The organism is Microbulbifer aggregans (assembly GCF_001750105.1).
Taxonomy (GTDB): domain Bacteria; phylum Pseudomonadota; class Gammaproteobacteria; order Pseudomonadales; family Cellvibrionaceae; genus Microbulbifer; species Microbulbifer aggregans.
On the sequence record NZ_CP014143.1, the window covers coordinates 1,540,001 to 1,595,515 of the forward strand.

The 55,515-nt window shown below is 58.0% G+C and carries 57 protein-coding genes, 5 tRNA genes and 2 rRNA genes (2 of these 64 only partly in view); 59 read left to right on the plus strand and 5 right to left on the minus strand.

All coding sequences use genetic code 11. The features are described from left to right. From AUP74_RS06670 to AUP74_RS06680, 3 genes are all read left to right on the plus strand, one after another. Nucleotides 1–2,085: ribosomal RNA gene (locus AUP74_RS06670) — 23S ribosomal RNA — on the plus strand (it extends 794 nt beyond the left edge of the window). A 209-nt stretch (nucleotides 2,086–2,294) separates the two neighbouring features. Then, a 5S ribosomal RNA gene (gene rrf / locus AUP74_RS06675) occupies nucleotides 2,295–2,410 on the plus strand. A gap of 1,202 nt (nucleotides 2,411–3,612) precedes the next feature. Then, entirely contained in the window at nucleotides 3,613–4,515 is a 903-nt protein-coding gene (locus AUP74_RS06680; RefSeq protein WP_069948744.1) for an aldo/keto reductase, read from the plus strand. Nucleotides 4,516–4,517: 2 nt separating this feature from the next. Here AUP74_RS06680 and AUP74_RS06685 read toward each other — a convergent pair whose 3' ends face one another. After that, nucleotides 4,518–5,471, minus strand: coding sequence for a hypothetical protein (locus AUP74_RS06685; RefSeq protein ID WP_069946903.1), 954 nt, complete (start codon nucleotides 5,469–5,471; stop codon nucleotides 4,518–4,520). A 137-nt stretch (nucleotides 5,472–5,608) separates the two neighbouring features. On the opposite strand from AUP74_RS06685, the gene AUP74_RS06690 reads away from it, so the two are divergent. From AUP74_RS06690 to tuf (AUP74_RS06810), 25 genes are all read left to right on the plus strand, one after another. Next, entirely contained in the window at nucleotides 5,609–7,072 is a 1,464-nt protein-coding gene (locus AUP74_RS06690; RefSeq protein WP_083260858.1) for an alpha/beta hydrolase, read from the plus strand. Continuing rightward, on the plus strand, nucleotides 7,065–7,817 hold the full coding sequence (locus AUP74_RS06695) for an ABC transporter ATP-binding protein (RefSeq protein ID WP_069946904.1): 753 nt from the start codon (nucleotides 7,065–7,067) through the stop codon (nucleotides 7,815–7,817). Before AUP74_RS06690 ends, AUP74_RS06695 begins: the two co-directional genes overlap by 8 nt. Beyond that, the gene (locus AUP74_RS06700; RefSeq protein ID WP_069946905.1) at nucleotides 7,814–9,004 is read left to right on the plus strand and encodes an ABC transporter permease; all 1,191 of its coding nucleotides are present in this window, start codon (nucleotides 7,814–7,816) and stop codon (nucleotides 9,002–9,004) included. The genes AUP74_RS06695 and AUP74_RS06700 overlap by 4 nt, the downstream gene beginning before the upstream one ends. 2 nt (nucleotides 9,005–9,006) lie before the next feature. Then, nucleotides 9,007–10,167, plus strand: coding sequence for an alanine racemase (gene alr, locus AUP74_RS06705; protein WP_069946906.1), 1,161 nt, complete (start codon nucleotides 9,007–9,009; stop codon nucleotides 10,165–10,167). Continuing rightward, nucleotides 10,160–11,158 (plus strand): bifunctional biotin--[acetyl-CoA-carboxylase] ligase/biotin operon repressor BirA, encoded by a 999-nt coding sequence (gene birA / locus AUP74_RS06710; RefSeq protein WP_069946907.1) that lies wholly within the window; start codon nucleotides 10,160–10,162, stop codon nucleotides 11,156–11,158. The genes alr and birA overlap by 8 nt, the downstream gene beginning before the upstream one ends. Then, nucleotides 11,155–11,886 carry a type III pantothenate kinase gene (locus tag AUP74_RS06715; RefSeq protein WP_069946908.1) on the plus strand — a complete coding sequence of 244 codons (732 nt, stop codon included), beginning with the start codon at nucleotides 11,155–11,157 and terminating at the stop codon, nucleotides 11,884–11,886. Before birA ends, AUP74_RS06715 begins: the two co-directional genes overlap by 4 nt. A gap of 37 nt (nucleotides 11,887–11,923) precedes the next feature. After that, nucleotides 11,924–12,628 (plus strand): SPOR domain-containing protein, encoded by a 705-nt coding sequence (locus AUP74_RS06720; protein WP_069946909.1) that lies wholly within the window; start codon nucleotides 11,924–11,926, stop codon nucleotides 12,626–12,628. A gap of 142 nt (nucleotides 12,629–12,770) precedes the next feature. Further along, nucleotides 12,771–12,846, plus strand: a tRNA-Thr gene (locus AUP74_RS06725). Nucleotides 12,847–12,954: 108 nt separating this feature from the next. Next, nucleotides 12,955–13,038, plus strand: a tRNA-Tyr gene (locus tag AUP74_RS06730). A 70-nt stretch (nucleotides 13,039–13,108) separates the two neighbouring features. Continuing rightward, nucleotides 13,109–13,182 (plus strand) — tRNA-Gly (locus AUP74_RS06735). Between the two features lie 114 nt (nucleotides 13,183–13,296). Further along, nucleotides 13,297–13,371 (plus strand) — tRNA-Thr (locus AUP74_RS06740). Between the two features lie 129 nt (nucleotides 13,372–13,500). Beyond that, entirely contained in the window at nucleotides 13,501–14,694 is a 1,194-nt protein-coding gene (tuf, locus tag AUP74_RS06745) for an elongation factor Tu (RefSeq protein ID WP_069946910.1), read from the plus strand. A 119-nt stretch (nucleotides 14,695–14,813) separates the two neighbouring features. After that, nucleotides 14,814–14,889, plus strand: a tRNA-Trp gene (locus AUP74_RS06750). A gap of 97 nt (nucleotides 14,890–14,986) precedes the next feature. After that, the gene (secE, locus tag AUP74_RS06755; protein WP_069946911.1) at nucleotides 14,987–15,355 is read left to right on the plus strand and encodes a preprotein translocase subunit SecE; all 369 of its coding nucleotides are present in this window, start codon (nucleotides 14,987–14,989) and stop codon (nucleotides 15,353–15,355) included. Nucleotides 15,356–15,365: 10 nt separating this feature from the next. After that, nucleotides 15,366–15,899 carry a transcription termination/antitermination protein NusG gene (gene nusG / locus AUP74_RS06760; protein WP_069946912.1) on the plus strand — a complete coding sequence of 178 codons (534 nt, stop codon included), beginning with the start codon at nucleotides 15,366–15,368 and terminating at the stop codon, nucleotides 15,897–15,899. A 167-nt stretch (nucleotides 15,900–16,066) separates the two neighbouring features. Next, a complete protein-coding gene (rplK, locus tag AUP74_RS06765) occupies nucleotides 16,067–16,498 on the plus strand; it encodes a 50S ribosomal protein L11 (protein WP_069946913.1) in 432 nt (143 codons plus the stop codon). Further along, entirely contained in the window at nucleotides 16,499–17,197 is a 699-nt protein-coding gene (gene rplA / locus AUP74_RS06770; protein WP_069946914.1) for a 50S ribosomal protein L1, read from the plus strand. Nucleotides 17,198–17,460: 263 nt separating this feature from the next. Next, on the plus strand, nucleotides 17,461–17,955 hold the full coding sequence (gene rplJ, locus AUP74_RS06775) for a 50S ribosomal protein L10 (RefSeq protein WP_069946915.1): 495 nt from the start codon (nucleotides 17,461–17,463) through the stop codon (nucleotides 17,953–17,955). Between the two features lie 77 nt (nucleotides 17,956–18,032). Continuing rightward, nucleotides 18,033–18,401 carry a 50S ribosomal protein L7/L12 gene (rplL, locus tag AUP74_RS06780; RefSeq protein ID WP_069946916.1) on the plus strand — a complete coding sequence of 123 codons (369 nt, stop codon included), beginning with the start codon at nucleotides 18,033–18,035 and terminating at the stop codon, nucleotides 18,399–18,401. 323 nt (nucleotides 18,402–18,724) lie between these two features. After that, nucleotides 18,725–22,798, plus strand: coding sequence for a DNA-directed RNA polymerase subunit beta (gene rpoB, locus AUP74_RS06785; RefSeq protein ID WP_069946917.1), 4,074 nt, complete (start codon nucleotides 18,725–18,727; stop codon nucleotides 22,796–22,798). 125 nt (nucleotides 22,799–22,923) lie between these two features. Further along, on the plus strand, nucleotides 22,924–27,153 hold the full coding sequence (gene rpoC / locus AUP74_RS06790) for a DNA-directed RNA polymerase subunit beta' (protein ID WP_069946918.1): 4,230 nt from the start codon (nucleotides 22,924–22,926) through the stop codon (nucleotides 27,151–27,153). Between the two features lie 256 nt (nucleotides 27,154–27,409). Next, nucleotides 27,410–27,781 (plus strand): 30S ribosomal protein S12, encoded by a 372-nt coding sequence (gene rpsL / locus AUP74_RS06795; protein WP_067087076.1) that lies wholly within the window; start codon nucleotides 27,410–27,412, stop codon nucleotides 27,779–27,781. Nucleotides 27,782–27,897: 116 nt separating this feature from the next. Beyond that, on the plus strand, nucleotides 27,898–28,368 hold the full coding sequence (rpsG, locus tag AUP74_RS06800) for a 30S ribosomal protein S7 (RefSeq protein ID WP_069946919.1): 471 nt from the start codon (nucleotides 27,898–27,900) through the stop codon (nucleotides 28,366–28,368). Nucleotides 28,369–28,479: 111 nt separating this feature from the next. Next, the gene (gene fusA, locus AUP74_RS06805) at nucleotides 28,480–30,585 is read left to right on the plus strand and encodes an elongation factor G (RefSeq protein ID WP_069948746.1); all 2,106 of its coding nucleotides are present in this window, start codon (nucleotides 28,480–28,482) and stop codon (nucleotides 30,583–30,585) included. 42 nt (nucleotides 30,586–30,627) lie between these two features. Further along, entirely contained in the window at nucleotides 30,628–31,821 is a 1,194-nt protein-coding gene (gene tuf, locus AUP74_RS06810) for an elongation factor Tu (protein ID WP_069946920.1), read from the plus strand. Between the two features lie 112 nt (nucleotides 31,822–31,933). Here the strand turns inward: tuf (AUP74_RS06810) and AUP74_RS06815 are convergent, their stop codons facing one another. Next, nucleotides 31,934–32,410 (minus strand): aminoacyl-tRNA deacylase, encoded by a 477-nt coding sequence (locus AUP74_RS06815; RefSeq protein ID WP_069946921.1) that lies wholly within the window; start codon nucleotides 32,408–32,410, stop codon nucleotides 31,934–31,936. Between the two features lie 187 nt (nucleotides 32,411–32,597). On the opposite strand from AUP74_RS06815, the gene rpsJ reads away from it, so the two are divergent. The 30 genes from rpsJ (at nucleotide 32,598) to AUP74_RS06965 (ending at nucleotide 47,981) form a co-directional block, all read left to right on the plus strand. Further along, complete coding sequence (rpsJ, locus tag AUP74_RS06820; RefSeq protein WP_067087062.1) at nucleotides 32,598–32,909, plus strand: 30S ribosomal protein S10; 312 nt, start codon at nucleotides 32,598–32,600, stop codon at nucleotides 32,907–32,909. Nucleotides 32,910–33,019: 110 nt separating this feature from the next. Further along, nucleotides 33,020–33,655: a 50S ribosomal protein L3 gene (rplC, locus tag AUP74_RS06825; protein ID WP_069946922.1), complete on the plus strand. Its 636-nt coding sequence runs from the start codon at nucleotides 33,020–33,022 to the stop codon at nucleotides 33,653–33,655. 18 nt (nucleotides 33,656–33,673) lie between these two features. Next, the gene (gene rplD, locus AUP74_RS06830) at nucleotides 33,674–34,288 is read left to right on the plus strand and encodes a 50S ribosomal protein L4 (RefSeq protein WP_069946923.1); all 615 of its coding nucleotides are present in this window, start codon (nucleotides 33,674–33,676) and stop codon (nucleotides 34,286–34,288) included. After that, nucleotides 34,285–34,581 (plus strand): 50S ribosomal protein L23, encoded by a 297-nt coding sequence (rplW, locus tag AUP74_RS06835; RefSeq protein ID WP_067087051.1) that lies wholly within the window; start codon nucleotides 34,285–34,287, stop codon nucleotides 34,579–34,581. The genes rplD and rplW overlap by 4 nt, the downstream gene beginning before the upstream one ends. Before the next feature lie 14 nt (nucleotides 34,582–34,595). Next, nucleotides 34,596–35,420 (plus strand): 50S ribosomal protein L2, encoded by an 825-nt coding sequence (rplB, locus tag AUP74_RS06840; RefSeq protein ID WP_067087048.1) that lies wholly within the window; start codon nucleotides 34,596–34,598, stop codon nucleotides 35,418–35,420. A gap of 37 nt (nucleotides 35,421–35,457) precedes the next feature. Beyond that, nucleotides 35,458–35,736 (plus strand): 30S ribosomal protein S19, encoded by a 279-nt coding sequence (gene rpsS, locus AUP74_RS06845; RefSeq protein ID WP_069946924.1) that lies wholly within the window; start codon nucleotides 35,458–35,460, stop codon nucleotides 35,734–35,736. Between the two features lie 15 nt (nucleotides 35,737–35,751). After that, a complete protein-coding gene (rplV, locus tag AUP74_RS06850) occupies nucleotides 35,752–36,084 on the plus strand; it encodes a 50S ribosomal protein L22 (RefSeq protein WP_069946925.1) in 333 nt (110 codons plus the stop codon). A gap of 19 nt (nucleotides 36,085–36,103) precedes the next feature. Continuing rightward, entirely contained in the window at nucleotides 36,104–36,784 is a 681-nt protein-coding gene (gene rpsC, locus AUP74_RS06855) for a 30S ribosomal protein S3 (protein WP_069946926.1), read from the plus strand. Between the two features lie 11 nt (nucleotides 36,785–36,795). After that, entirely contained in the window at nucleotides 36,796–37,209 is a 414-nt protein-coding gene (gene rplP / locus AUP74_RS06860) for a 50S ribosomal protein L16 (RefSeq protein ID WP_067087034.1), read from the plus strand. Beyond that, nucleotides 37,209–37,400, plus strand: coding sequence for a 50S ribosomal protein L29 (gene rpmC / locus AUP74_RS06865; RefSeq protein WP_069946927.1), 192 nt, complete (start codon nucleotides 37,209–37,211; stop codon nucleotides 37,398–37,400). Before rplP ends, rpmC begins: the two co-directional genes overlap by 1 nt. Before the next feature lie 2 nt (nucleotides 37,401–37,402). Then, nucleotides 37,403–37,666 (plus strand): 30S ribosomal protein S17, encoded by a 264-nt coding sequence (gene rpsQ, locus AUP74_RS06870; RefSeq protein WP_069946928.1) that lies wholly within the window; start codon nucleotides 37,403–37,405, stop codon nucleotides 37,664–37,666. 34 nt (nucleotides 37,667–37,700) lie between these two features. Further along, nucleotides 37,701–38,069 (plus strand): 50S ribosomal protein L14, encoded by a 369-nt coding sequence (rplN, locus tag AUP74_RS06875; protein ID WP_069946929.1) that lies wholly within the window; start codon nucleotides 37,701–37,703, stop codon nucleotides 38,067–38,069. Nucleotides 38,070–38,090: 21 nt separating this feature from the next. Beyond that, a complete protein-coding gene (gene rplX / locus AUP74_RS06880; protein ID WP_069946930.1) occupies nucleotides 38,091–38,408 on the plus strand; it encodes a 50S ribosomal protein L24 in 318 nt (105 codons plus the stop codon). An 18-nt stretch (nucleotides 38,409–38,426) separates the two neighbouring features. Next, nucleotides 38,427–38,966 (plus strand): 50S ribosomal protein L5, encoded by a 540-nt coding sequence (rplE, locus tag AUP74_RS06885; RefSeq protein WP_069946931.1) that lies wholly within the window; start codon nucleotides 38,427–38,429, stop codon nucleotides 38,964–38,966. A gap of 9 nt (nucleotides 38,967–38,975) precedes the next feature. After that, the gene (gene rpsN, locus AUP74_RS06890; protein WP_069946932.1) at nucleotides 38,976–39,281 is read left to right on the plus strand and encodes a 30S ribosomal protein S14; all 306 of its coding nucleotides are present in this window, start codon (nucleotides 38,976–38,978) and stop codon (nucleotides 39,279–39,281) included. 25 nt (nucleotides 39,282–39,306) lie between these two features. Further along, entirely contained in the window at nucleotides 39,307–39,699 is a 393-nt protein-coding gene (rpsH, locus tag AUP74_RS06895; RefSeq protein WP_069946933.1) for a 30S ribosomal protein S8, read from the plus strand. Nucleotides 39,700–39,711: 12 nt separating this feature from the next. Then, nucleotides 39,712–40,245 (plus strand): 50S ribosomal protein L6, encoded by a 534-nt coding sequence (rplF, locus tag AUP74_RS06900; protein WP_069946934.1) that lies wholly within the window; start codon nucleotides 39,712–39,714, stop codon nucleotides 40,243–40,245. A gap of 13 nt (nucleotides 40,246–40,258) precedes the next feature. After that, on the plus strand, nucleotides 40,259–40,609 hold the full coding sequence (rplR, locus tag AUP74_RS06905; protein WP_069946935.1) for a 50S ribosomal protein L18: 351 nt from the start codon (nucleotides 40,259–40,261) through the stop codon (nucleotides 40,607–40,609). Nucleotides 40,610–40,619: 10 nt separating this feature from the next. Further along, entirely contained in the window at nucleotides 40,620–41,126 is a 507-nt protein-coding gene (gene rpsE, locus AUP74_RS06910; RefSeq protein ID WP_069946936.1) for a 30S ribosomal protein S5, read from the plus strand. 38 nt (nucleotides 41,127–41,164) lie between these two features. After that, on the plus strand, nucleotides 41,165–41,350 hold the full coding sequence (gene rpmD / locus AUP74_RS06915; protein ID WP_067086993.1) for a 50S ribosomal protein L30: 186 nt from the start codon (nucleotides 41,165–41,167) through the stop codon (nucleotides 41,348–41,350). A gap of 1 nt (nucleotide 41,351) precedes the next feature. Continuing rightward, nucleotides 41,352–41,786: a 50S ribosomal protein L15 gene (rplO, locus tag AUP74_RS06920; RefSeq protein WP_069946937.1), complete on the plus strand. Its 435-nt coding sequence runs from the start codon at nucleotides 41,352–41,354 to the stop codon at nucleotides 41,784–41,786. An 11-nt stretch (nucleotides 41,787–41,797) separates the two neighbouring features. Next, nucleotides 41,798–43,144 carry a preprotein translocase subunit SecY gene (secY, locus tag AUP74_RS06925; protein ID WP_069946938.1) on the plus strand — a complete coding sequence of 449 codons (1,347 nt, stop codon included), beginning with the start codon at nucleotides 41,798–41,800 and terminating at the stop codon, nucleotides 43,142–43,144. Between the two features lie 43 nt (nucleotides 43,145–43,187). Beyond that, a complete protein-coding gene (gene rpmJ, locus AUP74_RS06930; RefSeq protein ID WP_010133825.1) occupies nucleotides 43,188–43,304 on the plus strand; it encodes a 50S ribosomal protein L36 in 117 nt (38 codons plus the stop codon). Between the two features lie 389 nt (nucleotides 43,305–43,693). Continuing rightward, complete coding sequence (rpsM, locus tag AUP74_RS06935; RefSeq protein ID WP_069946939.1) at nucleotides 43,694–44,050, plus strand: 30S ribosomal protein S13; 357 nt, start codon at nucleotides 43,694–43,696, stop codon at nucleotides 44,048–44,050. 77 nt (nucleotides 44,051–44,127) lie between these two features. Further along, the gene (gene rpsK / locus AUP74_RS06940) at nucleotides 44,128–44,517 is read left to right on the plus strand and encodes a 30S ribosomal protein S11 (RefSeq protein ID WP_069946940.1); all 390 of its coding nucleotides are present in this window, start codon (nucleotides 44,128–44,130) and stop codon (nucleotides 44,515–44,517) included. A 15-nt stretch (nucleotides 44,518–44,532) separates the two neighbouring features. After that, on the plus strand, nucleotides 44,533–45,153 hold the full coding sequence (gene rpsD, locus AUP74_RS06945; RefSeq protein WP_069946941.1) for a 30S ribosomal protein S4: 621 nt from the start codon (nucleotides 44,533–44,535) through the stop codon (nucleotides 45,151–45,153). 27 nt (nucleotides 45,154–45,180) lie between these two features. Continuing rightward, nucleotides 45,181–46,185 carry a DNA-directed RNA polymerase subunit alpha gene (locus tag AUP74_RS06950; RefSeq protein ID WP_069946942.1) on the plus strand — a complete coding sequence of 335 codons (1,005 nt, stop codon included), beginning with the start codon at nucleotides 45,181–45,183 and terminating at the stop codon, nucleotides 46,183–46,185. A 134-nt stretch (nucleotides 46,186–46,319) separates the two neighbouring features. Beyond that, the gene (gene rplQ, locus AUP74_RS06955; protein WP_069946943.1) at nucleotides 46,320–46,715 is read left to right on the plus strand and encodes a 50S ribosomal protein L17; all 396 of its coding nucleotides are present in this window, start codon (nucleotides 46,320–46,322) and stop codon (nucleotides 46,713–46,715) included. 137 nt (nucleotides 46,716–46,852) lie between these two features. Further along, on the plus strand, nucleotides 46,853–47,098 hold the full coding sequence (locus AUP74_RS06960) for a DUF1315 family protein (RefSeq protein ID WP_069946944.1): 246 nt from the start codon (nucleotides 46,853–46,855) through the stop codon (nucleotides 47,096–47,098). Nucleotides 47,099–47,327: 229 nt separating this feature from the next. Continuing rightward, nucleotides 47,328–47,981: a hypothetical protein gene (locus AUP74_RS06965; RefSeq protein WP_145924336.1), complete on the plus strand. Its 654-nt coding sequence runs from the start codon at nucleotides 47,328–47,330 to the stop codon at nucleotides 47,979–47,981. Between the two features lie 49 nt (nucleotides 47,982–48,030). On the opposite strand, the gene AUP74_RS06970 is transcribed toward AUP74_RS06965, so the two are convergent. Next, a complete protein-coding gene (locus AUP74_RS06970) occupies nucleotides 48,031–49,485 on the minus strand; it encodes a pectin acetylesterase-family hydrolase (RefSeq protein ID WP_069946946.1) in 1,455 nt (484 codons plus the stop codon). Between the two features lie 416 nt (nucleotides 49,486–49,901). On the opposite strand from AUP74_RS06970, the gene AUP74_RS06975 reads away from it, so the two are divergent. Further along, a complete protein-coding gene (locus AUP74_RS06975) occupies nucleotides 49,902–52,079 on the plus strand; it encodes an acylase (RefSeq protein WP_069946947.1) in 2,178 nt (725 codons plus the stop codon). A 13-nt stretch (nucleotides 52,080–52,092) separates the two neighbouring features. Here AUP74_RS06975 and AUP74_RS06980 read toward each other — a convergent pair whose 3' ends face one another. After that, on the minus strand, nucleotides 52,093–53,322 hold the full coding sequence (locus tag AUP74_RS06980; RefSeq protein ID WP_193427354.1) for an Nramp family divalent metal transporter: 1,230 nt from the start codon (nucleotides 53,320–53,322) through the stop codon (nucleotides 52,093–52,095). Nucleotides 53,323–53,401: 79 nt separating this feature from the next. Continuing rightward, nucleotides 53,402–55,515, minus strand: the 3' portion of a protein-coding gene (gene uvrA, locus AUP74_RS06985; protein WP_069946948.1) for an excinuclease ABC subunit UvrA. 712 nt of this gene lie beyond the right edge of the window; 2,114 of the gene's 2,826 nt are visible here — the last part of the coding sequence; the start codon falls outside the window, past its right edge; its stop codon occupies nucleotides 53,402–53,404.

Sequence of the window (55,515 nt, forward strand, 5' to 3'; positions counted from 1 at the left end):
CTCCTCGAAAGCTATTTAGGTAGCGCCTCGCGTCTCACCCTCGGGGGTAGAGCACTGTTTGGGCTAGGGGGTCATCCCGACTTACCAACCCCATGCAAACTCCGAATACCGAGGAGTGCAATCGCGGGAGACACACGGCGGGTGCTAACGTCCGTCGTGGAAAGGGAAACAACCCAGACCGCCAGCTAAGGTCCCAAATACCAGTTAAGTGGGAAACGATGTGGGAAGGCCCAGACAGCTAGGAGGTTGGCTTAGAAGCAGCCATCCTTTAAAGAAAGCGTAATAGCTCACTAGTCGAGTCGGCCCGCGCGGAAGATATACCGGGGCTCAAACTGGTAACCGAAGCTGCGGATGCACTATGTGCATGGTAGAGGAGCGTTGTGTAAGCCGTTGAAGGTGGATCGGGAGGTCTGCTGGAGGTATCACAAGTGCGAATGCTGACATGAGTAACGACAAGGGGGGTGAAAAACCTCCCCGCCGGAAGACCAAGGGTTCCTGTCCAACGCTAATCGGGACAGGGTTAGTCGGCCCCTAAGGCGAGGGCGAAAGCCGTAGTCGATGGGAAACAGGTTAACATTCCTGTACTCGCTATTGCTGCGATGGAGTGACGGAGAAGGCTAGGCCAGCACGGCGATTGGTTGTCCGTGTTTAAGGTTGTAGGCTGGGGACTTAGGCAAATCCGGGTCCCTAAGGCCGAGAACTGATGACGAGTCTCTTTTAGAGACGAAGTGGTTGATGCCATGCTTCCAGGAAAAACTTCTAAGCTTCAGGCAATAGTGAACCGTACTCTAAACCGACACAGGTGGTCAGGTAGAGAATACCAAGGCGCTTGAGAGAACTCTGGTGAAGGAACTAGGCAAAATGGTACCGTAACTTCGGGAGAAGGTACGCCGGCTTTGGTGATGGGACTTGCTCCCTAAGCTGAGGCCGGTCGAAGTGACCAGGTGGCTGCGACTGTTTATTAAAAACATAGCACTCTGCAAACACGTAAGTGGACGTATAGGGTGTGACGCCTGCCCGGTGCCGGAAGGTTAATTGATGGGGTTAGCTTCGGCGAAGCTCTTGATCGAAGCCCCGGTAAACGGCGGCCGTAACTATAACGGTCCTAAGGTAGCGAAATTCCTTGTCGGGTAAGTTCCGACCTGCACGAATGGCGTAACGATGGCCACGCTGTCTCCACCAGAGACTCAGTGAAATTGAAATCGCTGTTAAGATGCAGTGTACCCGCGGCTAGACGGAAAGACCCCGTGAACCTTTACTACAGCTTTGCACTGAACTTTGAGCCTACTTGTGTAGGATAGGTGGGAGGCTTTGAAACTGTGACGCCAGTTGCAGTGGAGCCATCCTTGAAATACCACCCTGGTATGTTTGAGGTTCTAACCCAGGTCCGTTATCCGGATCGGGGACAGTGTATGGTGGGTAGTTTGACTGGGGCGGTCTCCTCCCAAAGAGTAACGGAGGAGTACGAAGGTGCACTCAGCATGGTCGGAAATCATGCAATGAGCATAATGGTATAAGTGCGCTTGACTGCGAGACAGACATGTCGAGCAGGTACGAAAGTAGGTCATAGTGATCCGGTGGTTCTGTATGGAAGGGCCATCGCTCAACGGATAAAAGGTACTCCGGGGATAACAGGCTGATACCGCCCAAGAGTTCACATCGACGGCGGTGTTTGGCACCTCGATGTCGGCTCATCACATCCTGGGGCTGAAGCCGGTCCCAAGGGTATGGCTGTTCGCCATTTAAAGTGGTACGCGAGCTGGGTTTAGAACGTCGTGAGACAGTTCGGTCCCTATCTGCCGTGGGCGTTGGAGATTTGAGAAGAGTTGCTCCTAGTACGAGAGGACCGGAGTGAACGAACCTCTGGTGTTCGGGTTGTCACGCCAGTGGCATTGCCCGGTAGCTATGTTCGGACGGGATAACCGCTGAAAGCATCTAAGCGGGAAGCCTCCTTCAAGATGAGATCTCCCTGGGACCTCGAGTCCCCTGAAGGGCCCTGGAAGACTACCAGGTTGATAGGCTGGGTGTGGAAGCGTTGTGAGGCGTTGAGCTAACCAGTACTAATTGCCCGTGAGGCTTGACCATACAACAGAGATGGTTACTAACGATTCGGATTGTGAATCCGAGAGACGCGCAAGAGCTCGAAAGAGATCGACTTGCGGTGTATTACTACAGAATGTTTCACCGACTTATTTGGGGTTACTGCAGATCGCAAGATCAGGCAAACGGCAGTAACAGGCAGCGCAGAGTCCACTAGAGAGACTCATAAGACCACGCCAACCCAAGCCAGTTTGCCTGACGACCATAGAGTTGTGGAACCACCTGATCCCTTGCCGAACTCAGAAGTGAAACGCAACATCGCCGATGGTAGTGTGGGGCTTCCCCATGTGAGAGTAGGTCATCGTCAGGCTTCAAATCCGAAAGGCCGTACAGGAAACTGTACGGCCTTTCTTCTTTTACGCCTGCCGATGACCTATTTTCGCTTCGCGAAAAGGTCATGGTGATTCGGGCTTTCAGCCCTCACCCTTCGGGCTGCCTACGGCAGTCCAAACGGCTAAGCCGTTTGTCAGGCTTCTAAATAAAAGAAAGGGCCACCCAATCGGGTGGCCCTTTTTATTTTGGATGCGATGAATTACTGCCACTACCTCGCAGCGCAACGCGCTGCCGTGTAGGTCAGCCGAGCGTGCAGTATTTGCGGACGCCGCGGAGGCTAAAGTCGTCGTGCCTTTGTTCTTTTACTCCTGGCGATGACCTGCGGCAGGTGATGGAGTGCCTCCATGTCCGTCACCCTTCCGGCCGCCTGAAGGTCGCCCCGTCATGGAGATTGCCGCTAACCTCCCGCTCCTGAAAACTTTCCGGAGCACGATTACTCTGATTCCTGCGGAATTTATCCATAACTCTCGATCCCGTATATGCGAGATCTATGGGCTGTCGGCTTGCGGGGATCCCCTTGCATGAGTCAGCGCTGCAGCGTATTTAGCTGACGCATTTTTCGCCTCCTTCGGGATCCGACGGCGTCACTCGCTATGGGGTAAGTTTCCAAGGGTTATGCACAGCTGTTTCCAGTATTTCTGTTGGTAATCAAAGAGCATCTTGTTTTGGCGTTTGGGTGAGGGCAATGACTGAAGTACTTTTCCACAGTCTGCAGATTGTCTGGGGATAATAGCTGGTTGTGGATACACGTCGACGCTAGAAAAATTCGATTTACTTCCCCTCAGGCGACATGCCAATTTTGCAATACTGTGTGGGCATACAGCTCTTTGCCAGTAGAACGTTGCCGGTGTTTTTTTGCGCGTGTCCGACAATGGCTGGTGGTAGCTGGCGCTCGAGGTGCTATCCCATGTTTATGCACAGCTCCTTCCAGTGAAACTGTGAGCAACTGGCTTTATGAATGGCTGTGGATGAAAACTGAAGTGCCTGAAGTCCATTGGCAGCTAATACCTACCGCTTCCGTGTTAATTGGTACTGGTCAAGGCTGATTCTGGCCGGCAAACCAATAATGCAAACTGCAAACTGCAAACTGTTAACGGGGGCTCTACAATGCGCCACTGTCTGGCGGTGTGTGAATCGCATGTATTTCAGCAGCCCGGAATAATCAACGAAGAGGTGTCCATGCAGAGAGTAGTGTCCGCATTGAGTAGTGATTTTTCTATGTCCCGCGTGGCAATGGGGCTTTGGCGGCTGGACAGCTGGCAGATGAGTCCGCAGGATCGTCTGGGGTTCGCGGAGGAGCTGTTGGATCTGGGCGTGTCCACCTTCGATCTCGCCGATATCTACGGGGACTACCAGTGCGAGTCTCTTTTTGGTGAGGCTCTGCGACTCAAGCCGGCTGTTCGTGAGCGGATGGAGATCGTGACCAAGTGCGGTATCAAGCTCTGTGGGAGCAACAATGCGTTTCGACTGAATCACTACGATTCCAGCGCAGACCATGTGCGCGCCTCCGTCGAAAACAGTCTGCGGAACCTGGGCACTGACTACGTGGACCTGCTGCTACTGCATCGCCCGGATCCTCTGCTGGATGCAGACGAGCTGGCCGGTGTGCTGGATAGTCTCGTTGCCGCCGGCAAGGTGAGGTCGGTAGGTGTTTCGAATTACCTGCCCCACCAGGTGGCGTTGCTGCAGTCCCGCCTGAAGACGCCGCTGGTTGCCAACCAGATTGAAGTCTCTCTCTTGCACAGTGCACCGATGTTTGATGGCCAGCTGGATCATTGCCAGCAAAATCGAATCCTGCCCATGGCCTGGTCGCCTTTTGCGGGAGGCGACCTTTTTACCGGTGGCGCGGAAACTGCGGCGAGGGTCCGCGATTGCATGGAATCCCTGCATGGGGAATTGGGAATGGATGCGCAGCAGATGGCACTGAGCTGGTTGTTGAGGCACCCCAGTCGTATGGTGCCAGTACTTGGTAGTGGCAACCTCGAACGCCTGAAAGGGGCTCTGACCGCGGTAGACAAGGAAATGCCGTTGGAACCCTGGTTTATGCTGCTGCGGGCTGCGCGCGGACGGGACGTCGACTGAGGTCAGGAGTCCCGGGCGTTATCGGGCACCAGATCGAATGTGGGCCTGCCGAGATCAAACTCCTCGAGCGGGGCCAGGTGAGTTGGCACTGTCACCAGACGCATGGGCTGCAGACCTCTGCAGTCCATGACCTGAATCGTTTCGCCCTGGACGCACTGGACCAGCTCTTCCAGATCGCTCATGGCGCTGGGGATCAACTTGCGGTAGTCCTGTGTTTCGCCCAGGCGGATAAAGCGGGATTCACCTTCCGCCTGTTCCACTCGCAACCAGGTGACGCCACGCGTCTGACCAGGTTCGCCGAGCAGGAGCGGGCCGCGGCTGTCCTCATAGATAGGACTCAAGTTGCCGTATTCCGCCGGATCTTCGATGTTGCCGACCCAAATCCAGCCGGACAGTCCGACTCGGCTCAGGTGCCATTCACTCAGCCAGACCGTGTGCTCATCATCCACACGCAGCTCCCCACATTCACGCTGTCCGTTGCCCTGGTCGAGGCTAATCTCGGCTTCGGGGTGGTCCCTGCGGAACTGGTGCAGCTGCTGCGTCATCTCGTAGTTCACTTGCCAGTGTTTTCGCAGTCGCCACTGAATCGGATAGGCACCCCACTCGACAAGATACTCCTGGCCCGGCTTGACGGTCTTCGCAACGCGCCAGAGTGAGCCATCAATCAGTATGCAGGTATCGCCCGGTTTACTTCCCGGCGCGATAATGCTGCAGTCCGGAGAAGGCTCCGACGCATTGACTACAAACTCATTGCGTCCCTCGATCACCTCGTACCAGGGGAATCCGTGGCGCAGGGGAGGGGGGAAGGCAAGTGCGGGTCGGCCGGCCAGCAGGCGTCGAAACAGGACTGATTTTTCAATTTCCAGGTCTGAGAGTTCGAAGCCTTCCTTCTGGGCGATCTGTCCCCAGGCGAAAGCCGCTCGAATCAGCTGTTTTTCGCGGTCAGAAAAGTTCATGGCTTTGGTCGCGTCAGGAGCAAAGCCAGACCTTACCACTGCACTGCCGCCTGTGCTAATCGCAGGTATCGGGACGGAGCAGGCCTTTTTTCGATAGACTGGAGCACCAGTAGGAATCTCAACAGGAGAAGTTGCTGATGGCAAAGGAATTGGCCAGAAATCGGGCGGGGGCCTGTGTTCTCAAACCGCTGATGTCACTTATCGTGGTGCTCTACTGCGGCTCTGTCGCCGCACAGGAGCCCGCGGCGGAGACTTGTTATCTGGACGGTTGGTCCCAACCGCTTCACTGCTACCAAGTTCCGGTAGAGCCGGGTGAGCAGCCGGTGAAACTGGCTGTCGCTGTAGCGCCGGCCGTCAATCCCGATGGCAGTGAACCACTCTACCTGCTCGCGGGTGGTCCAGGGCAGGCCGCATCTGACCTGGTGCCGCTGTTATCCAGTTTTACCAAGGTGAACCGCAATCGGGATATTGTCATGGTCGACCGGCGCGGTGCGGGACGGTCAGGGGCTTTTGAATGCGGAATCGAGGAAGATTTTCCAGCGGATCTCGATGCATTTGCTGCGTCGGTAGGTCAGTGTTATGAGGAGCAGCAGCAGCGTACCAACGGGCTCTACAGCCGGCAGACCGTCGATGATCTCGAGCTGGTGCGGGCCCATTTGGGTCACGGGAAAATCGCCCTTTGGGGAGGTTCCTGGGGAACGCGCACCGCGCTGCTTTACCAGCAATGGTATCCGGATTCCTTGAGTGCGCTGGTGCTGGATGCCGTTGCACCGATTGAGACAAAAGTTTTCCTGAGCGCACAAGCTGCCGAGCAGGCACTGCAGCAACTGCAGGATGCCTGTCTGGAGGATGTCAGTTGCGCTGGATTTGGAGACTGGCGGGCGGATCTCGACCGCCTGCTGGCCGAGTGGGAGCAGGGCGATTCGCGGCTGGCCGATCCGCTCAAGGGGATACCCGTGGAGCGACGGGTCCCGCGCTGGGAAGTGGCCAATGCCATCCGCGCGGCGCTCTATGATCCGGGTGCGGCGGCGCAGCTGCCCTATGTCATTCACCAGGCTGCCCGGGGAAATCTACTTCCCCTTTCGGGCCTTGCCAGCCTTTTCCTGCCTGCAAGTGACTCCATGTCAATGGGCCTGACCTTTTCCGTGGCCTGTGCGGAGGAGCTGAACCGCATCAGCACTGAGGAGATGGAAGCTGACAGCCGCGATACCTTCCTGGGGACGGGATTTATCGATCTGTTCGCCACCGGCTGCAGCGTCTGGCCGGTTGCGGAGCGCAGCTATCCCTCTCCGGAAGTTAGGGAGCACCCGGTGCTGCTGATCTCCGGCAGTGCGGATCCGATTACGCCGCCTTCATATGCGGATACCCGTCTCGACTATCTGAATCACAAGCAGCACCTGGTGGTTGAAGGTGGGGGTCATATCAACTCCCGACGCGGTTGCATTCCCACGCTGATCGCCGAGTTCCTGAACAGCCCGGCACAGCCGCTGGATACGCAATGCGTGAGTGAAATCCGTCGACCGCCGTTCATGGCTGACGCCTTTGGTCCGGCACTCGATGCTGCGCCGCTGGCCAATCTTGAGGGAAAAGCAAATGATTGAAGTGAGATCCCTACGCAAGGAATTTGCCGGGCGGCCGGTGCTGCGGGACCTGAGTTTTGACATTCCCGACGGCCGGATCACTGCACTGCTCGGTGCCAACGGTGCGGGCAAGACTACCTGTCTCCGTATTGTCACGGGGCTGTTGCGGGCCGATTCCGGACAGGTCCTCGTGGGGGGTATCGATGTGGCCTCCGAGCCTCTGGCGGTCAGGCGACAGCTGGGTGTTGTGGGTGACCGGGAGGGCCTGTACGAGCGACTATCGGTAAAAGAATATCTGACCCTGTTTGCACAGATGCAGGGACTGCGCGGCCGCGACCTCTCTCGCTCCCTGGAAGCCGTGCGCAGTGAGTTGGAGCTGGGGGACCTGTGGGCGCGGCGTACGGTCGGTTTCTCTCAGGGCGAGCGGATGAAGGTTTCCCTCGCGCGGGCCCTGGTACACCGGCCGCAACACCTGATCCTCGATGAGCCGACCCGGGGGCTGGATGTGCTCGCGGCGCGGCTGCTGCGACGCACCTTGCTGCGGTTGCGGGATGCCGGCACCACGATCGTATTTTCCAGTCATGTGATGTCCGAAGTGCTCGAGCTGTCGGACCGGGTTCTGATCATGGCTGATGGCCGCCTGGTTGGCGATGACGAGCCGCGCGCATTGATGGCGCGGAGTGGCTGCGACAACCTCGAGGACACTTTCGTGTCGCTGGCCTACGGTCAACAAACCGAATCACTGGAACAGGAGGTTCTGGCATGAGTGTATTCAGTCAGTGGTTGCAGGGCCCCATGGGAGCGCTGGTGTACAAAGAGCTGCTGGAAGCATGGCGTGATAAGCGGGCGCTGCTTACGGCGGTGACTTTTGCGCTGTTGTTCCCCGCCATGATTACCGGGGCGACCGTGTTCATGTTCAAGGTCAAATCGGAGAACGAATCCCGCGTGGCTCTCATCGGCGGTGATCGGCTTCCCCTGCTGGCACAGCAGTTGGCCGGGGAGCAGCTGTTGGTCGATGTGCTGCAGGAGGGCGAGCCCAGTGAACTGCTGGCGGGGGCATACGATCTGGTCTTGCAGGTGGGGGACGACTTTGCCAGCGAGTATCGCCAGTTCGGGATTCCGCAGCTTTACGTCTATCTGGACGGGGCGTCCAAGGATGCCAGCCGTGCGCGGCGTCAGTTGCAGGAGCGCCTTGCGCCCCTGCAGCAGCAGATTGTGCAGCAGCGCATGGTGGCTCGCGGTGTGGCGCCGCAATTGCTGGCGCCCTGGCGGCTTGAAATGCGGGATATCAGCACGCCATCGGACCGGGGTAAGTTGATTCTCGCCTCGGTGCCCGCCTTGTTGATCATGACACTCTTTGTTGCCAGCCTGGCCACCGCAGTGGACGCTTCCGCTGGGGAACGGGAGCGCCTGAGCCTCGAAAATCTTCTGTTGCAGCCCCTGCCTGCGTGGCAGGTGGTGCTGGCGAAGACGCTGGCCGTCGCCAGCCTGGGTTGGCTTGCAGGACTATTGTCAGTGTCTGCGCTGACGGCCCTGATGCCGCTGATGCCCATGGCGGAGCTGGGCATGCAGCAGTCCACCAGCTTTTCCGGCGTGGTGGCCATGGGACTGTTATTGATGCCTCTGGCACTCCTCGTTGCGGTCGTGCAACTCTTGTTGGCGCTGGGCTCAAAGTCTTTCAAGGATGCACAAATGCGCCTCAGTATCCTGCAGGTGGCACCGCTCTTCCTGTTGATGGCCCTGGATATGTCACAGGTGCAGCTGGATAAGCAGTTCTGGCAGTTGCTGCCGTTGGTAGGGCAACAGCAATGGCTGAAAGCTCTGCTGGTAGGCGACAGTGTTCCTGTGGCTGTCGTGCTGGCGGGCTCGATTGTCAGCCTGTTACTGGTTGCTGTGTTCATTGCTGTTGGAGCGCGAGCGCTACGCCGTGAAAGCCTGTTGGGGGCCACCTGACTATGAACCAACCGCAGGACCAGTGGCACGGACTCTGTGATGAGGGCTTGTTGCAGATCGACCTCGAGGGGATCGGTCGCAACTATGACCTGTTGCAGCGCAAGGTCGGTTCAGTGGAGCGTTGCGGCGCCGTGGTGAAGGCGGATGCCTATGGCCTCGGGGTTCGTCGCGTAGCCCCGGTACTGTGGGCCAGGGGATGCCGTCACTTCTTTGTCGCCACCCTGGAGGAGGGGGCTGTTCTCCGCCAGCAGCTGGGTGACGAGGCTGAAATCGTTGTGCTCACCGGAATCCGTCCGGGCACCGAATGGGACTGTCTGCAAGCCGGCCTTGTGCCAACGATCTTTACCACCAGCCAACTGCGAGCCTGGGCCGACACCCAGGAAAAGAGCGGCCGAGCGGCCCGCTGTGCACTCAAAGTCGATACCGGCATGACCCGGCTGGGTATGGGTGCCGATGAGTACGATCTGCTGCTGCGCGATCCCGGCCTGCTGGCGGCTGCGCAGGTGGATCTTCTGATGAGTCATCTGGCCTGCGCCGATGAGCCCGGACACCCGCAAAACCGGCTGCAACTCGACGCATTCCGGCGGGCGGGGGATCGCCTGAAACGGGTGTTGCCCTCTGTACGACAGAGTCTCGCCAACTCGTCAGGAGTTTTTCTGGATAAGGCCTACCATTTCGACCTCGCGCGCCCCGGTTGCGCGCTCTATGGCGTCAATCCAACGCCGGGCACGCCCAACCCGATGTCTGCGGTGGTCACGCTGGAATTGCCGGTGATTCAGATCCGTGAGGTGACTCGGGATTGTCAGGTCGGTTACGGGGCTACGCAGACCGCCGTGGCCGGATCCTGGTTGGCAGTGGCCCGCGGCGGTTATGCCGACGGCGTATTGCGGGCCCAGGGCGGGCGCGGTTGCGGCTGGGCGCACGGGCAACGTCTGCCCATGGTTGGCCGGGTCTCTATGGACAGCGCGACGTACGATATTACCGGGCTCTCGTCGGGCCAGCGCGCGTCGCTGGATCATATCCAACTGCTGAATCGTTATCTCACCGTGGACGAGGTGGCCGAATACGCCGGAACGATCGGTTATGAAATCCTGACCAGTCTGGGCCGCCGTTACCGGCGCCAGTATCTGGAATCCACCGCTGAACCTACAGATCATGAGTAAAAGCCCTCTGGCCTCCCTGCGCCCTTTGCTCGAGTTGCTCGCCGACGGCGAGCTGCATTCCGGTGAATCCCTCGGTGCCGCACTCGGTGTCTCGCGCGCGGCCGTATGGAAGCAGCTGCATAAGCTGGAGCAACTGGGGCTGCCGGTGGAGTCCGAGAAAGGCAGGGGTTATCGGCTTCAGGGCGGGCTGGATTTACTCTCCCCCGACGAAATTTTGTCTCGCATGAGTGCGTCCGGAAAGAGTCTGCTCGGTGAGCTGCAGGTTCTTGAACAGGTGGATTCCACCAATGCACGGGTGCTTGAGTGTATGGATGCCGGCACAGGTCACGGTCTGGTGATGCTGGCCGAGCAGCAGACTGCCGGCAGGGGCCGGCGGGGACGGCAGTGGTTGAGCCCCTTTGCGGCAGGTATCACCCTGTCGATCGGCTGGCAGTTCCAGGGCGGCGTACAGCTGCTGGAGGGGCTCAGTCTGGCTGTCGGGGTAGCGCTCGCGCGGGCGCTCGATCGCTTCGATGTGCCGGATGTTCGACTGAAATGGCCCAATGACGTCTGGTGCCAGGGACGGAAGCTTGCTGGCGTACTGCTCGAACTCAGCGGAGATCTGACCGACCGCTGTGGTGTGGTCGTGGGGGTGGGCCTCAATGTGGGGCTACCGGAGGAGCTCGGGCAGAGCATCGGGCAGCCCTGGATTGATTTGACCTCCGTGCGCCCCGGCGTGATACGCAACCAGCTTACTGCCGCGATGCTGGAGGAGCTGCTGGCCGTACTCGATGAGTACCCCCGCAGCGGTTTTGGCGCGTACCGCGCTGCCTGGTCCCGGCTCGATCAGTTTGCTGGGCGCGAGGTTACCGTGCATACCGGGCCACGGGAGTGGCACGGTTTCAACCGCGGCGTCGATGAGAGCGGTGCACTGTTGTTGGAGATCGATGGGGAGCTACGCCGTTTTCATGGCGGTGAAGTGTCCCTTCGTGGTCGGGAGCTCGGGCAATGATTCTCGAAGTCGACCTCGGCAACACCCGCTGTAAATGGCGCCTGCTGGGCTCGGGTGCGCCGGTGTGCGGGGTGGTGGAGACTGCCAGCCTGAGAAGAGGTGTGCCACCGGAAACCTGGCCGGCGTTCCCCGTCACTCGGGTGCGGGCGGCCAACGTGGCTGGAGTTGAAGCGGCGGAGGGTCTTGCGAACGTCGTTAAGGCGCTCGGCTGGGGCCGCGTGGAGTTTGCCCGTGTCGAGCGGTTGTGTGCCGGGGTTACCTGCGGTTATCGGGACTTGTCTCGGCTGGGGGTGGATCGCTGGCTGGCGGTCCTCGGTGCGCACCGACACTTTGCCCGCCCCTGTCTGGTAGCCGACTGCGGCAGTGCGGTGACACTGGACTTGCTGGGGGCTGGCGGGCGGCACCTCGGCGGCTATATAGTCCCGGGGCTGGCGCTGATGCGTCGCGCGCTGTTTCGTGACACGGATGCGGTCAAGGTTCCGGACACTGTCGAGCCGGGGATGAGCCTGGTTGCCGGAAGGGATACTGACGAGGCGGTCAACCGGGGGCTGGTACTAATGGTCCTTGGTGCGATTGAGGAAGCCATGAAGACCCTCGCTGCAGAGGCGCCGTCGCCGCTGCTGGTGGTGACCGGTGGCGATGGCCCGATATTGGCGTCGCTGGCGGAACACGCGACCGAACTCGTGCCCGACCTGGTGCTGGACGGCCTGGCCCTCAGCAACCCTTAAATAACATTCGGATGGGGATTCCTCCTTCAAACTGCTTATGCGCTGGATAGTTCTCGCTCTTCTTATCGCAAATCTGGCTGGTTTTGCCTGGTTTCGCTTCTTTGCCGAACCGGCCGTTGAAACGCAATCTGTCGGGCCTGCTGTGGAGCCCGAGGGCGCCCGGATTGACCTGGTGCAGGAAGTCCCGCCCGGCGCGCTGGCTGCTCAGGAGCCGAAGTCTGCGCCGGTACGCCAGTCAGTTGGCAAGCGTGCGGTGAGGGAGCAGTCGCTGTGCACCATTATTGGCCCTGTAGCCGAGGCCTACCAGGGTGAGGATATCGTCGAGCGGCTCGCGGCCCTGCAGGTTTCTGCGGAGTTGCGGGAAATCGAGATGGAGGGCCAGATGCGCTACTGGGTCTATCTGGCCCCGCTCGGCACCCGTCGCGAGGCGTTCCGCCGGCTGCGGGAACTTCAGGCGGAAGGCGTTGATAGCTACGTGATACCCAAGGGCTCGCTTACCAATGGCATTTCCTTCGGTATTTTTTCGGAGCCGGACCGGGCTGAAGCCCTCGCGACGGAGCTGCAGGAGCGAGGATATCCGGCGCAAACCCGCGAAGAGCCCCGGACTTATCTCGAGCGCTGGGTCGTGCTTGCCACCGGTGGCGAGGGGCAACTGGCTGACGCCTTCTGGGAACAGCTCCAGCTCGATTATCCGGATATGGATCGCAAGCAAAATCTCTGTCAGGAGCTAGAGTCAGACTAGGGAGGCAGTAATCCGCCAGTTGGGAAGATTCTGCGGGCCGAAAAAAGTGCTTCTGAAACAGTTGCTTGTCAAAGGAAGTTCCCCTAGAATCCCGCCCTCACTTGAGGTGGTCGACATTCGACGCTTCGGTGAAAGAGACGAAGCTGGCGTAGCTCAGTTGGTAGAGCAGCTGACTTGTAATCAGCCGGTCGGGGGTTCGACTCCTCTCGCCAGCTCCATTTTTTGTCTCTGTGGTGTCACCTTAAGTTTTGCGGCTAAGTCTGTGAAATTTAAAGAAAAAGTGTTGACATTGCGGCGGTCGATGTAGAGAATGCACACCGCTTTCAGCAGGGGTTCCCGAGTGGCCAAAGGGATCAGACTGTAAATCTGACGCGAAAGCTTCGGTGGTTCGAATCCACCCCCCTGCACCATTTTGAGATGCCTTTTAGGTGTCGCCAGCGGAAGGTTAGTTGTGAGGCCTTTTGCCTGGAGCTCCCGCATGCGGGCATAGTTCAATGGTAGAACCTCAGCCTTCCAAGCTGATGATGCGGGTTCGATTCCCGCTGCCCGCTCCACGCTTTATTGGTGTGAGTGTTGTGGGAAAAGTCGCCAGGAAGGCGGCTTGATGACCGGCGATGCCGGTTGTCGATCCTTCTCCCCTGTGGGGAGGTTGGATGTGGCAGTAATATGCTCATGTAGCTCAGGGGTAGAGCACACCCTTGGTAAGGGTGAGGTCGGCGGTTCAAATCCGCCCATGAGCTCCATTTTTCGATGGCCGCGGGGGCAGGTGTCTCTGCGGCTATTTGTATCCGGGTGTTGCGTTTCTGGTGCCCGGTTCGGCGGGTTCTGCGAATAGGTGTCGCCCCGGCGGGCCTATCTTTAGGAGGCTAGCAATGTCAAAAGAAAAGTTTGAACGTTCCAAGCCCCACGTGAACGTGGGCACCATCGGTCACGTTGACCACGGTAAAACCACCCTGACCGCTGCTCTGACTCGCGTATGCGCTGAAGTCTGGGGCGGTGCTGCCGTTGCTTTCGACGGTATCGACAATGCTCCGGAAGAGCGTGAGCGTGGTATCACCATCGCTACCTCCCACGTTGAATACGAGTCCCCGACCCGTCACTACGCGCACGTTGACTGCCCGGGACACGCTGACTACGTGAAGAACATGATCACCGGTGCTGCTCAGATGGATGGCGCTATTCTGGTATGTTCCGCTGCTGACGGCCCCATGCCGCAGACTCGCGAGCACATCCTGCTGTCCCGTCAGGTAGGTGTACCTTACATCGTGGTATTCCTGAACAAGGCTGACATGGTCGACGACGAAGAGCTGCTCGAGCTGGTAGAAATGGAAGTTCGCGAACTTCTGGACCAGTACGAGTTCCCGGGTGACGACACTCCGATCATCGTTGGTTCCGCTCTGATGGCCCTGAACGGCGAAGACGACAACGAGATGGGTACCACCGCTGTTAAGAAGCTGGTTGAAACCCTGGACGAGTACATCCCGGAGCCGGAGCGTGCGGTAGACCAGCCGTTCCTGATGCCGATCGAAGACGTATTCTCCATCTCCGGTCGCGGTACCGTAGTAACCGGTCGTGTTGAGCGTGGCATCCTGAAGACTGGCGACGAGATCGAGATCGTTGGTATCAAGGAAACCACCAAGACCACCTGTACTGGTGTTGAAATGTTCCGCAAGCTGCTGGACGAAGGCCGTGCTGGTGAGAACATTGGTGCGCTGCTGCGTGGCACCAAGCGTGACGAAGTAGAGCGTGGTCAGGTTCTGGCTCAGCCGGGTTCTATCACTCCGCACACCAAGTTCGAGTCTGAGGTTTACGTGCTGTCCAAGGACGAAGGTGGTCGTCACACTCCGTTCTTCAAGGGCTACCGTCCGCAGTTCTACTTCCGTACCACCGACGTAACTGGTGACGTACAGCTGCCGGAAGGTACCGAGATGGTAATGCCGGGCGACAACGTACAGATGACTGTCACCCTGATCGCTCCGATCGCCATGGAAGAAGGTCTGCGCTTCGCGATTCGTGAAGGCGGCCGTACCGTAGGCGCCGGCGTGGTAGCCAAGATCATCGAGTAATCGGTGGTTTGTAAGGTGTCTCGCTGGTCAATCGGTGGGGCGCCTTTGCCAAACCGAGGGGAGGGTGCTAAGATCCGCCCCCTCGTTTTTCAGGTGCCGCGGCACCTGTGAGTGTTTCTAGGCCAGTAGTTCAATTGGTAGAGCACCGGTCTCCAAAACCGGCTGTTGGGGGTTCGAGTCCCTCCTGGCCTGCCAACTTTTCAATCGCCCCGCCTTGATGAGTGCCTGAGGGCGTCACAAGCCTCCAGTCAGTAAGTGGGGCGTGTGTTGTAAGCGCTAAGGGCTTCTTTGTATGAATGCTAAAGTAGAGGCGAAAACCTTTCGTCTTGACGGCCTGAAGTGGCTGCTGGTGGTTCTGCTTGTCGGTGCCGCCGTAGCGGGTAACTCCTACTACGCTGAATTCCCTCTGTTGTACCGCGTGCTGGCGATTGTGGCCCTGTGCCTTGTTGCGCTCGTGGTGGCGGTAAATACCGCCAAGGGTGACGCGCTCTGGAATCTGCTGCGTGAAGCGCAGACCGAAGTGCGCCGGGTGGTATGGCCTACCCGTCAGGAAGCAACTCAGACTACTGCGATCGTAGTGGTCTTCGTACTGATCATGGCGCTGATTCTCTGGGCGCTTGACTCTGCCCTTGGGTGGGTGGCCTCCAAGATCATCGGCTGAAGGATGACGCATGTCTAAGCATTGGTACGTAGTGCAGGCCTATTCTGGCTATGAGAAGCGCGTCGCATCTTCCCTGAAGGAGCGCATCGAGCTGCACGAAATGGACCACCTGTTTGGTGAGGTCCTGGTGCCCACTGAGGAAGTAGTGGAAATGCGCGCCGGCCAGAAGCGCAAAAGTGAGCGCAAGTTCTTCCCCGGTTATGTGCTGGTGGAAATGGAGCTCAACGACGATACCTGGCACCTGGTGAAAGAGACTCCTAGGGTGCTGGGTTTCATCGGTGGCAAGGCGGATAAGCCGGCACCGATTACGGATCGCGAGGCTCAGGCAATCCTGAACCGGATCGATGATTCGGTCGACAAGCCCAAGCCCAAGACGCTGTTTGAACCCGGTGAGATGGTTCGGGTTATCGACGGTCCGTTTAATGATTTCAATGGTGTGGTTGAAGAAGTCAACTATGAGAAGAGTCGCCTGCGGGTGGCTGTGTTGATCTTCGGTCGTTCCACGCCGGTAGAATTGGAGTTCAGTCAGGTCGAGAAGACCTGATCGTGAGCTGAAGGATTCGGCCCTCTCCTGCTTCTTGTGGGGGAGGGCTTTCGCGTCCCTGAAAGATGCTGCCTGGGCAGTCACGTCAGGGTGAGAGGGGAGCCGTGCGTTGTGGCCTTCTGGCTGTTCAGTGCAGGCGCTAACACCCAAACTGAGAGGAAGCTGTAATGGCTAAGAAAGTAGAAGCTTACATCAAGCTGCAAGTTAAGGCCGGTCAGGCCAACCCGAGTCCGCCCGTTGGTCCCGCGCTGGGTCAGCACGGTGTGAACATCATGGAGTTCTGTAAGGCGTTCAACGCACAGACCCAGAATCTGGAGCCGGGCCTGCCGGTACCGGTTGTGATCTCTGTATACAGCGATCGCTCCTTCACCTTCATCATGAAGTCTCCGCCTGCCGCCGTACTGCTGCGCAAGGCTGCCAAGATCAAGAGCGGTTCTGGTCGTCCGAACACTGAAAAAGTGGGCAAGGTTACCCGCGCTCAGATCGAAGAGATCGTGGAAATGAAGAAGGCGGACCTGACTGCTTCTGATATGGATGCGGCCGTCCGCACTATCGCCGGTTCCGCTCGCAGTGCTGGTATCGAAGTGGAGGGCGTGTAAGTGGCCAAACTGAGCAAGCGTCAGCGCGCTATCGCTGAGAAAGTTGAAGCAGGTAAGGCCTACGGTATCGAAGACGCCGTTGCCCTGCTGAAAGAGCTGTCCAACGTCAAGTTTGCCGAGACTGTCGATGCTTCCGTAAACCTGGGCATCGATCCGCGTAAATCCGACCAGGCTGTTCGTGGCGCCACTACCCTGCCGCACGGCACCGGTAAAGATGTGCGCGTTGCCGTATTTACCCAGGGTGCTAACGCCGACGCCGCCAAGGAAGCTGGTGCTGACCTGGTAGGCATGGACGAGCTGGCTGCTGATGTTAAAGCTGGCAAGATGGATTTCGACGTGGTGATCGCCTCTCCGGACGCCATGCGTGTCGTCGGTCAGTTGGGCCAGATCCTCGGTCCGCGCGGCCTGATGCCGAACCCGAAAACCGGTACCGTGACTCCCGACGTTGCGACTGCGGTCAAGAATGCCAAAGCTGGTCAGGTGCGCTTCCGCGCTGACAAGGGCGGCATCATCCACGGCGGTATCGGCAAGGTGAGCTTCGACGCGAAAGCGCTGAAAGAAAACCTGGAAGCCCTGATTGCAGACCTGAAAAAGGTTAAGCCGGCTTCCGCGAAGGGTGTTTACCTGAAGAAGGTTACCCTGAGCACTACCATGGGCCCGGGTCTGACCATCGACCAGGCCTCCCTGGATATCAAGTAACAGATATCCGGTTAACCGAACTTTGGGGTCCACCTGAATGCCTCGGCAGGAAGGTGGGCCGTCAAAGACCGTAGGTGTTGCAGGGGTTTGAGGTTTAAACCGCTGCAGCTTAATCCGGACTTGGGCCAGGTTGGCCCGTAACAGCTCCGAGCCTACGCAGACGGTGTCGCCCAAACCAGTATTTTTACTGGATTTGAGCTTTATGCACCGGAACGGATCGGGACTTATTGCCCCGGTCTTTTTTCAAATCCAGGAGTGACACTATGGCTATTGGACTCGAAGACAAGAAAGCGATTGTCGCAGAAGTCCAGCAAGCTGCTTCGAGCGCTCTGTCAGCGGTAGTTGCGGATTCCCGCGGCGTTACCGTAAATGACATGACCGCTCTGCGCAAAGAGGCGCGCGACAACGGCGTTTGGTTGAAAGTCGTTCGCAACACTCTGGCGCGTCGCGCTCTGGCAGGTACCGAGTACGAATGTCTCATTGAGAAGTTCGTCGGTCCCAGCATCATTGCCTTTTCCAACGAACACCCGGGTGCCGGTGCGCGCATCCTCAAGGAGTTCGCCAAGGGTAACGACAAGCTGGAACTGAAAGGTGCCGCCTTCGAAGGCGCGGTCACCGACGTCGCACTGTTGGCAAGCCTGCCGACTTACGACGAGGCGATCGCCAAGCTGATGAGCGTTATGAAAGAAGCATCTGCTGGCAAGCTGGTTCGCACTATTGCGGCCATTCGCGACCAGAAAGAGCAAGAAGCTGCTTAATTACTTCGCAAGTCGAAGTCGCAGTTTTCAAAACTTATTTGAGCAGTTGACTGCTCACACAAATCAGGTACTGACTCATGTCTCTGACTAAAGAAGATATCATCAATGCTGTTGCCGAAATGTCTGTTAAGGACGTTGTCGAGCTGATCGAAGCAATGGAAGAGAAGTTCGGCGTAACTGCAGCGGCTGCAGTTATGGCTGGTCCGGCTGGCGGCGAAGCTGCTGCTGAAGAGAAGGACTCTTTCGACGTAGTTCTGACTTCTGCCGGCGACAAGAAAGTAAACGTGATCAAGGTTGTTCGCGGCATCACCGGCCTGGGCCTGAAAGAAGCCAAGGCACTGGTAGACGGCGCTCCGAGCCCGCTGAAGGAAGGCGCTACCAAGGATGAAGCCGAGGACGCCAAGAAGCAGCTGGAAGAAGCTGGCGCAACTGTAGAGCTGAAGTAATTCGGTTGTTGCGACTCTCCGCTGTCCGTCGGCAGGATCGACGGTCAGCGGCAAGGCTGGTGGACATTTGTCCGCCGGCCTTTTTGCCGTTTGCGGCAGTGGTGTTTTTTCGCGCCAGGGTTGTCAGGTAGGGACTGCTGAGGCAGTGAAGACACCTTAACCCACTCCGGGCGCAGCTGAAAAGCACCGGAACAGGAGAGGTTTCCGACCAGTGTAGTGGTCTGCACTGGTCAGAGACTTCTCACCCGGGAGAATCCCGTACCGCCGGCTTACCGGCCGGGGTTCCACTGAAGTCTTGTCACTGATCAAGCTGGGGAATATGAATGGCTTACTCATACACTGAGAAAAAACGTATCCGCAAGGATTTTGGCAAACTGCCAAAGGTCATGGATGTGCCTTTCCTGCTTGCGATACAGCTGGATTCTTATCGCAAATTCACACAGGCCGATTCTCGCCCTGACGACAGACTGGATGTCGGACTGCAAGCGGCGTTTAAGTCCGTATTTCCGATTGTCAGCTACTCCGGCAATGCTGCGCTGGAGTTCGTAAGCTACACGCTGGGTAAGCCGGCGTTCGACGTACAGGAATGTACTCTGCGCGGTGTGACTTATGCATGCCCGCTGCGGGTGCGCGTGCGTCTGATTATTTACGATAAGGAGTCTGCCAATAAGTCCATCAAGGACATCAAAGAGCAGGAAGTCTACATGGGCGAGATTCCGCTCATGACCGAAAACGGTACCTTCGTAATTAACGGTACCGAGCGTGTGATCGTATCCCAGTTGCACCGTTCCCCGGGTGTGTTCTTCGATCATGACAAAGGCAAGACTCATTCTTCCGGCAAGCTGCTGTACGCCGCCCGCGTAATCCCCTACCGCGGTTCCTGGCTGGACTTCGAGTTTGACCCGAAGGACCTCGTTTACGTACGTATCGACCGTCGCCGCAAGTTGCCGGCGACTATCCTGCTGCGTGCCCTCGGATACAGCTCCGAGGAAATGCTGGATATGTTCTTCGATACCAGCACCTTCGAACTGCATGACGATTCTGTCAGCCTGGAGCTGATCCCGTCCCGCCTGCGTGGTGATGTTGCCTCCTTTGATATCAAGGATGGCAAGGGTAAGGTGATCGTAGAAGAAGGCCGCCGTATCACTCCGCGTCACATCCGCCAGCTTGAAAAAGCGGGTGTTGATCGCCTCGACGCGCCGGTGGAATATCTCCACGGCCGTGTTCTGGCCCATGACGTGATCGATGAGTCCACCGGCGAAGTGGCTGTCGAGTGTAACGCCGAGATCACCGAAGAGGTGGTCGGCAAGTTGCGTGCGCTGAACGTCAAGAAAATCCAGACGCTGTACACCAACGATCTGGACCGCGGTCCGTTCATTTCCGACACGCTGCGCAGTGAGCCGTCCCGCACCCAGCTCGAGGCGCTGGTCGAGATCTATCGTATGATGCGTCCTGGCGAACCGCCGACCAAGGAATCCGCTGAGTCGCTGTTCGAGAACCTGTTCTTCACCGACGAGCGCTACGACCTGTCTGCCGTCGGCCGCATGAAGTTCAACCGTCGCCTCGGCCGCGAGGACGAGACTGGTGCGGGCACCCTGAGCAAAGAAGACATCGTCGATGTCCTCAAGACCCTGGTGGAAATCCGCAACGGTAACGGCATGGTGGACGATATCGACCACCTGGGTAACCGTCGCGTGCGCTCCGTGGGTGAAATGGCCGAAAACCAGTTCCGCGTGGGCCTGGTCCGCGTCGAGCGCGCGGTAAAAGAGCGCCTGTCCATGGCCGAGTCCGAAGGACTGATGCCGCAGGATCTGATCAATGCCAAGCCGGTGGCCGCTGCGGTGAAGGAGTTCTTCGGCTCCTCCCAGCTGTCCCAGTTTATGGACCAGAACAACCCGCTGTCGGAAGTGACCCACAAGCGTCGTGTTTCTGCACTCGGCCCGGGCGGTCTGACCCGCGAACGCGCAGGCTTCGAGGTCCGCGACGTACACCCGACCCACTACGGCCGCGTGTGTCCGATTGAGACCCCGGAAGGTCCGAACATCGGTCTGATTAACTCGCTGGCGACTTACGCCCGCGCCAACCACTATGGATTCCTCGAAAGCCCGTACCGCAAGGTAGTGGACGGCCAGGTTACCGATGACGTGGAATACCTGTCCGCGATCAACGAAGCCAACTACGTGATTGCCCAGGCCTCCGCTGCTGTTGACGACGAGGGCCGCTTTACTGATGAGCTGGTCAGCGTTCGCTTCAAGAACGAGTTCAGCCTGAAGCCGCCGGCGGAGATCCAGTACATGGATGTCTCTGCCAAGCAGGTGGTTTCCGTGGCTGCGGCGATGATTCCGTTCCTTGAGCACGACGACGCCAACCGCGCCCTGATGGGCTCGAACATGCAGCGTCAGGCCGTTCCGACCCTGCGCGCCGAAAAGCCGCTGGTCGGCACCGGTATGGAGCGTACCGTTGCACGCGACTCCGGCGTCTGTGTGGTTGCCCGCCGCGGTGGTGTGATCGAGCGCGTCGACGCGAGCCGCGTCGTTGTCCGAGTACACGATGACGAAGTGGAAGCCGGTGAAGCCGGTGTGGATCTGTACAGCCTGACCAAGTACACCCGCTCCAACCAGAACACCTGTATCAACCAGCGTCCGATCGTGAAGACCGGCGACGTGGTTGCCCGCGGCGATATCCTCGCCGACGGTCCGTCTGTGGATCTTGGAGAGCTGGCGCTGGGCCAGAACATGCGCATCGCGTTCATGCCCTGGAACGGCTACAACTTCGAGGACTCCATCCTCATCTCCGAGCGCGTGGTTCAGGAAGATCGCTTTACCACCATTCACATCCAGGAGCTGACCTGTATCGCGCGCGATACCAAGCTGGGCAGTGAAGAGATCACCGCGGATATCCCCAATGTGGGTGAATCTGCGCTGAACAAGCTGGATGAATCCGGCATCGTCTATATCGGTGCGGAAGTGGGCGCCGGTGACATTCTGGTCGGTAAGGTAACGCCGAAGGGTGAAGCCCAGCTGACTCCGGAAGAGAAACTGCTGCGCGCCATCTTCGGTGAGAAGGCGTCTGACGTTAAAGATACTTCCCTGCGTGCGCCGAGCGGCACCCGCGGTACCGTAATCGACGTGCAGGTCTTCACCCGCGACGGCCTGCAGAAGGACCAGCGTTCCCTCGATATCGAGAAGGCGCAGATGGATCAGGTGCGCAAGGACCTGAACGAAGAGTACCGCATCGTTGAAGCGGCTACTTTCGAGCGCCTGCAGTCCGCTCTGGAAGGCCAGAAAGTGGCCGGTGGCAAGGGCGTCAAGAAAGGTGACGTACTCTCCGCCGATGTACTGGCAAACCTGCCGCGCGAAGACTGGTTCAAGCTGCGCATGGCCGAGGAAAGCCTGAACGAGCAGCTGGAAAAAGCGGAAGCGCAGCTCAAAGATCGTCGCAAGCTGCTGGACGAGCAGTTTGAAGACAAGAAGAAAAAGCTCGAGTCCGGCGATGACCTGGCCCCGGGCGTGCTGAAAATCGTCAAGGTTTACCTGGCGATCAAGCGTCGCATCCAGCCGGGCGACAAGATGGCCGGTCGCCACGGTAACAAGGGTGTGATCTCCGTGATCAAGCCGGTGGAAGACATGCCGTACGACGAGAACGGCGAGCCGGTCGACATCGTCCTGAACCCGCTGGGCGTACCGTCCCGTATGAACGTCGGTCAGGTTCTGGAGATGCACTTGGGTATGGCTGCCAAAGGCCTGGGTGTGAAGATCGACCGCATGATCAAGGAGAAGCAGGAAGCCGAGAAGATTCGCGGATTCCTGGGTGAGGTTTACAACTCCACCGGCGGTCGTCAGGAAGAGCTGGACCAGCTGACCGACGAAGAAGTGCTGGCGATGTCAGAGAACCTGCGTCGTGGTGTGCCGATGGCGACACCGGTCTTCGACGGTGCCGACGAGGGCGAGATCAAGAAGCTGCTGCGTCTGGCGGACGTGCCTGACTCCGGTCAGATCACTCTGTACGACGGTCGTACCGGTGATGCCTTCGAGCGTCCGGTAACAGTCGGCTACATGTACATGCTGAAGCTGAACCACCTGGTGGACGACAAGATGCACGCGCGTTCCACCGGTTCCTACAGCCTGGTTACCCAGCAGCCGCTGGGTGGTAAGGCGCAGTTCGGTGGCCAGCGCTTCGGTGAGATGGAGGTGTGGGCTCTGGAAGCATACGGTGCAGCCTACACCCTGCAGGAAATGCTCACGGTCAAGTCCGATGACGTGGAAGGCCGGACCAAGATGTATAAAAACATCGTGGACTCCGACCACCGCATGGAGCCGGGTATGCCGGAATCCTTCAACGTACTGGTCAAGGAAATCCGTGCGCTCGGCATGAATTTCGAGCTGGAGCACGACTGAGACCCGTAGCGGTGTGAGCGCCTGTCAAAGGCGATAGTGATTGAACGCCGGCAGTCCCAGGGGTAATCGGGATGCCGGCTGGCCCGGCCGAGGCCGGGTTGACTACCTCAACTGGAGGAAAGGCCTTGAAAGATTTGTTAAACCTGGTGAAAGCCCAGGAGCAGCTGGAAGAATTTGACGCCATCCGTATCGGCCTGGCGTCTCCGGACATGATCCGTTCCTGGTCCTACGGCGAAGTGAAGAAGCCGGAGACCATCAACTACCGTACCTTCAAGCCTGAGCGTGAAGGCCTGTTCTGCGCCAAGATCTTTGGTCCGGTGAAGGACTACGAGTGTCTGTGCGGCAAGTACAAGCGCATGAAGCACCGCGGCATCATCTGTGAGAAGTGTGGTGTTGAAGTCACCAAAGCCAAGGTGCGCCGTGAGCGTATGGGCCACATCGAGCTGGCAAGCCCGGTTGCGCACATCTGGTTCCTGAAGTCCCTGCCGTCCCGTATCGGTCTGTTGCTGGACATGACCCTGCGCGATATCGAGCGGGTGCTGTACTTTGAATCCTACGTGGTCACCGAACCGGGCATGACCACCCTGGAGCGCGGTCAGCTGCTGAACGACGAGCAGTACTTTGAAGCGATGGAAGAGTTCGCCGATGAGTTCGAAGCCAAGATGGGCGCCGAGGCCATTCAGGAGCTGATGAGCGATATCGACCTGCCGGCGGAAATCCAGCGTCTGCGGGAAGAGATTCCGGCCACCAACTCCGAGACCAAGATCAAGAAGCTGTCCAAGCGCCTGAAGCTGCTGGAAGCTTTCTACAAGTCCGGTAACAACCCGGAGTGGATGATCATGCAGGCGCTGCCGGTTCTGCCGCCGGATCTGCGCCCGCTGGTACCGCTGGACGGCGGTCGCTTCGCGACCTCCGACCTGAACGACCTGTACCGTCGAGTGATCAACCGGAACAACCGTCTGAAGCGCCTGCTCGAGCTGAACGCACCTGACATCATCGTGCGCAACGAAAAGCGCATGCTGCAGGAATCCGTGGATGCACTGCTGGATAACGGCCGTCGCGGCCGCGCCATTACTGGCTCCAACAAGCGCCCGCTGAAGTCCCTGGCTGACATGATCAAGGGTAAGCAGGGCCGTTTCCGTCAGAACCTGCTGGGTAAGCGCGTCGACTACTCCGGCCGTTCCGTAATCGTGGTTGGTCCGACCCTGCGTCTGCACCAGTGCGGTCTGCCGAAAAAGATGGCCCTGGAGCTGTTCAAGCCGTTCATTTTCGGCAAGCTCGAAGCCCGAGGCATGGCCACCACCATCAAGGCAGCCAAGAAAATGGTCGAGCGGGAAGAGGCCATCGTGTGGGATATCCTCGACGAGGTGATCCGCGAGCACCCCGTGCTGCTGAACCGCGCGCCGACCCTGCACCGTCTGGGTATCCAGGCGTTTGAGCCGGTACTGATTGAAGGTAAGGCCATCCAGCTGCACCCGTTGGTGTGTGCGGCATACAACGCCGACTTCGACGGTGACCAGATGGCGGTACACGTACCGCTGACAATCGAGGCGCAGCTGGAATCCCGCGCGCTGATGATGTCCACCAACAACATTCTGTCGCCCGCCAACGGTGAGCCGATCATCGTACCGTCCCAGGACGTGGTACTGGGTCTCTACTGGATGACCCGCGAGCGCGTGAACGACAAAGGTGAAGGCATGGCCTTCTCCGACATCAAGGAAGTGAGCCGTGCTTTCTACGCCGGCCAGGTTGGTCTGCAGGCGAAGATCAAGGTCCGCATCCGCGAAATGATCGTGGGTGAGGACGGTGAGAAGCATGAAAGCACCGGTCTGCAGGACACCACTGTTGGCCGCGCGCTGCTCTGGAACATCGTGCCCGACGGCCTGCCCTTCGAGCTGGTCAACCAGCCGATGAAGAAGAAGGCCATCTCGCGCATTCTCAACGAGTGCTACCGCAAGGTGGGCCTGAAGGCGACTGTTATCTTTGCCGACCAGCTGATGTACACCGGCTTTGATTTCTCTACCAAGTCAGGTTCCTCCATCGGTGTGAACGACTTCGAGATTCCCGCCGCCAAGGCCGACCTGATCGCCGCCGCGGAAGAAGAAGTGAAAGAGATCGAGAGCCAGTTTGCTTCCGGTCTGGTAACCGCCGGTGAGAAGTACAACAAGGTGATCGACGTCTGGTCCCGTACCAATGACAAGGTCACCCAGGCGATGATGGCCGGTATCAAGAAAGAGAAGGTTGTCGATCGCGAGGGCAACGAGACCGAGCAGGACTCCTTCAACTCCGTGTACATGTACGCAGACTCCGGAGCCCGTGGTAGTGAGGCGCAGATTCGTCAGCTGGCCGGTATGCGTGGCCTGATGGCGCGTCCGGACGGCTCCATTATCGAGAACGCCATTACCGCGAACTTCCGTGAAGGCCTGAGCGTATTGCAGTACTTCATCTCCACCCACGGTGCTCGTAAGGGTCTGGCGGATACGGCACTGAAGACCGCCAACTCTGGTTACCTGACCCGTCGTCTGGTAGACGTGGCCCAGGACGTGGTGATCACCGAAGTCGACTGTGGTACCGACAGCGGTCTGACCATGGCGCCGGTGATCGAGGGTGGTGACGTGATCGAGTCCCTCGGTGACCGCATCCTCGGCCGTGTCGTGGCCCGTGATGTGACCAAGCCGGGCAGCGATGAGATTGCTGTGCCAGCTGGCACCATGATCGACGAGAAGTGGGTCGAGCGTATCGAAACCATGGGTATCGACGAGGTACTGGTACGTTCTCCGATCACCTGTGAGACTGCCCACGGTATCTGCTCCCAGTGTTACGGCCGTGATCTGGCCCGCGGCCACCGTGCCAACTCCGGTGAGTCTGTGGGCGTTGTTGCCGCGCAGTCCATTGGTGAGCCGGGCACCCAGCTGACCATGCGGACCTTCCACATCGGTGGTGCGGCGAGCCGTGCGTCTGCCGCGGACAGCATCCAGGTGAAGCAGGGCGGTACTGTCCGTCTGCACAACGTGAAAGTGGTCGAGACCACCAACGACACCCTGGTCGCGGTTTCCCGTTCCGGTGAGCTGGCACTTGCCGACAGCGCCGGCCGCGAGCGCGAGCGTTACAAGCTGCCTTACGGTGCCAACATCAGCGTCCGTGAAGGTGCTGAGGTCGACCCAGGCCAGATCGTGGCCAAGTGGGATCCGCATACCCACCCGATCATCACCGAGGTGGCCGGTTGGGTGAAACTGTCCGGTATGGAAGACGGACTGTCGATCCGCAAGCAGACTGACGAGATTACCGGGCTGTCCTCGATCGAGGTCATCGACCCCGCCGAACGTCCGTCTGCCGGTAAAGACCTGCGTCCTGCTGTGACCCTGGTGGACGAGAACGGCGAGGAGCTGACGCTCGCGAACAGCAACGCGCCGGCACACTATGCACTGCCGCCGCGTGCCATCCTCAGCCTGAAAGACGGTGACAAGGTCAGTGTCGGTGACGTTATCGCCCGTATTCCGCAGGAATCCGGCGGTACCAAGGACATCACCGGTGGTCTGCCGCGGGTTGCCGACCTGTTCGAAGCGCGTAAGCCGAAAGAGCCGTCCATTCTGGCGGAAATCTCCGGTACCGTTTCCTTCGGTAAGGAAACCAAGGGCAAGGTTCGCCTGCAGATTACTCCGCAGGACGGCAAGCCGCTGCCGAACGGCAAGGATCACTACGAGGTATTGATTCCGAAGCACCGTCAGCTGACCGTGTTTGAGGGTGAAACCGTGGAGAAGGGCGAGGTCATCTCCGATGGTCCGTCCAACCCGCACGACATCCTGCGCCTGAAAGGCGTGGAAGAGCTGGCGCGCTATATTACTAATGAGATCCAGGAGGTTTACCGCCTGCAGGGTGTTGGCATCAACGACAAGCACATCGAAGTGATCGTGCGTCAGATGCTGCGCAAGGTGGAAATCCTGGAGATGGGCGATTCCGAGTTCATCAAAGGTGATCAGGTGGAATACCAGCGGGTCATCGAAGAGAACGAGCGTCTGCGTGCCGAAGACAAGCAGCCGGCTCAGTTCGAGCGTCTGTTGCTGGGTATCACCAAGGCCTCTCTGGCTACCGAGTCCTTCCTGTCCGCGGCCTCCTTCCAGGAGACCACTCGCGTGCTGACCGAGGCAGCGGTGACCGGCAAGGAAGACAACCTGCGTGGCCTGAAGGAAAACGTGGTTGTGGGTCGTCTGATCCCGGCCGGTACCGGTCTGGCGCACCACCTTGAGCGCAAGCGCAAGCGCAGCCTGCAGATGACTGAAGGCTATGCCGAGGGGCCGTCTGCCGCTGAAGTGGAAGCAGCGCTGACCGAGGCTCTGAAGTCTTCCGGGGAGTAACCCCGGCGGCGGGGTGCAAGCCCTGCCACTGGTAAGGGCCCGGCCATCGCGGTCGGGCTTTTGCCGCAATCGACGGTATAAGTGAGTACTCACCAATCTGCCGATTGACTCGTGGGGGAACCGCCTATAGAATGCGGCCCCCGCTTATGTGGGGTGTGCTGTCCGGCGAGCGCGTTTACGTGCCCGGCCTACATACACTGACGACTGAGCCCCTGCTGCTAGAGGTGGGGGCGTTTTATTTTTGGAGTGATTTTTAATGGCAACGATCAACCAGTTGGTTCGTAAGCCGAGAAAACGCAAAGTCGAAAAAAGCGACGTTCCCGCTCTGCAGGCCAGCCCGCAGCGTCGTGGAGTTTGCACTCGTGTGTACACCACTACACCGAAGAAGCCGAACTCTGCACTGCGTAAGGTTTGCCGTGTACGTCTGACCAACGGTTACGAAGTAACTTCGTACATCGGTGGTGAGGGTCACAACCTGCAGGAGCACAGCGTGGTACTGATTCGCGGCGGTCGTGTAAAAGACCTGCCGGGTGTGCGCTATCACACTGTGCGCGGTGCACTGGACTGTGCCGGCGTAAACGATCGCAAGCAGGGCCGTTCCAAGTACGGCGCCAAGCGACCCAAGTAAGGTTTTTACCTTATTTGATTGAATGCGTTTCGGTTTCCAACCGGAGTAAGGCTGAGCTCGCCGATTTGTATTTGTACGGCGGCGTCTCAGAGCAACCCTGAAGAGAGGCAATTACAATGCCAAGAAGACGAGTAGTCGCCAAGCGCGAAGTACTGCCCGATCCTAAGTTCGGGAATGTCACACTCGCCAAGTTCATGAACCACGTCATGATCAGCGGCAAGAAGTCAGTTGCAGAGAGCATCGTGTACGGTGCCCTGGACCTGGTTTCAGAAAAACTGAATAAAGACCCCATCGAAATTTTCGAAGAGTCCCTGGAAAACATTGCACCCATGGTGGAAGTAAAGTCCCGCCGTGTTGGTGGTGCGACTTACCAGGTGCCGGTAGAGGTGCGTCCCTCCCGCCGCATGGCGCTGGCAATGCGTTGGCTGGTGGAGTTCTCCCGTAAGCGCGGTGAGAAGTCCATGGCTCAGCGTCTGGCCAACGAAATGATCGACGCTTCCCAGAACAAGGGCGGCGCGGTCAAGAAGCGCGAAGACGTACACCGCATGGCGGAAGCCAACAAGGCGTTCTCTCACTACCGCTTCTAAGCCTCATGACTTTTTTCAAACTGCTGAAAAACAGCGTGAGACATTAATACCGAAAGGCAGCTTGGGCTTGATTCCATGGCTGCCTTTTGCCGTTATATCGAGGATACAACTGTGGCACGTAAAACGCCTATCGAACGCTATCGCAATATCGGTATCTGCGCCCACGTAGATGCCGGTAAGACCACGACGACCGAGCGCGTACTCTTTTACACCGGCCTGTCCCACAAGATTGGTGAGGTGCACGAAGGCGCCGCAACCATGGACTGGATGGAGCAGGAGCAGGAGCGTGGTATCACCATTACTTCTGCCGCAACTACCTGTTTCTGGGCTGGCATGCAGCAGCAGTTCCCGCAGCACCGCGTAAACATCATCGACACCCCCGGGCACGTTGACTTCACCATTGAAGTAGAGCGTTCCCTGCGTGTACTCGACGGTGCTGTTGTGGTTCTGTGTGGTTCTTCCGGCGTACAGCCGCAGACCGAAACTGTATGGCGCCAGGCCAACAAGTACGAAGTACCGCGCATGGTCTTCGTCAACAAGATGGACCGTGCCGGTGCGGACTTCCGCAAGGTTGTCGGCCAGCTGAAGACCCGTCTGAACGCCACTGCAGTGCCGCTGCAGATGACCATCGGCGCCGAAGACGAGTTCAAGGGCGTTGTCGACCTGGTCAAGATGAAAGCCATCCTGTGGAACGAAGAAGACATGGGTATGACTTTCGACTACGCCGACATCCCGGCTGACATGCAGGACGAGTGCGAAGAAATGCGCGAGTTCCTGGTCGAAGCCGCTGCGGAAGCCAGCGAAGAGCTGATGGAAAAGTACCTGGAAGAAGGTGAGCTGACCGAAGAAGAGATCAAGGCAGCGATCCGTCAGCGCACTCTGGCCAACGAAATCGTACCGGTTCTGGGCGGCTCTGCGTTCAAGAACAAGGGCGTACAGGCCATGCTGGACGCGGTTATCGAATACCTGCCGGCGCCGACCGAAGTTCGTGCGATCGAAGGTACTCTGGACGACGGTGAGACCGTTGAAACCCGTGAAGCAGACGACAACGCACCGTTCGCCGCTCTGGCGTTCAAGATCGCTACCGACCCCTTCGTTGGTACTCTGACCTTCTTCCGCGTTTACTCCGGTAAGCTGGAGAGCGGCACCGCGGTATACAACTCCGTGAAGATGAAGAAAGAGCGCGTCGGCCGGATGGTGCAGATGCACTCCAACGATCGTAAAGAGATCAAAGAAGTACTGGCGGGTGACATTGCCGCAGCGATCGGCCTGAAGGACGTGACCACTGGTGACACCCTGTGTGCCGAAGACGCGAAGATCGTCCTCGAGCGTATGGAGTTCCCGGAGCCGGTAATCTCCGTAGCGGTTGAGCCGAAGTCCAAGCCGGACCAGGAAAAAATGGGTATCGCACTGGGCAAGCTGGCTCAGGAAGACCCTTCTTTCCGCGTTAAGACCGACGAAGAGACTGGCCAGACCATCATCTCCGGTATGGGTGAGCTGCACCTGGACATCATCGTTGACCGCATGCGTCGTGAGTTCAACGTTGAAGCCAACATCGGTAAGCCGCAGGTGGCTTATCGTGAAACCATCCGTAACACCACTGAGATCGAAGGCAAGTTCGTTCGTCAGTCCGGTGGTCGTGGTCAGTACGGTCACGTATGGGTGAAGTTCGAGCCGGCAGAAGACGAGTCCCAGGAAGGTCTGGAATTCGAAAATGCCATCGTCGGTGGTGTGGTACCGAAGGAATACATTCCGGCGGTGCAGAAAGGTATCGAAGAGCAGATGCAGAACGGTGTTCTGGCTGGCTACCCGCTGCTGGGCCTGAAGGCAACTCTGTACGACGGTTCCTTCCACGATGTGGACTCCAACGAAATGGCGTTTAAAATCGCTGCTTCCATGGCGACCAAGAAGCTGGCTCAAGTGGGCGGTGCAGTTCTGCTCGAGCCGATGATGAAAGTGGAAGTGGTTACTCCGGAAGAAAACATGGGTGACGTGGTCGGTGACCTCAACCGTCGTCGTGGCCTGATCCAGGGTATGGAAGACAGCTCTTCCGGTAAGGTTGTGAACGCCGAAGTGCCGCTGGCCGAAATGTTCGGTTACGCCACTGACCTGCGTTCCGCGACCCAGGGCCGCGCGACCTACACCATGGAGTTCCTGAAGTACGCGGAAGCGCCTAAAAACGTTGCCGATGAAATCATCGCCAAAACCAAAGCTTAAGCTTTAGTACCTTTACAACTTTTTAGTTAGAGGATCCTGAAAATGGGAAAAGAGAAGTTTGAACGTTCCAAGCCCCACGTAAACGTGGGCACCATCGGTCACGTTGACCACGGTAAAACCACCCTGACCGCTGCTCTGACTCGCGTATGTGCTGAAGTCTGGGGCGGTGCTGCCGTTGCTTTCGACGGTATTGACAATGCTCCGGAAGAGCGTGAGCGTGGTATCACCATCGCTACCTCCCACGTTGAATACGAGTCCCCGACCCGTCACTACGCGCACGTTGACTGCCCGGGACACGCTGACTACGTGAAGAACATGATCACCGGTGCTGCTCAGATGGACGGCGCTATCCTGGTATGTTCCGCTGCTGACGGCCCCATGCCGCAGACTCGCGAGCACATCCTGCTGTCCCGTCAGGTAGGTGTACCTTACATCGTGGTATTCCTGAACAAGGCTGACATGGTCGACGACGAAGAGCTGCTCGAGCTGGTAGAGATGGAAGTTCGCGAACTTTTGGACCAGTACGAGTTCCCGGGTGACGACACCCCGATCATCGTTGGTTCCGCTCTGATGGCCCTGAACGGCGAAGACGACAACGAGATGGGTACCACCGCTGTTAAGAAGCTGGTTGAAACCCTGGACGAGTACATCCCGGAGCCGGAGCGTGCGGTAGACCAGCCGTTCCTGATGCCGATCGAAGACGTATTCTCCATCTCCGGTCGCGGTACCGTAGTAACCGGTCGTGTTGAGCGTGGCATCCTGAAGACTGGCGACGAGATCGAGATCGTTGGTATCAAGGAAACCACCAAGACCACCTGTACTGGTGTTGAAATGTTCCGCAAGCTGCTGGACGAAGGCCGTGCTGGTGAGAACATTGGTGCGCTGCTGCGTGGCACCAAGCGTGACGAAGTAGAGCGTGGTCAGGTTCTGGCTCAGCCGGGTTCTATCACTCCGCACACCAAGTTCGAGTCTGAGGTTTACGTACTGTCCAAGGACGAAGGTGGTCGTCACACTCCGTTCTTCAAGGGCTACCGTCCGCAGTTCTACTTCCGTACCACCGACGTAACTGGTGACGTACAGCTGCCGGAAGGTACCGAGATGGTAATGCCGGGCGACAACGTACAGATGACTGTCACCCTGATCGCTCCGATCGCCATGGAAGAAGGTCTGCGCTTCGCGATTCGTGAAGGCGGCCGTACCGTAGGCGCCGGCGTGGTAGCCAAGATCATCGAGTAATTTCTACTCCTGATCTAGGTCGGTAAAAAGGCCGCAGCGGTGACGCTGCGGCCTTTTTCAGTTTTAGTGCCAGGCAAGTATCTTGCCGGCTGGCGGGCTCAACTCGCGTTGTTTACGGCCAGTCTTTGCTGATGTCGCAGTGGTGACTGCCTTGGTATAGCTGGTCAAAATCACGTCCATCGATGGCGACCAGCCCCTCGTGATCTCCTGACTCGAAGTACACGGTGTCACAGTGTCCGAAGCTGGAGTCGAGCAACGTGGTTATGCCGTATGCCTGCCCCAATGGCGGTAGTGCGCCCAGTTCGCAGTCCGGAAAGGTTTTGCCGAGGTCGCCCTCCGGTACCATCTCGAGCTGGTTGCGTCCTGTCTCGTCGTGCACGGCGCGTAGGTCGAGGCTACCGCTGGCCGGAATTACGGCCATCACCAGTCCCTGGTTGTCGCGAAGCAGGATAGCCTTGGCCACCCGGTCTTCACGGACGTTAGCGGCGTGGGCTGTTTCCCGGCTGGTTGCGCTGTGGGCGTGGGGGATGACCCGGTAGGAAACCGAGTGGTCATCAAGAAATTGACTGACTGTGGCTGCAATGGTCATGGTGTTTCCCTCGTGTAGCTGCCCGATGGGAAAAGTGTAGTTTCACCTGTCTGTGCCCCCGAATCAGTTAGTCCTGGCCGGTGGTTGACAGTTGCTCAGATCGCCCGTAGAATTCGCGCTCCTTTTCGCCCGCCCTCGGGGTTGCGTAAAAGGACGTTCTTTAGTTCATAAGTTGGAGTTTGATTCCATGCAGGGTCAACGCATCCGAATTCGCCTGAAGGCGTTTGATCACAAGCTGATCGATACGTCTACCCAGGAGATCGTCGAGACGGCCAAGCGCACTGGTGCGCAGGTACGCGGTCCCATTCCGCTGCCGACTCGTAAAGAAAAGTACACCGTGCTGGTTTCCCCGCACGTCAACAAAGACGCGCGCGATCAGTACGAGATCCGTACTCACAAGCGTTTGCTGGACATTGTTGAGCCCACCGAGAAGACTGTCGACGCGCTGATGAAGCTCGATCTGGCGGCCGGTGTTGAGGTTCAGATCAGTCTCGGCTAACACTTTAAATTAACTACCGAATCCCGGGCGAAAAAGGTCCGGGTAGTGTAACGCTCTGAAACTGGGCGGCCGCAGTGGGTTAAAGCCCCGTGCACTGAGAGGTTAATACGATGACTATAGGTATTGTCGGCCGCAAGAGCGGCATGACTCGCATCTTCACCGAAGATGGCGCTTCTGTTCCGGTTACTGTGATTGAAGTAGCTCCGAACCGCGTCACCCAGGTGAAAACCGTGGAAACTGATGGTTACGCTGCAGTTCAGGTAGCTGTGGGCAACCGTAAGGCTTCCCGTGTCTCCAAGCCCCAAGCGGGCCACTTCGCCAAGGCCAACACTGAGGCCGGCACTCGTCTCTTCGAACTGCGTACTGATGGTTCTGATGAGGCTTTCGAAATCGGTTCTGAAATCACCGTGTCCGGCTTTGAAGCTGGCCAGATGATTGATGTCACCGGCACTTCCAAGGGTAAAGGTTTTCAGGGCGGCATTAAGCGCTGGAACTTCAGCATGCAAGACGCTACCCACGGTAACTCCCTGTCTCACCGCGCTCCCGGTTCTATCGGTCAGTGCCAGACTCCTGGCCGCGTGTGGAAAGGCAAGAAGATGGCCGGACACATGGGTGCCGAGCGCGTAACCGTGCAGAACCTCGAAGTGGTTCGTGTTGACGCCGAGCGCAATCTGCTGCTGGTGAAAGGTGCCGTTCCTGGTGCGCCCGGCGGCGATGTAATCGTTCGTCCGGCAGTAAAAGCCTAAGTCTGAGGGTAAATAGATATGGAACTGAATATCGCTACTCCCGAAGGCGCTAAAGGCACTGTAGCTGTCTCTGAAGTGACTTTCGGTCGTGAATTCAATCAGGACCTGGTGCACCAGGCGGTCGTAGCCTATATGGCAGGCGCTCGTCAGGGTACCAAGGCCCAGAAGAACCGTTCTGACGTTTCCGGTGGTGGTAAGAAGCCCTGGCGTCAAAAGGGTACTGGTCGTGCCCGTGCTGGTACTATCCGCAGCCCGCTGTGGCGCTCTGGTGGCGTAACCTTCGCCGCTGAGCCGCGTGATCACAGCGTTAAGCTGAACAAGAAAATGTACCGCGCTGCACTGCGCTGCATCCTGTCTGAGCTTGCTCGTCAGGAGCGTCTGGTAGTAGTCGAGTCTTTTGACGTTGACGCTCCCAAGACCAAGCAGCTGGTAAGCAAGCTTGCACAGTTTGATCTGGCCGATGCCCTGATCATTACTGAGGAAGTGAGCGAAAACCTCTACCTGGCCGCGCGCAACCTGCACAAGATCGACGTTCGTGACGTGCAGGGCATTGATCCGGTTAGCCTGATCCGCTTCGACAAGGTCGTGGTTACCGTGTCTGCGCTCAAGAAAATTGAAGAGGTGCTGGGATGAACCAAGAGCGACTCTACAAAGTACTGCTGGGCCCGGTAATTTCCGAAAAGGCTGCTGTGTTGGCGGACGCCGCCAATCAGGTGGTTTTCAAGGTTACCACCGATGCCACTAAAGCTGAGATCAAGGCTGCGGTAGAAAAACTGTTCAACGTTTCCGTTGAGCAGGTACGCACCGTGAACGTTAAAGGCAAGACCAAGCGCACCCGCTACGGCATGGGCCAGCGCAACGATTGGAAAAAAGCCTACGTTCGCCTGGCCGAAGGCAGCGACATCAATTTTGAAGCTGCTGAGTAAAGGGGAAAGTTGCAATGCCGATTGTAAAAAGTAAACCGACCTCTGCCGGCCGTCGCCACCTGGTCAAGGTTGTTAACCCCGACCTGCACAAGGGTGCGCCCTACGCGCCTCTGGTAGAGAGTAAAAGCAAATCTGGTGGTCGTAACAACGCTGGCCGCATCACCACTCGTCACGTTGGCGGTGGTCACAAGCAGCACTACCGCGTTGTCGACTTCAAGCGCAACAAAGATGGCATCCCAGCCAAAGTTGAGCGCCTGGAGTACGATCCCAACCGTAGCGCACATATCGCCCTGATCTGCTACGCAGACGGTGAGCGTCGTTACATCATTGCACCCAAAGGTCTGAAGGCCGGTGCAACCGTACAGTCCGGTGATGCTGCGCCGATCAGCGTGGGTAACACCCTGCCGCTGCGCAATATCCCGGTTGGTGCCGTGATTCACGGTATCGAGCTGAAGCCGGGCAAAGGCGCCCAGCTGGCTCGTTCTGCTGGTGCCTCTGTACAGCTGGTAGCCCGCGAAGGTCAGTACGCGACCATTCGTCTGCGCTCCGGTGAAATGCGTAAGGTTCTGTCCGAGTGCCGCGCCACCCTGGGTGAAGTGAGCAACTCCGAGCACAGCCTGCGTAAGCTGGGTAAAGCTGGTGCCAAGCGCTGGCGCGGTGTTCGTCCTACCGTTCGCGGTGTGGCGATGAACCCGGTGGATCACCCGCATGGTGGTGGTGAAGGCCGTACCTCTGGTGGTCGTCACCCGGTTACTCCGTGGGGCGTTCCGACCAAGGGTAAGAAGACGCGCAAGAACAAGCGCACCGATAAAATGATTGTACGTCGTCGCGGCAAATAAGCCGCGCGTCGTCTGAGCAGCTAGAGAGGAATCGACAGTGCCACGCTCATTAAAGAAAGGTCCCTTTATTGATCTGCATCTGATCAAGAAGGTGGAGGCGGCGATTGCAGCCAATGATCGTCGACCGATTAAAACCTGGTCCCGCCGTTCCATGATTATGCCGGAAATGGTGGGTCTGACGATTGCCGTGCACAACGGTCGTCAACACGTGCCCGTTCTGGTCAACGAAGAAATGGTTGGCCACAAGCTGGGCGAGTTCGCCGCTACCCGCACTTACCGCGGTCATGCTGCGGACAAGAAAGCGAAGAAGCGCTAAGCCGAGGTTATAACGATGGAAGTAGCAGCAAAATTACGCGGCGCTCGTCTGTCGGCGCAAAAGGCGCGTCTGGTAGCTGATCAGATTCGCGGCAAAGGTGTCGAGGAAGCCCTGGACATCCTGGCGTTCAGCCAGAAGAAGGGCGCGGCGATCGTCAAGAAGGTTCTGGAGTCGGCCATTGCCAACGCCGAGCACAACGAAGGTGCCGACGTTGACGAGCTGAAGGTTTCTACGATTTTCGTAGATGAAGGTATGACCATGAAGCGCATTAAGCCGCGTGCAAAAGGTCGTGCCGATCGGATTCTTAAGCGTACTTGTCACATCACTGTGAAAGTGGCCGAGAAATAAGAGAGCAGGCGAGAAAACCATGGGACAAAAAGTACATCCTACCGGCATTCGTCTGGGTATCGTTAAAAAGCATACTTCTGTTTGGTATGCCGGCAGCGACGAGTACGCAGACAAGCTGTACACGGATCTGAAAGTTCGCGAATACATTCGCAAAAAACTGGCCCACGCTTCCGTGAGCCGTATCGAGATCGAACGTCCGGCCAACACCGCGCGTGTGACTATTCACACCGCTCGCCCGGGCATCGTGATCGGTAAAAAAGGCGAAGACGTTGAGCGTCTGCGCAAAGAAGTTAGCGCTCAGATGGGTGTGCCCGTGCACATCGACATCGAAGAAGTGCGCAAGCCCGATCTGGACGCTGCGCTGGTTGCCCAGAACGTAGCCCAGCAGCTGGAGCGTCGTGTGATGTTCCGTCGCGCTATGAAGCGTGCGGTACAGAACGCAATGCGCCAGGGTGCCGAAGGTATCAAGATTCAGGTAAGTGGCCGTCTCGGCGGTGCGGAAATCGCACGTACCGAATGGTATCGCGAAGGCCGTGTGCCCCTGCACACCCTGCGTGCCAACATTGACTACGCCACTCATGAAGCGATGACCACTTACGGCATCATCGGTATCAAGGTGTGGATCTTTAAAGGCGAAGTTATCGGTGACGAAATTCCCGATGAAAAGCCGGCGAAGACCCGCAAGAAAGCTGCTAAGTAAGGGGTGCGCAGATGCTACAACCGAAGCGTACAAAATTCCGCAAGGTACAGAAGGGTCGCAACCGCGGTCTTTCCCAGCGCGGCTCTAAAGTGAGCTTTGGCGAGTTCGGCCTCAAGGCCATCGGTCGCGGTCGTATTACCGCCCGTCAGATCGAAGCAGCTCGTCGCGCAATGACTCGTCACGTTAAGCGTGGCGGTAAGATCTGGATTCGTGTGTTTCCGGACAAGCCCATTTCCAGTAAGCCCCTCGAAGTTCGAATGGGTAAAGGTAAGGGTAACGTAGAATACTGGGTAGCTCAGATCCAGCCGGGTAAGGTCCTCTATGAAATGGAGGGTGTTTCCGAAGATCTGGCTCGCGAAGCTTTCGAGCTCGCCGCAGCCAAGCTGCCTGTGAAGACAACTTTCGTTAAGCGTTCGGTGATGTAATGAAGACTGCAGATCTACGCGAAAAGTCAGTTGAAGAGCTGAACCAGGAATTACTGAATCAGCTCGAGGCTCAGTTTAAGCTTCGCATGCAAAAGTCCACCGGTCAGCTGACTCAGACCCATCTGCTGAAGCAGACTCGTCGCGACATTGCTCGCATTAAGACTGTGTTGACCGAGAAGGCAGGTAACTAATCATGGCTGAAGCAAAACTGAAGCGCACACTCACCGGTAAGGTAGTGAGTGACAAGATGGATAAAACCATCACCGTTTTGATCGAGCGCCGTGTTAAGCACCCGATCTACGGCAAGATTGTGAGCAAGTCCACCAAGCTCAAGGCCCATGACGAGAACAATGAGTGCAGCATCGGTGATGTTGTAACCATCGAGGAATCTCGTCCGCTGTCCAAGAGCAAATCCTGGTCTTTGCAAAAAATTGTAGAGCGTGCGGCGAAGGTTTAACCCCTAGCGCATTGAAGAGTTTCGGAGAGAGACGATGATTCAAGCGGAATCCTACTTAGAAGTAGCTGACAACAGTGGGGCTCGCCGTGTCATGTGCATCAAGGTGCTGGGCGGCTCCCATCGTCGGTATGCTGGCGTGGGCGACATTATCAAGGTGACCGTTAAGGAAGCCATCCCCCGCGGTAAAGTAAAGAAAGGTCAGGTGATGAACGCAGTTGTGGTTCGCACCAAGAAAGGTGTGCGTCGCCCCGACGGCTCCCTGATCAAGTTTGACGAAAACGCAGCGGTACTGCTGAACCAGCAAAATGCGCCGGTCGGCACCCGTATTTTTGGCCCGGTAACTCGCGAGCTGCGCAGTGAGAAGTTCATGAAGATCATCTCGCTGGCCCCCGAAGTTATCTAAGCCTGGAGCGGAGATAGAGTAATGCGCAAGATCAAGCGTGACGACGAAGTCATCGTTATCGCCGGTCGCGACAAGGGCAAGCGTGGCACTGTACGCAAGGTGCTGAACGATGGCCGACTGATCGTATCCGGTGTACAGATGATCAAAAAACACCAGAAGCCGAACCCGCAGATGGGCATTTCCGGCGGTATCGTTGAGAAGGAAGCCGCTATCCAGGCTTCCAACGTGGCGATTTTCAATCCGTCAACCCAGAAAGCTGACCGTGTGGGCTTCAAAGTACTGGAAGACGGCACTAAGATTCGCGTCTTCAAATCCAACGGCGAAGCCGTCGACGCATAAGCAGGTTGGGTATTTATCATGGCAAAGCTGAAAGAGCTCTACGTTAAAGAACTCGCGCCCAAGCTGAAAGAAGAGCTGGGGCTCGACAATGTGATGTCCGTGCCGCGCATCACCAAGATCACCGTCAACATGGGTGTTGGCGAGGCGATTGGTGACAAGAAGGTACTGGAACATGCTGTCAGTGACATGACAGCGATTACTGGTCAGAAACCCATCGTGACCAAAGCGCGCAAGTCTATTGCGGGCTTTAAGATCCGTGAAGGTTGGCCGATCGGCTGTAAGGTGACTCTGCGCGGCGAGCGCATGTACGAGTTCCTGGAGCGTCTGGTTGACATCGCGATCCCGCGTATCCGTGACTTCCGTGGCATCAGCCCGAAGCAGTTCGACGGCCGCGGCAACTTCTCTATGGGTGTGACCGAGCAAATCATCTTCCCGGAAATTGACTACGACAAAGTAGACAAGCTTCGTGGTCTGGATATTTGCATTACCACCACAGCAGCGAACGACGACCAAGGTCGTGCCCTGCTGAAAGCGTTTAACTTCCCGTTCAAGGGTTAAGAGGATTCCATGGCGAAGAAATCCATGATTGCGCGTGAGAACAAGCGCGCTCGAACCGCAGCTAAGTACGCTGAAAAGCGTCAGGAGCTGAAGGCGATCATCGCCAGTCCCACTGTCTCCGATGAGGAGAAGTGGGAGGCTCAACTCAAGCTGCAGAAAATGCCGCGCGATGCAAGCCCGGTACGTCAGCAACGCCGCTGCCGTATTACTGGTCGCCCCCACGCTGTTTACCGTAAGTTCGGCCTGTGCCGTAACAAGCTGCGCGAAGCGGCCATGCGTGGTGATGTTCCCGGCCTGGTTAAGTCCAGCTGGTAAAGGCAGACTTGAGGAGTCTTTATAAATGAGTATGCAAGATCCGTTGGCAGATATGCTGACTCGCATCCGCAATGCCCTCGGGCGCGGTAAGGCGAGCGTTACCCTGCCTTCATCCAAATTGAAAATCGCCGTTGCCAAAGTCCTGAAGGATGAAGGTTACGTTAACGATTACGCTGTAAGCGAAGGCGCCAAGCCTGAACTGACCATTGACCTGAAATACTTCCAGGGCAAGCCGGTTATTGCTGAGCTGGATCGGGTATCCCGTCCTGGCCTGCGCGCTTACTCTGGTAAGAAAGCTCTGCCTTCCGTACGTGGTGGTCTGGGTATCGCTATCGTCTCCACCTCCAAGGGTGTGATGACTGATCGTGCTGCCCGTCAGGCCGGCGTCGGTGGCGAAGTGCTCTGCACCGTATTCTAAGCGGGGGTTGGTATGTCTCGAGTAGCAAATGATCCAGTAAGTATCCCCGCCGGCGTAACCGTTGACCTGAAGGGTCAGGACATCGCCGTCAAGGGTGGAAATGGCAACCTCAGCATGGTTATCCACAACGATGTGGAAGTGGCCGAGGCTGACGGCAAGCTGACTTTCGCAGCCCGCAATGGTTCCAAGCAGGCCAAGGCCCTGTCTGGTACCACTCGCGCTCTGGTCAACAACATGGTTGTTGGCGTGAGCCAGGGTTTCGAGAAGAAACTGCAGCTGTTGGGTGTTGGTTACCGCGCGAAAGCGGCTGGTAAATCCGTCAACCTGACTCTGGGCTTCTCACACCCGATCGATTATCAGCTGCCGGAGGGCGTCACCGCCGAAACCCCGAGCCAGACTGAAATCGTACTGAAGAGCAGCAACAAACAGCTGCTGGGCCAAGTGGCCGCCGAGATCCGCGCATTCCGTCCGCCGGAGCCCTACAAAGGTAAGGGTGTCCGCTACGCCGAGGAACGCGTGTATCGCAAAGAGGCCAAGAAGAAGTAGGTAGGGCATTGAAATGAACGTTAAGAAGCAATCTCGCTTGCGTCGTGCACGTCGTGCCCGCGCCAAGATCCGCGAGCTCGGCGCTGTTCGCCTGACCGTGAACCGCACGCCGCGCCACATTTACGCACAGATCCTGTCCGCCGACGGCGACAAGGTATTGGCCTCCGCCTCTACCCTCGATAAGGACCTGCGCGCAGGTAAAACCGGTAACGTCGACGCCGCCACAGCGGTTGGCTCCCTGATCGCCGAGCGCGCCAAGGCAGCCGGCGTTGAAGAAGTTGCCTTCGACCGCAGCGGTTACAAGTACCACGGCCGCGTCAAGGCTCTGGCTGACGCTGCCCGCGAAGCCGGTCTGAAATTCTAAGGGTTGAGTTATGGCTAGAGAGAAAGACAAAAGCAACGACGAAGGCCTGCAGGAAAAGCTGGTCCAGGTCAATCGCGTTGCCAAGACTGTAAAAGGTGGTCGCATCTTCGCTTTCACCGCACTGACTGTTGTCGGTGACGGTAATGGCCGCGTCGGTTTCGGTCGCGGTAAAGCCCGCGAAGTACCGGTCGCTATCCAGAAGGCGATGGAAGCTGCGCGTCGCAACATGATTCAGGTTGACCTGAATGGCGACACCATCCAGTACGCCACCAAGGGTGTACACGGTGGTTCCAAGGTATATATGCAGCCGGCCTCCCAGGGTACCGGTGTAATTGCCGGCGGTGCCATGCGCTCCGTACTGGAAATGGCAGGCGTACACAACGTACTGGCAAAGTGCTACGGCTCCACCAACCCGGTGAACGTAGTGCGCGCTACTTTTGACGCGCTGGCTCAGATGAGCAGCCCGGAAGACGTAGCGGCCAAGCGTGGCAAGTCTGTTGAAGAAATCCTGAACTGATCGCGGTTCGGACCAAAGGTTATTTAGTGGGTAAGACCATGGCTAAGAAGACCATTAAAGTCACCCAGATCAAAAGCATCGCCGGACGCCTGAAAAACCATCAGGCGTGCGTTGCCGGTCTGGGTCTGCGCCGCATCGGTCACACTGTGGAAGTGGAAGACACTCCGGCTGTGCGCGGCATGATCAACAAAGTGAACTACCTGGTGAAGGTGGAGGGGGAATAACATGCGTTTGAATGAACTTTCTCCCGCCGAAGGTCACAAGCACTCTGCCAAGCGCGTTGGTCGCGGTATCGGCAGTGGCCTGGGCAAGACCGGTGGCCGTGGCCACAAAGGTCAGAAGTCCCGTTCCGGCGGCAGCGTTCGTCCGGGCTTCGAAGGCGGTCAGATGCCGCTGCAGAAGCGTCTGCCGAAGTACGGCTTCACTGCATATACCTCTCGCTTTGCGGCTGAGGTACGTCTGGGTGAGCTGAACAAGGTAGATGGCGACGTAATCGATTTGGCAGCGCTGAAGAATGCCGATATTATCGGCAGCCACGTAAAACGCGCCAAAGTGTTCCTTTCTGGCGAACTGACCAAGGCGGTAACCGTCAAGGGTCTGGGCGTCACCAAGGGTGCGAAAGCGGCCATCGAAGCTGCTGGCGGTAAAGTAGAAGACTAATTGAGGCCCCAATGGCACGACCAGGATCCGGCGTAAATTCCCTGGGCAACAGCAAGGGATTGGGCGAGCTTTGGGCTCGCCTTCGTTTTCTGTTCCTCGCGATTCTTGTGTATCGCGTAGGTACCCATATTCCGGTGCCCGGCATTGATCCGGAGAAGCTGTCCAACCTGTTCAACCAGAACCAGGGAACCATCCTTGGCCTGTTTAACATGTTCTCGGGCGGCGCACTGGAGCGCATGAGTATTCTGGCTCTGGGCATCATGCCGTACATCTCCGCGTCCATCATCATGCAGTTGATGACCGCGGTGACACCGTCCCTCGAAGCCCTCAAGAAAGAGGGCGACGCGGGACGGCGCAAGATCAACCAGTACACACGGTATCTCACCGTTGTACTGGCCCTGATCCAGGGTATCGGCATGACCTTTGGCCTTGCTGGCCAGAACCTCGCCTATTCGGCGGAGCCGGCATTCGGTTTCTACTTCGTGGCCGTCGTGTCACTGGTTACCGGTGCTGTCTTCATGATGTGGCTGGGTGAGCAGATCACCGAGCGCGGCGTCGGCAACGGCATTTCCATGCTGATCTTTGCCGGTATCGTTGCCGGGCTGCCCAGTGCCATCGGTCAGGCGTTTGAACAGGCCCGCCAGGGTGAGCTGCATATCCTGCTGCTGCTGGCCATCGGCTTTGTCGCCATCGCTATCGTCTACTTCGTCGTTGTGATGGAGCGGGGGCAGCGACGGATCACTATCAACCATGCGCGCCGTCAGGCCGGTCGCTACTCAGCTGCGCCTGCAGCTCAGTCCAGCCACCTGCCGCTGAAGGTCAACATGGCGGGCGTGATCCCGGTGATTTTTGCCAGCAGTATCCTGCTGTTCCCGGCCACACTGGCGCAGTGGTTTGGCCAGGGCGGTGAAGGAATTGGTGCGCAGATTCTGCAGTGGATGGCGCTGCAGCTTGGCCCCGGCCAGCCGTTGAACATTATCCTGTTCGCGCTGCTGATCGGATTCTTCTGCTTCTTCTATACGGCGTTGATGTTCAACCCGAATGAAGTTGCCGACAACCTGAAAAAGTCCGGCGCGTACGTGCCCGGCATCCGTCCCGGTGAACAGACGGCCCGCTACATCGATAGCGTGCTGACTCGTCTCACCCTTGTCGGCGCCGTGTATATCGCTCTGGTCTCCCTGCTACCGCAGTTCCTGGTGGTTGGGCTGAACATACCCTTCTATCTGGGTGGTACTTCGCTGCTGATCGTTGTGGTCGTGGTGATGGACTTCATGGCTCAGGTGCAGTCGCACTTGCTGTCCCACCAGTATGAAGGACTGATGAAAAAGGCGAACCTGCAGGGCTACGGTCGCCGCTAACAGCGGTGTCCGGCATGCGGTTTAAGTGAATTGAGGTAGGATCATGAAAGTACGCGCTTCTGTTAAAAAGATCTGCCGTAACTGCAAGATCGTGCGCCGCAAGGGCGTTCTGCGGGTTATCTGCAGTGCCGAGCCGCGCCACAAGCAGCGGCAGGGCTAATCCCGCATCGCGAGGCTACGCTTCGCGCCGGGATAAGCGACTGACCATGGATGGTCAGGCTGGCGTCCGCTTCAGGGAAGGTTGAACGAGACGCCGTTTGAGAATATGCCAATTAGCGCGGCCCCCGCGGTAACTGGCGACACCGGAGCCTTAACGGGTCTGGTGGGAACCGAGGAGTCACTTCTCTGGTTCCGATTGGGGGCGTTGACTGTCGTCCGTTTCTCTCCACGACGGGTTCGGGGAGAGGGCGGGCTATTGCAATTTGGTGTCTGAAAAGCTATTCTTGCGCGCCTTTTTGGTGGCGCAGGCCGTTTTTTAGTCGCTGTCAGCGCCGAATTCTAAGTTGAGTCACATTTGAGAGTGGCTCCCAATACGTGGAGTATGCCTCTATGGCACGTATTGCTGGTGTCAATGTACCAGACCACAAGCACGCCGTGATCTCCCTGACCCATATCTATGGGGTTGGTCGCACTACTGCTAAGTCTATTCTGGCAGCGGTTGGTATCGCTGAATCCACCAAAATCCGTGATCTGTCTGAAGAGCAGATTGAAACCATCCGTGGTGAAGTTGCAAAACTGACCGTGGAAGGTGATCTGCGCCGGGAAGTTTCCATGAACATCAAGCGTTTGATGGACCTGGGTTGCTTCCGCGGTCTGCGCCACCGTCGCAGCCTGCCGCTGCGTGGTCAGCGCACCAAGACTAATGCCCGTACCCGTAAGGGTCCGCGCAAGCCGATTCGCAAGTAAGACGCGGAATCGCGGTTTAACAAGCCCCTCTCCTCGGTTGAGATGGGGGGATTTGATACAGGATTTAGGATACAGGTATGGCTAAGCCAAAAACTACTGTTCGCAAAAAGGTCAAAAAGACCGTTGTCGACGGTATTGCCCACATCCACGCATCGTTTAACAACACGATCGTAACGATCACTGATCGTCAGGGTAATACCCTCAGCTGGGCCACTGCTGGTGGTTCCGGTTTCCGCGGCTCTCGTAAGAGCACGCCGTTTGCAGCCCAGGTTGCCGCAGAGCGCGCAGGTAATGCCGCTCAGGAATACGGCCTGAAAAACCTCGATGTCGAAGTTAAGGGCCCTGGCCCCGGTCGCGAATCCGCTGTTCGCGCACTGAACAACTGCGGCTTCAAGATTACCAACATCACCGACGTGACGCCGATCCCACATAATGGTTGTCGTCCGCCCAAGAAACGTCGCGTGTAAGAGGGGGCTGACAAAATGGCACGTTATATTGGACCAAAATGTAAGCTTTCCCGTCGGGAAGGTACCGATCTGCAGCTGAAAAGTGGTGTTCGCCCGCACGATTCCAAGTGCCGCGCGGAAACCAAGCCGGGCCAGCATGGCGCCGGTCGTGGTCGCCTGAGCGACTACGGTGTACAGCTGCGTGAAAAGCAGAAAGTTCGTCGCATCTACGGCGTACTGGAAAAGCAGTTCCGCAACTACTATAAGGAAGCGGCGCGCCTCAAGGGTGCTACCGGTGAAAACCTTCTGCAGCTGCTGGAAAAACGCCTGGACAACGTGGTTTACCGCATGGGCTTTGGTGCGACTCGCGCTGAAGCACGTCAGCTGGTTTCCCACAAGGCGATTCTGGTCAATGGCAGCGCGGTGAACATCCCGTCTTACCAGGTACAGGCTGGTGACGTGATTTCTATCCGTGAAAAAGCCAAGAAGCAGATGCGTATCCAGAATTCCGTTTCCCTCGCTGCCCAGCGTGGCGATGTCGAGTGGGTAGACGTCAACGCGAGCAAGCTGGAAGGCACGTTCAAGCGTGTTCCGGATCGCGTCGATCTGCCGGCAGAGATCAACGAAAACCTTATTGTGGAACTCTACTCCAAGTAAGGGATACAACTTTAAACAGGTATGGCTATGCAGACTGCTGTCAACGAGTTTTTGACACCGCGTCGTATTGACGTCACCGAGTACAACCCGAACCACGCCAAAGTGGTTCTGGAGCCGCTGGAGCGTGGTTTCGGCCACACTCTGGGCAACGCACTGCGTCGCATCCTGCTGTCCTCCATGCCGGGCTGCGCCGTCACTGAAGTCGAGATTGACGGTGTTGAGCACGAGTACAGCGCGATCGAAGGTGTGCAGGAAGATGTAATCGAAATCCTGCTGAACCTGAAAGACATCGCTGTGGTCATGCACGGCAAGGATCAGGCTGTTCTGAGCCTGAGCAAGAAGGGACCGGGTGCGGTGACCGCCGGAGATATCCAGGTAGATCACGACATCGAGATCGTTAATCCCGAGCACGTGATCGCCAACATCACCGGCGACGTGGAACTCAATCTGCGTCTGACCGTCGCGCGCGGCCGTGGCTACCAGCCCGCCGACGCCCGTCGTGAGGACGAGGAAGAGACCCGTTCAATCGGCCGTCTGCAGCTGGATGCATCCTTCAGCCCGGTGCGTCGCGTTTCTTACAGTGTGGAATCCGCACGTGTAGAGCAGCGCACCGACCTGGACAAGCTGGTTCTGGATCTGGAAACCAATGGTACCCTGGATCCTGAAGAGGCTATTCGCCGCGCCGCGACCATCCTGCAGCAGCAGCTGGCCGTGTTTGTGGACCTGGAGGACAACCGTCCGTCCGACAAGCCGGCTGAAGAGCCGGAAGTCGATCCGGTTCTGCTGCGTCCGGTGGACGACCTCGAGCTGACCGTGCGTTCGGCCAACTGTCTGAAGGCAGAAAACATCTACTACATCGGTGATCTGATTCAGCGCACCGAAGTAGAGCTGCTGAAGACCCCGAACCTGGGCAAGAAGTCCCTGACTGAGATCAAGGACGTTCTAGCCTCGCGCGGTCTGTCCCTGGGCATGCGTCTCGAGAACTGGCCGCCGGCCAGCCTCAAAGGCGACAGCAAGCTGAGCCCCCTGTAAGTATCTGGTAGGTGCGGCCAGTGGCCGTACGCTTAGAAAGAACCCGAGCGGTGTCTGGCCCCTGGCGAGCGCCGCTCCAGCACGACTTGCTGAGACAGCACCGTCGTTAGCAAAATGTCGTAAGGAATTGAGTTATGCGTCATCGCTATAGTGGCCGTAAATTCAGCCGTACCAGCGCCCATCGCAAAGCCATGTTCAAAAACATGACCGCGTCGCTGGTTGAACACGAACTGATTAAAACTACCCTGCCGAAAGCCAAGGAGCTGCGTCGCGTCGCCGAGCCGCTGATTACCCTGGCCAAGAAGGACAGTGTTGCCAATCGTCGTCTGGCCTTTGCCCGTCTCCGTGACAAGGATGCGGTCAAGAAGCTCTTCGAAGAGCTGGGCCCGCGCTACGAAGCCCGTCCGGGTGGCTACATCCGTATCCTGAAGTGCGGTTTCCGTGCTGGCGACAAGGCCCCGATGGCCTTCGTTGAGCTGGTGGATCGCCCTCAGGTTGAGGATGATGCCGCTGAAGCTGCTGAGGCGTAAGCACCAGTCAGCACCCGAAGACTCGCTCCGGTGAGTCTGCGAAAAAGCCGGTCACTGACCGGCTTTTTTTTCGCCTGTTTGGTGTAAAATCGCACCGCGACTCCAACCCGTCTACTCCTGAAGTCCCGGAGGTTTCCATGACCCTGCAGCAGTTGCTGGACAACCTGACCCCCCAGATCGTCGGTAGCCTCAAGCGTGCCATCGAACTCGGTAAGTGGCCGAATGGCCAGTCACTCACTGACCAGCAGCGCTCGCTTTGCGCCGAGGCCGTGGCCAACTGGGAGGCGAAGAACGTTCCTGCAGAGTCGCGGATTGGTTATGTACCGCCGAAGAAAACCGCGTGCGGTGATCAGGACGACGAGAAGCCTCTTACCTGGGCGTAGTATTTACCAGGCCATGGCATCGCCCGGTCGCGAGCCTTCAAACCCTGCGTCAGGGTCTGTAAACGTCTGCCAGCGGCAGGCGTGAATTCTCCCGCAGCGGCACTGAATCCCAATTCTCCGCACCTGACGCGTATTTGCACCCGCCTGCCTAGCGCTACCGTTAGTTCCCACTTGTCCTCACGATACACTGCGGTTCTATCCAACTGAGGACTCGGTGATGGGGGCACATATGGTGAGCACCAAGCACAAATTGGCGTTGTGGGCCGTGTCGTGTTTGACGGCTGGTGCCGTGGTGGCTGTTCTCGGGCTTACCCGCGGGGAGCCCGCCGGCAGTGACGACCTGATCCCTCTACCACCGCAAGTGGCGGGGAAGCTCGATCCTGCGCCAGAAGCCATAGCCGATGATACCCAACCGCTTCAGGATCAGGCAGTGGAGGCGCTGCTGGAACACCCGAGGGTGCAGGAATACCTCGCTGAAGAAACAGACAAGCGCGCGTTGCAGGATTACTTTGCGGGCGGGGACGGGGAGATCAGTGATGACGAAGCCTGGGCGCTGATCGAGCGCATCGAGCACGAGGGCAGGGTGCTTGCATTTGAGGCGTTGACCCTGAAGTTGGCGTGGCTTGATCGCAACAGCGATAACAAGGATGACTATGATCAGCGCTCGGCAGAGATCCTGGCGCAATATCGGCAACGGTCAGAACGCCAGTTACAGCAGTATGATCCCTACGAGGAAGTCCCGGGTTTTGCCCGCTACAAGGAACTTGAGGCGGAAATTGTCAGGGAAGTCCAGCAAATGGAATCCTTCCCTGAAGGGGTGTCGAGGCAAGCCTACCTGCGCCAGAGGCTACAGGCGGCGCGACAGGAAGCCTACGGGCACTGATGAAGAAGGCCGCACAATGTGCGGCCTTTTCCGTTAGTTCCAGGAGTGCTCAGAGCAGTCCGCCCACGAGGTCGTAAAACCAGTTGTTATTGTTTTCGAAGTCGGAGACCTGATCCGTTTCGTAGGCGCGGATCATCCCTCCGCCCTGGTAGTTGATGATGTTATCGAGAAAGACCCGGGTATCGAGCCCCAGCTCAGCGATCTCACCATACTGCAGGTCGAGCACCGTCGTGCAGTGGCTCTCATTAAAGTTACGGAACATCGGAAAGTAGTAACCCCAGTTGCTGGTCTGATCCAGCATGGGTATCAGGTTGTTGAAAGTGTCCTGCTGCCATTTGCTCCTCAACTTGGCCAGCCTGGAGTCCGGGTTAGGGTCATTGCTGATTTCGTCATAAAAGCGCTCGTAGGAGTATGACGAGAAGTTACCGTCGGCGAGAAAGTGGGTAATGCCCATGCGATCCCCTGGGAACTTTCCTGACAGGCCTGCGTAAAGGCTTGCCAGTGCGTCTGGGTCGAATCCAGGGGTAATGCTGGCGAGGAGATTGATCGGGTTTTCCTCATCGGGGTCGCCGCTATCGGTATAGGCAGTCCAGGAGTCCAGCACTTTGCTGTGTAGCGGTAGTGATGGGTAGGTGACCGGGTCATTACTGCTGCGCGGGGCATTGTAGAGGGGCCCCGAATCATCCAGCAGGTAACCGTAATCCACATTCATGTCTTCGCGCAGCTTCGAGTAATTGAGTAGCGCTCCAATACTGCCGGCACTGCAGCCCGCAGCTACCATCTGCTTCGGTTTCTGCAGGTTGTTCTTTACCCACGATGTCACGGCCTGGACATTGCGGAGCCCGTTGTGGTGGAAAACCAGATCGGGGTTCTGGCCAGTCGGATCCGTGTAGATCTCTGTTTTGTCCCCGACATAGATATCCCCAGTGCAGTACGGCACATAGACGATATTCCACTCTCCGGTCTTGTACTGGTCGTAGGGGTGGTGGGTATAAATCAGTGGTGAGGCTGCGGCTGTCCCCAGGTTCGAGGAGTTCTGGAAATCCAGCAGGTTGATGTTCTGCACATAATCATCCGGAATCCCGTTGGGATTGCGGGCGCCGCGAATACCGGCCTGTCCGGAACAGCTTTCGTAGTCCCAGCAGGCGCCGCCCCCTTCGAAGTAAAATATGGTGTTGCTGGTATCCGGCACCCGGTACACGAAGAACTTATACGGTGAACCATTACCACACATGGCGCCGGTGCTCGCCGGCACGTCCACTTTTTGCCAGTTGTTGTAGTCGGCAGGATCGAAGCCATCATTAAACGCCGCGTCGTCCATCGACAGCGGATACATACCTTCGGTTTCTGCCGGGGTGACTGGCGCATTGGCCTGTCGGGGAGAAGCAAGGTTGCCGAGGGTGGCCCAGAACCCATAGTCGCCGGGTTCGGCGAAGGCGCTGCTGCTCAGTGTGAGGGAGGCCAGTGCGAATGCAGTGGCTGCGTTACTTAACGTTCTTGTCATTTTGAATCCCCTTAGTGATTGGTGTTTTCTCTCTGGATCGGAGCCAGCGAATCAACGCAGTCGCACTTCAGGGAACAGCGAACCACTAACGACACCCTGTCGACAGCGATGCCGGCATCCTGTCCGCATCGCGCGTGGTAAATCGCCTGAAGAGTATGCAGTGCAGCGCCACTGGTCCAGCATATAAGCAGGGTCGACCATATGGTCAGGGGAAAATCTTGAGGTAAGTTTGATTCTGTTGAAGTGCTTCACAAAAAACGGAAGAAAGGCATGTCTCGTTTGCGTACCAGTTAACGCTCGTTGTTGTACCAACTAACCTGAGTTGCTCTGCATCTGTCCCGCGGGGACTTTATTTTCACGCGCCAGTCCGCAAAACTCGGGGGCAATAAACAGCGTATTGCTACTCCGGAGCATCTATGCGGGCAGTTCTCACATTCTCTCTGTTGTTGACGATCATCGTTTCCGCTGCCCTTGTCGGCATGCCGCCGCCGGTATCAAAACAGGTGGCCGCGGGAAGCTACATCGAGCAGGCGCAGGCTTACGATGTGGAAATACTGCGCGATCGTTGGGGAGTGCCACATATCTATGGCGTGACCGATGCGGATACGGCTTTCGGCCTCGCCTACGCCCATGCAGAGGATGACTTCGCCACAATCCAGGATGTGATTCTTGCGACCAGGGGCCGGCTGGCGGCGGAGCGGGGCCCGTCGGCGGCAAAAACCGATTACCTGGTGCAATGGATGGGGGTCTGGGAGGCAGTCGAACGGGACTACCCCAAATTGTCTGCAAACGCGCGGGCGGTGGCCGAGGGGTACGCCGCGGGGATCAACCTGTATGCGGCACAGAATCCAGAGGGTGTTTCCCGCTATCTGTTGCCAGTCACCGGTAAAGACCTGGTCGCGGGCTTCGCCTTCAAAACGCCAATGTTCTACGGCTTCGACAAGATCCTGGGGGAACTCCTGGATCCAGAGCGGCCGAGGGAAATTGCCAGGTCGGGTACTGAGGCGCTGTCGTGGGCAACAAGAGAGAGCCTGCCGATCGGCAGTCAGGGTATCGCCGTGGCCCCGCATCGCAGCGCTGACGATACTACCCGGCTGCTGATCAATTCCCACCAGCCTCTCACAGGTCCGGTTGCCTGGTATGAGGCCCGGGTACATTCACAGCAGGGCTGGAACATGGCCGGCTCCACCTTCCCCGCATCACCGGTCATCCTGCACGGTCACAATGAATCTCTCGGCTGGGCCAACACGGTCAATAAACCTGACCTGGTGGATATTTACCGGCTCAAAGTCAATCCGCGGAACCCAAACCAGTATCTCCTCGACGGCCAGTGGCGGGAGTTCGAAAAGCGCAAGGCGCGTATCCGGGTGAAGCTCCTCGGTCCATTACACTGGACGGTCACCAGGGAAATTCTCCTCGCTGAACATGGCCCGGTTTTTGAAACGGAGCACGGCACTTACGCGCTGCGTTGGGCGGGCATGGGGGAAGCCAGAACGCTCGACTTTATGCTGGCGTTGAACAAAGCCGGCAACCGCGCTGAATTCGAGGCCGCCCTGAAAATGCAGGCGATGCCGAGTATTAATTACGTCTACGCAGACCGCGAGGGCAATATTGGCCATTACTACAATGCCATGTTCCCGAAACGGATCGATGGCCCGGACTGGCGGGGTGATTTGCCCGGTGACCGGTCGGAACTCATCTGGGGTGACTATCGGGGTTTCAACTGGGTGCCGAAAACACGTAACCCAGCATCGGGGCTCGTATACAACGCCAATAATCCGCCGTTCCAGTCAACAGACGGTGACGATGATCCGTGGGTCGAGGATTTTCCGGTCTCCATGGGCATTGAAACCCAGATAACCAACCGCGCGCTGCAGATTGAAGCGCTTTACGGCAGCCGGGCAACAATATCGGCACAGGATTTCGAGCGTCTCAAGTACGATCATCACTACCACCCGGACAGTTATCAGGTCAGGGCCCTGCGGCAGTGGTTAGCCGCGGAAAAACCGCAGAGGCTTCAACAGGGCAAGTATGGTGCTGCATTACAGAGCCTGGCGCGGTGGAACCTTTCCACAGATAGCGAAAACCTGCAGGCGGCCCTGGCAATTCTGACACTGGCACCGGTTCAGGAAGCGCGGGGAAAACCTGTGCCCAATGGCGAGATAGATAAAGCCTTTACCGAAGCGGTCGATGTGCTGCACCGTTTTCACGACGGGGTGGAGGTGCCGTTTGGCAAGATCAATCGACACGTGCGTGGAGCGCAAAGCTGGGCCTTGAACGGCGGCCCTGACACATTACGGGCCGTGTACGGCGGGCCAATGAATGAGGAGGGCTCGTTCGAAAACCGTGCGGGGGACAGTTATATCATGCTGGTGGAATGGGACCGGACTGGGCGTGTGCGCTCTCGGGCAATCCACAACTTTGGCTCCGCGACGCTGGACCCGCAGTCTCCCCACTATGCCGATCAGGCAGCGCTGTTTGCCGCTGAAAAACTGCGCGAGGTGCCTTTTGCCAGAGCGGAACTCGAGGAGAATTTCTCGCGAAAATATCGCCCCATTAGTGCCACGGCTCCTGCGCCCGGTGCCGATCGCTGAGTTGAGTATGGGCTCAGATAACCCCGAAAGCCGAGAGCAGGCTGCGCCCGCCCAGTAACACGGTAACCAACAGTACCGCGCAGCCCAGCAGATTCTGCACGCGGTTGTTACGGTACTCGCCCAGCCGCGAAGTATTCATCTCCCACAGCAGGAAAGCTGTCACGACTGGCAGCAACAGGCCGTTGGCCACCTGTGCGAACCAGATAACCTCCACCGGGCGAACGCCGAGGGAGGCGATCACGCCCCCTGACAGCAGCACCGCCAGCCACGCGAGGCGGAAGCCGGCGGAGTCCAACCCCGCTCTCAGTCCCAGGATACCGCGCATTGCGTACGCGGCGGCCAGGGGCGCAGTCAGGGCAGAGGAAATACCGGCGGCGAAGAGGCCGATGCCGAGCAGGGTTGATGCGGCACTGCCGAACAGCGGAGCGAGTGCTCCCGCGAGCTCATCCGCTCTCTGAACTTCGATCTGGTGCTGGAAAAAAGCCGACGCTGCCGTGGCAAGAATGGCAATAGAAATCAGTCCTCCCAGCGGAATGGAAAATGCCAGGTCGCGGCGGGCTGCAGAAAGCTGCCGTGGATCTCGCCACTTTTCACTCACACTGGCGCTGTGCAGGAACAGGTTGTAGGGCACTACCGTGGTGCCGATCAACGCGATCACGGTCAGCGCGGCGCCGCTCGGGATGCCGGGAACCAGCAGGCCACTGAAGAGCGCGCCGAAATCCGGACGGGTGACAGCGAAGGTGGCGAGGAACGCGAGGCTCATCAAAGCCACGAGAAAAATCAGGGCCCGCTCGATTAACCGGTAGTTCCCACTCCATAGCAACAGGAAAGCGATAGCGGTAATCAGGATTGCGGGGACACTGACTGTATCCGAGCTTGCAGCGAAAAAATCCCGCGAGAAAGCCGAAACACCCACGGCGGCCCCGGCAATATTGCCGCCCTGGTAGGCGGCATTGCCAATAAAGATGGCGCTGATCACCAGCGCGATGGCGAACCAGCGGGCCACCGGGCGCTGGAAGCTCTCGCGAATATTTTCCCCCAGCCCGCGCTGGGTGACGATACCAAGGCGGGCGGCCATCTCCTGCAGGATCATGCTGGCACATACGGAAAACAGCAGGGCCCAGAGTAGTGCGTAACCGAAATTGGCCCCGGCCAGTGAAGCGGTGATGACCGTACCGGGGCCGATAAAGGCGGCGGTCACCATCGTGGCCGGGCCGATATTCAGGAAGTTGCCGATTTTCATTATTTTTATATCCGTGCCGGCTGTTGTTCTCTCGGGGAGGCTGGAGGCGCGGGCCGGCGTCCCGTGCACTCCTTTGCCGTCATGACAGCATCGGTTTCAGGAAGCGACCTGTGTGCGAGACCTCGTTTTCTGCCACGTCTTCGGGGGTGCCCGTGGCGATGATCTCGCCCCCGCCGGAGCCGCCTTCAGGGCCCAGGTCCACGATCCAGTCCGCGGTCTTGATGACGTCCAGGTTGTGTTCAATCACCACAATCGTGTTGCCGTGATCGCGCAGGCGATGGAGGACATCCAGCAACAGCTGGATATCGGCAAAGTGCAGGCCGGTGGTAGGCTCATCCAGGATGTACAGTGTCTTGCCGGTATCGCGTTTGGACAGTTCCCGCGAGAGCTTCACCCGCTGCGCCTCGCCACCGGAGAGCGTCGTGGCGGCCTGCCCCAGCTTGATATAGGAGAGGCCCACGTCCATGAGGGTTTGCAGTTTCTTGGCAATGGCAGGTACCGCATCGAAGAATTCCCGCGCTTCCTCCACTGTCATCTCCAGCACTTCGTGTATGTTCTTGCCCTTGAAGTGCACTTCCAGGGTTTCGCGGTTGTAGCGTTTGCCCTTGCAGGTGTCGCAGGGTACGTAGATGTCCGGCAGGAAATGCATCTCCACCTTGATGACGCCATCGCCCTGACAGGCCTCACAGCGCCCGCCCTTGACGTTGAAGCTGAAGCGGCCGGGCTTGTAGCCGCGGGAACGCGCTTCCTGGGTGCCGGCAAACAGGTCGCGAATGGGAGTGAAAATCCCCGTGTAGGTGGCCGGGTTGGAGCGCGGGGTGCGACCGATGGGGCTCTGGTCGATGTCCACACACTTGTCGAAGTGTTCCAGTCCCTCCACCTTCTTGTGCGGGGAAGCCTTGAGGGTAGTGGCCTTGTTCAGTGCCGTCGCGGCCAGCGGGTACAGGGTGGTATTGATCAGGGTGGATTTGCCGGATCCGGAGACACCGGTGACACAGGTAAAGAGGCCAACCGGGATTTCCAGTGTGACATCCTTCAGGTTGTTGCCGGTGGCCCCCTCGACGCGCAGCATATAGTCCGGCTCGGCGACGTAGCGCTCTTCCGGCACTGCGATTTCTTTTTTGCCAGAGAGGTACTGGCCGGTAAGTGAGCGCTCGCACTCGGCGATCTTTTCTGCCGTTCCCGCGGCCACCACTTCACCGCCGTGGACCCCGGCTCCGGGGCCGATATCCACGATGAAATCGGCACTGCGAATGGCGTCCTCATCGTGTTCCACCACGATCACGGTGTTACCCAGGTCCCGCAGGTGGGTGAGGGTGGCGAGCAGGCGTTCGTTATCCCGCTGGTGCAGACCGATGGAGGGTTCGTCGAGAATGTACATCACGCCCACGAGGCCCGCGCCGATCTGGCTGGCCAGGCGGATACGCTGCGCCTCGCCGCCGGAGAGGGTCTCCGCACTGCGGTTCAGGGTCAGGTAATTGAGCCCCACGTCCACCAGGAAGCGGAAGCGGTCGCGCAGTTCCTTGAGAATCTTGTCGGCGATCTCTTTCTGGGCACCGCTGAACTTCAGCTGGTGGGCAAAGTAGTCAAAGGCATCCCCCACCGGCAGTTCGGTGATCTGGGAGAGGGTGCGGTCGTCCACGAAGACATTGCGGGCCTCCCGGCGCAGGCGGGTGCCACCGCACTCCGGACAGCTCTGGGTGCTCAGGTACTTGGCCAGCTCGTCGCGCACAGACTGGGATTCGGTGTCGCGGTAACGGCGCTGGAAATTGGGGATGATGCCCTCGAAGGTGTGGCGGCGCACGGTCACATCACCGCGATCGTTGACGTAGCTGAAGTCGATCACGGTGTCGCCGCTGCCATGCAGGATCACTTGCCTGTCCTTTTTGCGCAGCTTTTTCCACGGTGTATCCAGATCGAAGCCGTAGTGCTCGGCGAGAGAGTCCAGCATGTGGTAGTAGTAGATATTGCGCCGGTCCCAGCCGCGAATGGCGCCCTCGGAAATGCTGCTCTCGGGGTCGAGGATCACCTTTTCCTCGTCGAAGAACTGCTTCACGCCCAGACCGTCACAGCTGGGGCAGGCCCCTGCCGGGTTGTTGAAGGAGAAGAGCCGCGGTTCCAGTTCGTTGAGTGAGTAATCGCATACGGGGCAGGCGTGGCGGGCAGAGAACAGCCGCTCTTCCTCGTCGCCCT

Bases quoted from the DNA above. Each gene is read 5' to 3' on its own strand.
- rplR (WP_069946935.1), top strand. From the start codon at position 40,259: ATGAACGTTAAGAAGCAATCTCGCTTGCGTCGTGCACGTCGTGCCCGC.
- rpmD (WP_067086993.1), top strand. From the start codon at position 41,165: ATGGCTAAGAAGACCATTAAAGTCACCCAGATCAAAAGCATCGCCGGA.
- AUP74_RS06695 (WP_069946904.1), top strand. From the start codon at position 7,065: ATGATTGAAGTGAGATCCCTACGCAAGGAATTTGCCGGGCGGCCGGTG.
- AUP74_RS06680 (WP_069948744.1), top strand. From the start codon at position 3,613: ATGCAGAGAGTAGTGTCCGCATTGAGTAGTGATTTTTCTATGTCCCGC.
- rpsL (WP_067087076.1), top strand. From the start codon at position 27,410: ATGGCAACGATCAACCAGTTGGTTCGTAAGCCGAGAAAACGCAAAGTC.
- rpsQ (WP_069946928.1), top strand. From the start codon at position 37,403: ATGGCTGAAGCAAAACTGAAGCGCACACTCACCGGTAAGGTAGTGAGT.
- tuf (WP_069946920.1), top strand. From the start codon at position 30,628: ATGGGAAAAGAGAAGTTTGAACGTTCCAAGCCCCACGTAAACGTGGGC.
- AUP74_RS06700 (WP_069946905.1), top strand. From the start codon at position 7,814: ATGAGTGTATTCAGTCAGTGGTTGCAGGGCCCCATGGGAGCGCTGGTG.
- rpsG (WP_069946919.1), top strand. From the start codon at position 27,898: ATGCCAAGAAGACGAGTAGTCGCCAAGCGCGAAGTACTGCCCGATCCT.
- rpmJ (WP_010133825.1), top strand. From the start codon at position 43,188: ATGAAAGTACGCGCTTCTGTTAAAAAGATCTGCCGTAACTGCAAGATC.
- AUP74_RS06685 (WP_069946903.1), bottom strand. From the start codon at position 5,471: ATGAACTTTTCTGACCGCGAAAAACAGCTGATTCGAGCGGCTTTCGCC.
- AUP74_RS06960 (WP_069946944.1), top strand. From the start codon at position 46,853: ATGACCCTGCAGCAGTTGCTGGACAACCTGACCCCCCAGATCGTCGGT.
- AUP74_RS06980 (WP_193427354.1), bottom strand. From the start codon at position 53,322: ATGAAAATCGGCAACTTCCTGAATATCGGCCCGGCCACGATGGTGACC.
- rplE (WP_069946931.1), top strand. From the start codon at position 38,427: ATGGCAAAGCTGAAAGAGCTCTACGTTAAAGAACTCGCGCCCAAGCTG.
- rplF (WP_069946934.1), top strand. From the start codon at position 39,712: ATGTCTCGAGTAGCAAATGATCCAGTAAGTATCCCCGCCGGCGTAACC.
- AUP74_RS06715 (WP_069946908.1), top strand. From the start codon at position 11,155: ATGATTCTCGAAGTCGACCTCGGCAACACCCGCTGTAAATGGCGCCTG.
- rpsE (WP_069946936.1), top strand. From the start codon at position 40,620: ATGGCTAGAGAGAAAGACAAAAGCAACGACGAAGGCCTGCAGGAAAAG.
- AUP74_RS06690 (WP_083260858.1), top strand. From the start codon at position 5,609: ATGGCAAAGGAATTGGCCAGAAATCGGGCGGGGGCCTGTGTTCTCAAA.
- rpsM (WP_069946939.1), top strand. From the start codon at position 43,694: ATGGCACGTATTGCTGGTGTCAATGTACCAGACCACAAGCACGCCGTG.
- AUP74_RS06720 (WP_069946909.1), top strand. From the start codon at position 11,924: ATGCGCTGGATAGTTCTCGCTCTTCTTATCGCAAATCTGGCTGGTTTT.
- rplP (WP_067087034.1), top strand. From the start codon at position 36,796: ATGCTACAACCGAAGCGTACAAAATTCCGCAAGGTACAGAAGGGTCGC.
- birA (WP_069946907.1), top strand. From the start codon at position 10,160: ATGAGTAAAAGCCCTCTGGCCTCCCTGCGCCCTTTGCTCGAGTTGCTC.
- rpsK (WP_069946940.1), top strand. From the start codon at position 44,128: ATGGCTAAGCCAAAAACTACTGTTCGCAAAAAGGTCAAAAAGACCGTT.
- rpsJ (WP_067087062.1), top strand. From the start codon at position 32,598: ATGCAGGGTCAACGCATCCGAATTCGCCTGAAGGCGTTTGATCACAAG.
- rplL (WP_069946916.1), top strand. From the start codon at position 18,033: ATGTCTCTGACTAAAGAAGATATCATCAATGCTGTTGCCGAAATGTCT.
- secY (WP_069946938.1), top strand. From the start codon at position 41,798: ATGGCACGACCAGGATCCGGCGTAAATTCCCTGGGCAACAGCAAGGGA.
- rpoB (WP_069946917.1), top strand. From the start codon at position 18,725: ATGGCTTACTCATACACTGAGAAAAAACGTATCCGCAAGGATTTTGGC.
- nusG (WP_069946912.1), top strand. From the start codon at position 15,366: ATGTCTAAGCATTGGTACGTAGTGCAGGCCTATTCTGGCTATGAGAAG.
- rpsN (WP_069946932.1), top strand. From the start codon at position 38,976: ATGGCGAAGAAATCCATGATTGCGCGTGAGAACAAGCGCGCTCGAACC.
- AUP74_RS06975 (WP_069946947.1), top strand. From the start codon at position 49,902: ATGCGGGCAGTTCTCACATTCTCTCTGTTGTTGACGATCATCGTTTCC.
- rplC (WP_069946922.1), top strand. From the start codon at position 33,020: ATGACTATAGGTATTGTCGGCCGCAAGAGCGGCATGACTCGCATCTTC.
- rplD (WP_069946923.1), top strand. From the start codon at position 33,674: ATGGAACTGAATATCGCTACTCCCGAAGGCGCTAAAGGCACTGTAGCT.
- rplB (WP_067087048.1), top strand. From the start codon at position 34,596: ATGCCGATTGTAAAAAGTAAACCGACCTCTGCCGGCCGTCGCCACCTG.
- rplV (WP_069946925.1), top strand. From the start codon at position 35,752: ATGGAAGTAGCAGCAAAATTACGCGGCGCTCGTCTGTCGGCGCAAAAG.
- secE (WP_069946911.1), top strand. From the start codon at position 14,987: ATGAATGCTAAAGTAGAGGCGAAAACCTTTCGTCTTGACGGCCTGAAG.
- AUP74_RS06815 (WP_069946921.1), bottom strand. From the start codon at position 32,410: ATGACCATTGCAGCCACAGTCAGTCAATTTCTTGATGACCACTCGGTT.
- rpsD (WP_069946941.1), top strand. From the start codon at position 44,533: ATGGCACGTTATATTGGACCAAAATGTAAGCTTTCCCGTCGGGAAGGT.
- rpsC (WP_069946926.1), top strand. From the start codon at position 36,104: ATGGGACAAAAAGTACATCCTACCGGCATTCGTCTGGGTATCGTTAAA.
- tuf (WP_069946910.1), top strand. From the start codon at position 13,501: ATGTCAAAAGAAAAGTTTGAACGTTCCAAGCCCCACGTGAACGTGGGC.
- rplK (WP_069946913.1), top strand. From the start codon at position 16,067: ATGGCTAAGAAAGTAGAAGCTTACATCAAGCTGCAAGTTAAGGCCGGT.
- rplO (WP_069946937.1), top strand. From the start codon at position 41,352: ATGCGTTTGAATGAACTTTCTCCCGCCGAAGGTCACAAGCACTCTGCC.
- rpmC (WP_069946927.1), top strand. From the start codon at position 37,209: ATGAAGACTGCAGATCTACGCGAAAAGTCAGTTGAAGAGCTGAACCAG.
- rplJ (WP_069946915.1), top strand. From the start codon at position 17,461: ATGGCTATTGGACTCGAAGACAAGAAAGCGATTGTCGCAGAAGTCCAG.
- rpsH (WP_069946933.1), top strand. From the start codon at position 39,307: ATGAGTATGCAAGATCCGTTGGCAGATATGCTGACTCGCATCCGCAAT.
- AUP74_RS06965 (WP_145924336.1), top strand. From the start codon at position 47,328: ATGGTGAGCACCAAGCACAAATTGGCGTTGTGGGCCGTGTCGTGTTTG.
- rplX (WP_069946930.1), top strand. From the start codon at position 38,091: ATGCGCAAGATCAAGCGTGACGACGAAGTCATCGTTATCGCCGGTCGC.
- AUP74_RS06950 (WP_069946942.1), top strand. From the start codon at position 45,181: ATGCAGACTGCTGTCAACGAGTTTTTGACACCGCGTCGTATTGACGTC.
- AUP74_RS06970 (WP_069946946.1), bottom strand. From the start codon at position 49,485: ATGACAAGAACGTTAAGTAACGCAGCCACTGCATTCGCACTGGCCTCC.
- rplQ (WP_069946943.1), top strand. From the start codon at position 46,320: ATGCGTCATCGCTATAGTGGCCGTAAATTCAGCCGTACCAGCGCCCAT.
- alr (WP_069946906.1), top strand. From the start codon at position 9,007: ATGAACCAACCGCAGGACCAGTGGCACGGACTCTGTGATGAGGGCTTG.
- rplW (WP_067087051.1), top strand. From the start codon at position 34,285: ATGAACCAAGAGCGACTCTACAAAGTACTGCTGGGCCCGGTAATTTCC.
- rplN (WP_069946929.1), top strand. From the start codon at position 37,701: ATGATTCAAGCGGAATCCTACTTAGAAGTAGCTGACAACAGTGGGGCT.